The following is a 57,671-nucleotide window of genomic DNA, read 5'->3' as shown; positions in this document are numbered from 1 at the left end:
GGAAATGGCCGGTCTGGTCGTCAGCCAACTGGACGATACCCGTAGCGGGGCCTTGGAAGGCGGGGAAATCTTTGATCTGCCCGTAACGCGCAAAGAAAGCTTCGGTAAACACGCAGACAAAACCGGTTTGCCTTTTGCTGATCCGCTCCCAGAAAAAGGGAATCATGGGATTAGTAAATACCAGCACTGTGCCATGGGTATCCACGGTTCGGTCGGCGTAATGAATTTTGCTATCGCCCGTAACCAAGCTAATCTTGAAGAAATCACGTCGGCTGTAGCTGACAGGCTTGCTGTTGGGCAATTCGAGATCCTCTACCCGAAACAGGTTGAAGTGCCCCGCACCGGGAGACAGTTGCTCGGTCTCGCGGTGCAACTGCTGATAGAACGTTTGTAGGCTGGTCACTGGTGCCATCGTGCAAAAATATAAAAATCAATTTACAATACTGGACATAAAGCGGGCGCTGAAACCATAGACGCAAAAGCACTGGAAACGATGAACCCCGACACACTGGCGTAGTTAATTAGTTTAACAATTCTTAACATATTAACTGTTTTTTATGAATGCGGCGCTTCGTATCTTTGCAGCATAAGATTTGTCTTTTCATAATTTAGGTTTATAATTGGTTAGTTAAGAAGTCCCGATTCTCCCCGTTTCGGGACTTTTTTTATTGGCTTAACGCGGCTTAACTGAACTAAATTTGTTCCTTTCATAGCTGCGAATGGCTGCCTGCAGCATTGACGCCGTCCTTGATGAGGCCCATTTTAGCATATTGTCGGGCAATAGCGTAAACGTTTGCATAGTTGTGATAATGTGTTTAACTTAGCACAAATTCCAATTATGGTGTTGAACTGATAAAATAAAAACGATGAGCGTACATTATAAATCGCGCTATGCGATAGGGCCTGCTGAAACCAAGACGCTGGATACGGCGGCGCTGCGGGCGAACTTTTTAATTGAAACGGTTTTTGCCGACGATGCAATCCAATTGGTATACACCCATTATGACCGCTATATTGCTGGCGGAGCGAAGCCGGTGAATAAACCACTCCAACTGGAAACTATCGATGCATTGAGAGCTCCTTATTTCCTCGAACGGCGCGAGTTGGGCATCATCAATGTGGGTGGGGCGGGAATGGTAACCGTCGACGGTGAGGGATATGAGTTGGGTTTCAAGGAAGCCCTATATGTAGGTAAGGGCAACGAGAAGGTGGTATTTTCCAGTAATGATGCGGCAGCCCCGGCAAAATTCTACCTCAATTCCGCTCCTGCGCACCATGCATATCCTACCAAGAAAGTGACCAAGGCAGAGGCTGAAATCGTGGAACTGGGGAGCTTAGAAACGGCGAACCACCGGATCATCAATAAATTGCTGGTCAATAGTGTCATCGAAACCTGCCAATTGCAGATGGGGATGACGGAACTGAAAGTGGGAAGTGTATGGAATACGATGCCGGCGCATACGCACGACCGTCGGATGGAAGTTTACTTTTACTTTGAAATACCCGAAGGCCAAGCCGTAAGCCATTTCATGGGCCAACCGGAGGAAACACGCCACATCTGGATGCATAATGAACAGGCAGTAATCTCTCCACCATGGTCTGTCCATGCCGGGGCGGGAACAAGTAGTTATACCTTCATTTGGGGAATGGCGGGTGAAAACCTCGACTATGACGACATGGATAAGCGTGCGATTACCGATTTGAAATAAATGCAATAAAACCTGAAAATAATGAGAAATAAGATGAATGGTCTGGGCTGCTTCTTTTTTGCCGGGCTATTAGCGGCCGCATGTGGGGCCAACCGGGAGCATACGATAGTCATCAGCAATCCGTTGAACCAAGAACGGGAGGAACTGGTAAGTATACCTTACGGCGAATTTGTAACTGCCTTCAGCGTGGATAGTGTATTCCGGGTGATAGACGTGGCGACGGGCGAGGAGGTCGCTTACCAATTGGAGACCCAGGGTGCGGACACGCCTCAACAGGTACTTTTGCAGGTATCCGTTCCTGCTTCGGGTGAGCTGTCACTCGCCGTTGAAGCCGAAGCGCCGGTGGCATTGCAGCCGAAGGCGTATGCCCGCTACGTGCCAGAGCGGTATGATGACTTTGCTTGGGAGAACGACGTGGTGGCCTTTCGCATGTATGGCAAGGCTTTGGAAGGAAGACCGGACGATGCACAGGGACTGGATTTGTGGTCTAAACGGACGACCGACCTGGTGATAGACAAGTGGTATGCCCACGGGGACTACCATACCGACCATGGCGAAGGGATGGATTATTACTCGGTGGGGCAGACGTTGGGTGCGGGTGATATAGCGCCATATGTCAACGGCAGTATCGACTACGGCAAACATTATCGTACCTACGAAATCCTCGATAACGGCCCGCTACGCACGACTTTCAAGCTGGGCTATGAACCTTGGCAAGTGAACGGAAAAACGGTGTCGGTAAGTAAAGTATACAGCCTGGATGCTGGCTCGCAATTGAATAAGGTGGAAGTGACATATTCCATCGAAGGCGGCGGCACGCTGCCCGCAGCTATTGGCGTAGCACGCCGGGCAGTGGAAGGGGAGATTCTTAACGAGCAAGATCGCGGAATCTTGGGCTACTGGGAACCTGAGCAGGGTGACTATGGCATCACCGGTGTAGGCGTGGTGTTGGCAGAGGGCGGTTTTGAAAGCTACGAGGCTCTTCCCACACAGTATATTGCCGTACTGACCGCATCGGATGGCCAGCCCATTACGTATTTCAATGGAGGGACGTGGAATAAGGCTGGTCGCATCACATCGGCCAACGCGTGGTTTGACTATGTGAAGGTGTTTAAAGAACGGCAAGCATCACCCTTAAAGGCAGAAATAAAATAAGCTATATATGGCAAATAACAATCGATTTGACTTGACCGGGAAGGTCGCCATGGTGACCGGATGCAAACGGGGTATCGGCAAAGCGATTGCTGAATCCCTCGCTGAAGCGGGTGCGGATATCATTGGGGTATCGGCATCGCTGGAGTTGGTGGGAAGTGCGGTGTCGGAAGCGGTGGAGACGATGGGCCGGAAGTTTTATGCTTACCAGGCCGACTTTAGCGATCGGAAATCTGTATATGCGTTCATCGATCGTATCCGAGCGGAGCACCCTCAGGTAGATATCTTATTTAACAATGCCGGTACCATACTGCGCAAGCCGGCCGCGGAGCATCCCGACGATTACTGGGACGAGGTCATCGAGGTGAACCAAAATTCGCAATTTGTGCTCGCGCGAGAAATCGGAAAAGATATGGTGGCAAGGGGTAGTGGCAAGATTATCTTCACCGCGTCGTTGCTCACGTTTCAGGGGGGTATTAACGTGCCGGGTTATGCGGCCTCAAAAGGAGCGATTGGACAGCTTACTAAGGCTTTTGCCAACGAATGGGCATCGAAGGGTGTCAACGTAAATGCCATCGCTCCGGGTTATATCTCTACGGACAATACCGAGGCGCTACGCACAGATGCCGACCGGAGCCGCGCTATCTTGGAACGTATCCCGGCTGGCCGCTGGGGCGAACCTGAAGACTTTAAGGGGCCTGCTGTATTCCTGGCATCGGCGGCGTCCAATTACGTGCATGGCACCATCCTCACGGTAGATGGGGGCTGGATGGGTAGGTAGTTTTATTTATACAGACCTTTGCTTTCAATGAAGGCCATTACACTATCGGGCACGAAGTAGCGGATATTTTTATCCGCCTTCACCGCATTGCGGATAAAGGTGGAGGAAAACTCCATCAATGGTGTGTCCGTGACGGTGACGGAGGGGTGATCTGCCAATTCTGGGGGTGTGGGATAATCCGGCCGTGGATAGACGAAGATACGATAATCACGTAAGAGCAGCTCATAATTCTTCCATTTGTGAAACGTGGCAAGATTGTCGGATCCCATGATGAGCACAAACTGCGTGGCGGGTTGTTTTTCCCGGAGGTAGGTGAGTGTATCAATGGTGTATGAGGGTTGGGGCAGTGAAAACTCGATGGTGCTGCTGCGGATGCCATCGGCATGTTCAATGGCAAGGTTTACCATTTCCAAGCGGTCATACATATTGATGAGTGAGTCTTTTTTCTTCAACGGATTGTGCGGGGAAACGACCAACCATACCTCATCAAGGTCGGTGTAATGTGCCATATAGTTGGCAATAATCAGGTGTCCGGTGTGTATGGGATTAAACGATCCGAAAAACAAACCGACGGTACGCATGGCGATTAGCTTTTGCCCTGGGGTAGAAAGTTCAACACCAATTGCTCAGCCTCGGCACAGGCTTGATCAAGATCATCGTTGTGTAGGATGATGTCAAAGCGATCGGCATAACTGAGTTCTTTTTCGGCTTTTACTATCCGTTCGGCCAGTTTTTCTTCGCTATCAGTGCCCCGAGCACGCAGGCGCTGCACGAGCACTTCCAAGGACGGAGGTTGCACAAATATGGCCAACGCGCGATCAGCGTATTTTCGCTTGAGGTGCAATCCACCCTCCACGTCGATATCGAAGATGACATGCTTGCCCAATGCCCATATCCGCTCCACTTCCGAGCGGAGTGTGCCATAAAACGTGCCGGAGTAGACTTCTTCAAATTCGATAAATTCTTTTTTTGCCACACGGTGCAAAAATTCTTCCTTGGATATAAAGTAGTAATCTTTGCCGCCTACCTCGCCTTCGCGGGGTGGGCGCGTGCTCGCCGAGATGGAGAAGCAAATCTTATCCGAATGTTTGGCCAGCAGGTGCCTGACAATGGTGGTCTTGCCAGCGCCGGAGGGTGCGGAGAATATGATGAGCTTTCCTTCCATGGTCACAGTACGTTTAGCAATTGCTCCTTAATCTTTTCGAGCTCTTCCTTCATACGCACGACAATCTGCTGGATGCCCGCGTGATTGGCCTTTGATCCCAGGGTATTGATTTCGCGGCCCATTTCCTGCGAAATGAAACCCAGTTTTTTGCCGTTGGCGTCCGCAGCGTCAAGGGCTTGCAGGAAGTAATTGCAATGGCTGCGTAAGCGTACCTTTTCTTCGGTGATATCCAATTTATCGATGTAGAAGATAAGCTCTTGCTCGAAGCGGTTCATGTCTACATTTTCCTTGCCAACAGTCTCGTCCATGTAGTGGCTGATGCGGTCGCGGATGAGGGGGATGCGATCCGTCTCTACACTTTCTACTTCGCCGAGGAATCTGAGAATTTCCAATGTACGGGAGGAGAGATCTTGTTTGAGTACGTCGCCTTCATCCCTGCGGAATAGATCAAGCTGGGCCACGGCATCTTGGAAGGCACCCATAAGCAAGGCAGCCTCTTCCTCTTCGGCCTCTTCTTCATTGTGACTGATGACTTCGGGCATATTGAGGGCGACTTCGAAGAGCTTACTCTTATCGGCGCCCAGCTCGGCGGCGATAGTGTCCAATTGACGGTAATAGTTTTTGAGCAATCCTGCATTGATGGTAGCCGCAGCCGCCGTCTGGTCGACATACTCCACACTGACGACGACGTTGACCTTGCCCCGTTCGATAAGCCGTGAGCATTCACTGCGCAACGTAAGTTCTTTATCTGAAAATGCCTTGGGCAGCCGTAGCATCAATTCCAGGAATTTCGAGTTTAAGGATTTGATTTCAACCGTGTATTTTACCTTTTGGTTGTCTCTGGCTCCTAAGCCATAGCCCGTCATGGATTTAATCATATGCAAAGGTAATAATTAGGTTTTAGGTTTGCGTTGCCTATGCCGATTTATGCGCGCGGTTACCCCGGATAACTTCCACAATTATCGGCAGGATAGAAAGGAAAATGATCAGCAGCACCACTTTGGAGAAGTTTTCCCGGATAATGGGGATATTGCCCAGGAAATAACCCGCTAAAGTGATGCCCATAACCCAGAGTAACGCACCCACCACATTGTAGGTTAAAAAGGTTCCATAATTCATCCTCCCGATACCGCCAACAAAAGGGGCAAGGGTTCTGACAATCGGCACGAAGCGGGCAATTACAATGGTTTTGCTTCCGTATTTTAAGTAAAAAGCCTGGGTTTTTTCGATGTGTTCTTCCTTTACGACCTGTTTCCCAAAAAGCCGGAATCTCGTGACTTGCATTCCGAAGCGTTTCCCGATGGCGTAGTTGAGGGAGTCGCCAGTTATCGCTGCCACCAAGAGCACGAAAATCATTAGCCAAACATTTAATTCGTTCGGTTGTGCGGCTAGCATTCCAGCGGCGAAGAGCAGGGAATCGCCTGGTAAAAAGGGCATTACAACGACCCCAGTCTCGATAAAAATAATGAGAAACAGGATAAGGTATGTCCACGTCTTATAGTCATTGACGATTTCGACCAAGTGCTGATCGATATGAAGGATGAAGTCAATGAGTGACGTAATCAGATCCAAGGCTGTTTAACCTAAATTGTTCAACATGACGGGCATTACCAACATCAGGATATCCTCGCTTTCATCCGAAACAGCGGGAATCAATAATCCAGCACGGTTTGGTGTGCTCATTTCGAGGACGACTTCTTCACTATCCAAGTTATTGAGCATTTCTACCAAAAATTTGGCGTTGAAGCCGATTTCCATGTCTTCGCCTTCAAATTGGCAGCTGAGCCGTTCGTGGGCTTCGTTGGAAAAGTCGAGATCTTCTGCGGAGATGTTCAGTTCGCTGCCCGAAATTTTGAGCCTTACCTGATGGGTGGTCTTATTGGCAAAGATCACGACCCGGCGGAGCGAATTAAGGAAAATATGCCGATCGAGCGTCAGCCTGTTGGGATTGACCCGTGGAATCACGGCTTCATAGTCCGGATAACGCTCATCAATCAGGCGGCAGATGAGGTGTATGCTGCCAAACTTGAAGAAGGCATTTGTGCTATTGTATTCCATGGAGACGCCGACGTCCTCCGTGGGCAATGAAGACTTTAGCAAGGACAGTGCCTTCTTCGGCAAAATCAACGAGGTAGGCTTGGGAGAGCCAATATCAGTACGTCGATAGCGTACCAATTTATGGGCATCCGTAGCGACAAATGTGATGGATTGCTCGGCAAACTGTACCAATACCCCGGACATAGCTGGACGCAGCTCGTCATTGCTCACTGCAAAAATGGTCTTATTGATGGCTTCTGCCAGTACCGATGTCGGCATACTGACGGAAGAGGCGTTGTCTACAACGGGAATTTTGGGGAAGTCATCCGCATTTTCACCGCTGAGCTTATATTTACCGTCGCCTGCACTGATTTCAATAGCCAGCGTCTGTGTGTCTACAGAGAAGGCCACCGGTTGATCCGGCAGCGTTTTGAGGGTTTCAATCAATATTTTAGACGGCATGGCTACACGGCCTTCTTCCTTAGCCTCAATGGGAAGGGAAGTGACCATGCTGGTCTGTAGGTCCGTAGCAGAGATTGTAAGTACGTTGTCCTTGATTTCAAACAGAAAATTTTCCAATATAGGAAGTACGGTACTGCTACTGGAGGCTCCGCTGATGGCCTGTAGTTGTTTTAATAATATTGAAGTAGAAACAATAAATCTCATGTCCGAATAATATTACGTGCAATGATAAGGAAAAGATTTGGTATTCGGGAAATGAGATTGTGATTTGAATGCGCAAACAATCCCTGAAAACCGTTGTTGATTAGTTGAGAGACCAATGTTTTATTGTTATGGAAACAAATAGTCATCGAACGGACAGCGACGGAAATCTTCAAGCGGAGGACAACTATGCTGCACATCAGGAAAACCCCGCCCCGTCACCCGAGGCCATAAAGGAACCGAATGATAGGCCTGCAAGCAAGATTATTTGGGTAGCCGTGATTATTGCTATTACCATAATGGCCATTATTTACTTCCTCTATATCTTTTAGTAAAGATACAATGGCTTATGGTTTCCACGGTTGGATGACCTATCTTTGCGGCATTATGCGCATCATGGCTTTTGATTATGGAACCAAACGTATAGGTATTGCGGTGACTGATCCCTTGCAATTAATCGCTACTGCATTGACTACCGTGCATGCTAAAGATGTGATGGCATATGTGAAGAATTACTTGGGAAATGAGGCGGTGGCTATATTTGTCGTGGGGATGCCCAAGCAAATGGACGGCACGGATTCTGAATCTGCCCAACACATCAAGGGCTTTATCCGGTCTTTGCGCCGCACGTTTCCCGCCGTTGCCATCGAAACAATCGACGAACGATTCACTTCCAAAATAGCCTCAGCAGCTATCGCCCAAAGTGGGCTCGGGAAAGAAAAACGCCGGAATAAAGCATTGATAGACAGTGTGGCTGCAGTACTTATTCTTCAGTCTTACCTTGAAAAACGGAGTTTTCAGGGATAAACTTGTTACCTTTGGCCATAGATTTAAGGTTTCCATACCATGGGTCAAGTCCATTTTTTTTCAGAAGATACAACTTATAAACCCAAACAGAAAGCCGCGTTACGCGTATGGGTAAAGGAGACGGCTAAGGCTGAGGGCTACAAATGCGGTGAAATCAATTTTATCCTATGTAGTGATGCTTATTTGCTCGACATCAATAGGCAATACCTTCAACATGATACCTATACGGATATCGTGACGTTTGACAACAGTGAGCGGACGGGGGTGATTGCAGGGGATGTGTTCATCAGTATCGATCGTATCCGTGAGAATGCTGCGAAATTCGGTGTAGTGGAACACGACGAACTGCATCGCGTCATCATCCACGGCATCCTGCACCTCTGCGGATATGGGGATAAGAAAAAAGAAGATAAAGCGCTGATGACGGAGAAGGAGGATTTTTACCTGGCACAAAGAAGCCTAACAGGTTTATAACACCTGTTAGGTCTTAGGCATTAAAACCGCTCAAACTGCGAAAAGAAGAAGTTGCCTTCAATTTCGGCATTTTCATCGGAGTCGGAGCCGTGGACGGCATTGGCTTCTATCGATTTCGCGTACTTATTACGGATGGTTCCGGGTTCGGCCTTTGCCGGATCGGTGGCACCTATCAATTTACGGAACTCTTCTACGGCGTTTTCCTTTTCGAGGATAGCGGCCACAATCGGGCCGGAAGTCATAAATTCTACCAGTTCGCCAAAAAACGGACGCGCTTTGTGCACGGCATAAAAAGCACCGGCGTTTTCCTCACTTAACCGGGTGTATTTCATCGCCACAACCGTAAATCCCCCTGCAATGATATCGTTCAAAATAGCTCCGGCGTGGCCATTGCGCACGGCATCGGGCTTAATCATGGTGAATGTTTTATTCGTTGTCGTTGTCATTAAAAAAATTTTTGCAAACTTAGGTATATTGCATAAGAATTGCAATATACCGATCGCTCAACTGCCTTGGAAATGAATAATGTTCAGCCGAAATGCATGGCGAATTATCCATTACGACATGGAGAGAAAGTATTTGTAACCTGTTTTTTTTAGGTTATCTTTGTAAGACGCTAAATGACTAAACATTAATTTAAACCGCACTGAACCATGTCTCTTATTGATGCCGCCTCACAACCATTGGTGCCCAACACGAACAGAAGAATTGATGTCTCCGCCTTGCGGTATTCCAGTTTTTTATTAGTCGTCACCGTTTGGATAAGTGCCGGGCTTTTTGGCTTGTATATCCTTGCCTTCTATGTCGATGCTTTATACCAAGACAACATGGAGCAATGGAACAACGTTTTGCCGGGTTTATATAGCGAAGGATCGGCTACGTCAACCGCGAGTATGGGCCTTCATTTTGCCTTTGGCGGAATCGTTTTGATACTGGGAAGCATTCAGCTGATTAAATCCCTCAGGAAGCACTTTCCGGCTTTCCACCGTTGGGTGGGCCGTATTTATGTGGTTTCCTCCCTAGGCGCCGCTATCGGTGGCTTGCTATTCATTGCCCTTAAGGGCACCGTCGGTGGACTTGTGATGGACATCGGTTTTTCGCTATATGGCATACTTACACTGGTAGCAGCAATAGAGACGTATAGGCATGCTGTGGCTGGCCGGATGGATAAGCATCGTGCGTGGGCGATACGCCTTTATGCATTGGCAATTGGCTCGTGGCTGTACCGCATAGATTATGGTTTCTGGATGCTCTTGACCGGTGGACTTGGGCACGAAAATTTTCATGGCCTGTTCGACAAAGTGATGGCTTTTTTCTTTTATATCCCCAACCTGTTGGTGGCCGAACTGTTTATCCGGCCCCGTACCTACCGCACTTCGCCAGTGATCAACGGTTTTTGCACGGTCGCTCTTTTGCTTATCACCTTTTTTTTACTGACCGGTACCTACTATTTCATTAAGTTTTACTGGGGTAGGCCCATTCTGGATTGGATGGGGCTTTAAAGCGATGATTGCTGGCACCGGAACTTCTTGCTATAGAATTTTATCGTTACCTTTGCAATGGAATGGGCTATAACTTACAGGTAACCATTGATAAAGATTCCGGATTCTGCTTCGGAGTGGTCTATGCCATTGATATGGCAGAGGAGATACTCAAAGAGGATGGTTATCTTTATTGCCTCGGCGATATCGTGCACAATGATGAGGAGGTAGCCCGTCTAAAAGCTAAGGGACTGCGCATCATCGGCCACGACAGCCTGCCTGATCTGAAAAACGAAAAAGTACTTATCCGCGCGCACGGCGAAGCGCCCGAAACGTATCGGACAGCCCTTGAAAACAATATCACGCTCATCGATGCCTCCTGTCCCGTAGTACTTAAACTGCAAAACCGAGTAAAGACTTCTTACGACCAGCAGGAAAAGATACTCATCTATGGCAAACATGGCCATGCCGAGGTCATTGGCCTGCAAGGGCAGACCAACGGTGAGGCTATCGTATTTCAGGATATTGCTGAACTGGATGAAATGGAATTGCCCGCCAGCTTTACGCTTTACAGCCAAACGACCAAGAGCACGGATAAGTTTTATGCGATCAAGGACGAGCTGCTCAACAGGGGATATGACGTGAAAGCCAATGACACCATATGCAGGCAGGTATCCAATCGGTATGATGATTTGGGGGATTTTGCGAGCAAATACGATAAGGTCGTGTTTGTTTCCGGCAAGAAGTCATCAAACGGACGTGTGTTGTATGATGTGTGCCTTAAAAGTAATCCAAACAGCTATTTTGTCTCCGACCCGGCCGAACTCCATTTGGAGATGTTCAGTCCCGGTGACACCATAGGCGTATGCGGTGCTACTTCTACCCCGATGTGGCTGATGGAGCAGGTAAAAACGGTGCTAGAAAGTTATTAGCTAAGTCATCTAAGCTTCAAATTATCACCACCTTACCGATACAACCCAATAAATCCGTACTTTTGTAACCAATGAGCAAACCGAAAAAGGGAGTTTTGTTGGTTAACCTTGGCACGCCGGATAGTCCCTCCGTGCCCGATGTGAAGCGGTATCTTACCGAGTTTTTGTTGGATGGACGCGTCATCGATATTCCCGCTTGGCGCCGGTCATTATTGGTTAGGGGCGTCATTGTGCCCTTCCGGGCACCCAAATCGGCTAAACTTTATCGGGCGATTTGGGATGACAATACCGGATCGCCATTGTTGCATTATAGTGTGCGCCAACAGCAGCTGCTGCAGGAGCGGCTGAGCGGTGAATACCATGTGGAGTTGGCCATGCGGTATCAAAACCCGTCAATATCCCGGGCATTGGCAAGGCTAAAATCGATGAATTTGGATAGCATCCGTGTCATACCGCTCTTTCCACAATACGCCTCTGCCAGCACAGGGTCTGTGATTGATAAGGTGATGGAGCTGATGCGTACATGGCACACGTTTCCGGGAGTTTCCTTTGTCAACGATTTTTATGAGAATGATCTAATGATCGAAGTGTTTGCTGAAAATGCGCTAAAACACCATCCGGAAACGTACGATCATATCTTATTCAGCTACCACGGATTGCCCGTGAGGCAATTGAACGATGTGGAGGTTTCCGGTACGCATGATTGTGAAAAAGCCGGCTGTAGGCAACAAATCGCTGAACACAACCGATATTGCTACCTTGCACAGTGCCATGCCACAACCCGGCTTCTTGCGAAACGGCTTGGCCTGAAAGAGACGGATTATACTGTGTGCTTCCAATCCCGGCTGGGCAAGACGCCTTGGGTACAGCCTTATACCAGCGATGTGCTTAAGGACGTTGCGGCCAAGGGAAAGAAGCGGCTGCTGGTCTTCTGCCCGGCGTTTGTCTCGGACTGTCTGGAGACTGTCTACGAAGTTGGCACAGAATATGCGTTAGAATTCAAGGAGTTGGGAGGCGAAAAGGTGCAACTGGTAGAAAGCCTTAACGACCACCCCAAGTGGATCACAGCCCTGGAACAACTGGTCTATCGAGACCTGCCAGAATGGCTGCAAAAAGACAAATTGACTGTTTAGATGATTGTTTTCAATACGATAATACTGCTTTTTTTAGATTATTACATCTACAAAGCTTTACGGGCTACACCGCTCAAATGGGCGAAATCGCCCTTGTTTCCGCGGCTTTGGTGGGGTTACAGCCTGTTTTTGACGACCGCGATTTTTAGTAGCATTTATTTTAGCATCCCGTTGATGGTACGCTCCATCATACTCGTGCTGTTTTTCCTCACCTTTATGTGTAAGTTTATCTTCATACTGGTGTTGCTTGCCGATGACATCCGCCGAGGCGGTGTATGGCTGAAAAGGCTCATTGTTCCAACGAAAAAAACGGTGGAACCTGTGGTTGCACAATCCATGCCGTTGCCTGAGAAACCTGTGAAAGGTATCAGTCGATCCGAATTTTTGACCAAAGCGGGGATTCTGGTGGCCTCGGTACCCTTAGCCCCGATGGGCTGGGGAGTGATATCGGGCGCCTATGATTATAAGATCCATCGGCAGAAACTTTACCTGCCCAATTTGCCCAAGGAATTTCATGGAATGAAGATTGGCCAGTTGTCTGATATCCACTCCGGTAGTTTTTACAATAAGACGGCAGTGCAAGGTGGAGTAGAGATGCTGCTCGCTGAAAAGCCGGATGTCATTTTCTTCACGGGCGACTTGGTAAACCACCTTGCCAATGAGATGCGGGATTATCAGGATATCTTTACGAAAGTGCAAGCTCCGCTTGGTGTCTATTCTACATTGGGCAACCACGACTACGGCGACTATCACTACGGTCCCGAACCGTCGGCTGCGAAAGCGAAAAACCTGCAAGACTTGAAAGATACGCATAAGGTAATGGGTTGGGATCTCTTGCTCAATGAAAACCGTAAGCTGCGGGTCGATAATGAGGAAATCGGTATCATAGGCGTGGAAAACTGGGGTACTGGCAGGTTTCCGAAACATGGACGCCTCGATCAGGCGCTCCAGGGCACGGATGAAATGCCAGTGAAGCTGCTGCTATCGCACGACCCGTCGCATTGGCGTGCAGAAGTGCTATCCAGACCTGATGTGGATGTGATGTTTGCCGGCCACACACATGGCATGCAGTTTGGTGTCCGTGCCGGCAATTTCAAATGGAGCCCAGCGCAGTACATTTATAAGGAATGGGCTGGGCTTTACAAACAGGATCATCAACAACTGTATGTGAATACCGGGTTTGGATTCCTTGGCTATCCGGGCCGGGTAGGCATCCTGCCCGAAATCACCGTTTTCGAGTTGATAAAGGGTGAGCGGCCTTCGCGGCGGGCGTAGTTCCTGCTTTATTCACCACTCCTGTTCCAATAGATCTTCAGATTGTGAGTAGACCGGCCTGACGCAATAATATCGGGTTTCCCGTCTCCATCTAAGTCGGCTACCGCCAGATCTTCACAGGCCATGTCTCCAATATCGACGGCCCTGACACTCCAAGCCTCCCACAACACATTGAAGGGAATGTATAGCTTGATACCGAGATGACCAGCGGCGTTGGGATTTCGCCATCCGGCGATGACTTGATCCCGGCCCTGGCCGATTAAATCAGCCACTGCCAGCCCGTGGCCTTCACGGAGTTCTTCATCAAGCTTGATACGTTCGGCCTCCCGTAGCTTAGGCACCCCTTTCCGTGGGACATGCGCTGTCAACAGGTTGCCATGCAGCGGGCCAATGCCAGCCAGCATCGGCGTGCCTGCGTCCACATTGCCCACCCGTACCTCGCTAAAGCCATGGCCTTTGACCACCCATTTCTGGCCACCGTGCGGTCGCCACCTGTCTTTGCTATACGAAAATGCTTTTACACCCTCTTTGCCCCCGATATAAACACATTCCTGCTCCCCTTCGGTATGCACATCCAAGTTGTGCGTGAGGTGCATGGACTCATCGATAATCCAATGTTGCCATTCCTGCCGGGGGTCTTCCGGTTTTTCATAGGCGATAACCTTGACACCCTCGCCTTCGCCATCTTTATTGCCCTTTCCGTGGAGCGGAAGTACAATGAGGTGATAGTTATCTTCGCCAGCTTTTGCCCAACGCATGCGGTGCACGGTGGGTTCATGATGAAGCTTGACAGGTGTCCACCGCTGGGTAGGGTCTTCCGGGCGTATCAAATAGTGGACGGAGCCTGATTGTGAGGTATCTGATGTTTCGCCGGGGTTCCATTGCGCACCCACGGCGACTTCCACCTTGCCGTCGCCATCAATGTCCCGCGCAGCAATGCACACATTGTCATGTTCGGTGAGGTTTTCTACCATGACGAATTTCTGCCAGTCGCCATTGCGGTACCATACAAACTGTTTTTTGTCTGCCAATAGAATGTCCGGTTTGCCATCGCCATCCACGTCGCCGATGGCAATGCCGTAGCCAATGGCCACTTGGTCATCGATGGTTTCCTGTTCAAATCGGGGTTCCGCGGGCGGGGCGGCAATCAATGGCAATAACGGTAATAGGTAATGATACATGGTTAGCTAAGCGGTTTTCATTATGTGAATCTCCTATACCAAAACAATTCTGGAATCATTTGGTTTTTTTATTATTTCCAAATAGATTTTGCCCGGAACACTTCGAGGTTTTTCACTTCGATACGGTTTCCCCAGAATTGCAGGCCTTCTTGATTACCGCTTTCCGGCTTTCTTTCCAACGAATACGAATATGCCCCATCGTCAATGAAGACTTCAATAGTCGTCCGATCGATGTAGATATCTGCCGAAAGCTCCATGCTGACCATGTCTTCTGGCGAATAAAATACACCATTGAGCTTATTGAAATTGAGGTCATAGTCAACAATTCGTTGACCGAAAAGATTGAGCCCGGCTCCGGTTGCGTGCGAGAGCTTGAAGGTCGTTTTAATCCGCAAGCCATCGGCATGGTCAAATTCGTCGAGCAGCGCATTTGCCTGATCGGATGATAGGTTTTCCCACTGGCGTACAGGCGTAAACAACTGGCTGGTTTCTTTCACAGGCACATTAAACAATCGTGGCCCATCTTTTGTCGTGCGTAGGGTCAATTCAGTAGGTAGCAGCATCATGCCATTGAAAGGCATTCCGGTATGGCTTACCCGCCCCCAACCGATTTGCACACGGCGGCCATCGGGCATATTGGTGTAGGTCTGTGCGGCGTAGATAGCGCCGCCTGTATAAATGTATTTCCCGCTCTCGGGTGTAAATACTTTGCCGTCAAATGCTCCCAGCATGTACGTACCGGAGGCACCGTACATGACCCATTTGGTATTGTTGGGATCGCCATCTATCGGCAATTCAAACAGCTCCGGGCATTCCCAGAATCCGGTCACATGGCTTTCGTAGTGCCAATCCTTAAGATCTGCAGACGTGTAGATGGAATGGCCATCGCGTTCATTAAGTACCATCACCCAGTGATTGCCCGGCTGGTACCAGAATACTTTGGGATCACGTGTATCCTTGCTGTCCCACTTGGCCTTGGAGTCAATCACCGGATTCCCTTCGTATTTGGTAAAGGTGCGTCCCTTATCAAGGCTATAGGCGATGCACTGTACCTGTTTGTCTGGACTGTCTGCCGTGTAGGCTACCACCATCGCTGGGTTGTCGCCTTTGTTGTAACCTGCGGTATTGCGGTAGTCAATGACCGCCGAACCGGAGAACATCGTGCCATGCTGATCCGGAAACAGCGCTACGGGCAGCTCCTGCCAATGGATGAGGTCGGCGCTCACGGCATGTCCCCAATGCATGTTTTCCCATTCCCGCTCGTAGGGATTATGCTGGTAGAAAAGATGGTATTCACCATCGTAATAAAGCAGGCCATTCGGGTCATTTATCCATCCACGGCGGGTAGTGAAATGGTATTGCGGGCGGTTGCGCTCGTTATACAAGCTGTCCTGCCCGGCAATCGCATCGTCCTGATAAATGTTTTGCAATCCGTTCGTATCGCCTTCGTAGGAGATTTTGATGGTCTTGCCCTTGAGGTCTGATACGTCCCTAAACACCCAATAGTCCGCTTCGTTTGGAGCGAGACGTATCACTACCGATAAGTCAGGCTTGCCTTCCACTTGGAAGGTCATCTTAGCGCGATCCGCTTGGTGCGATATCGGAAAGTTGAGATACCGCTTATTGATGTTGATTTCAATCTCGCCTGCCCGTGCGCCAGGAATGAAAAGGAGCAAAATGGAGAGAATAGCGGTCGCAGAAAATAATAAACGCATAACATATGTTTTTAAGTATATCCTTGGTTCTTTTATCAGGGCTTTTCAAAGCCGTACCAATACGTGGTAGCGGCAGCATCGATGGTTCCACCGTCCCAGCTCAGCATCTCCATATCAAAAGAAAAAGCCTTTTTAAACGGTATAGCATCTAACATCCGCGTTCTTGTAAAGGTGTTGTAACCCTTTGATGATGGATCGTCTGCTCTCGGCGCGTTAGCAAACGGCGTTTGGTAAAGTATAACCGGAGCCCATGATGTGTTGTAATAATCTTCAAGTCCCGTCCCAAATTCTGAGGGAAACGTTTCGTTATCCACATACGCTTTGGCATCGCCCTCCCCATACCATGTTTCCATATGGTTATTGATGGACAAGGTATTTCCCATATACACGCCCTTGCCACTTAACGTGGCAAAATTCCAGTCGATGGGGGCTGTCGAGTCTTCAGTTGCCACCTTGGTTACGTCATAATCCCATTTGGCGTCGTGTATGTTTTCTTCATATTTGTATAGCGCGTGGAAGTACATGGTCGCCTCATCCCATTCAAATGCACCTACAGTTGCCGCGGCCGCTATACCTACCTCGGTAGCCCCCTTGTTGATGAACGTGATTTCAGCTGTTTGCTGATAAGGCATTACCCAGCGGCTGGTGAGTTCGCCATCAGCAGACAGGTCCCTGAACCAGCTTGCTATTTTATGTCCGCCATACCCACTGCCGATAAAGTCCCCGAGCGGGCATAGCACCGTTTCGTGGTTATCGAACGTAATTTTCAGCCATGTCGAGCGCCAGATTTTTTCATAGTCTGCGCTGTCCGGCGTATTCAATCGGACGGCTAATGTGCGAATGGCATTTGTGCCGCCTGGCAACGCAACGGACGTTTCTCCACCAGCAGGCAGTTGCTGATTCATTGTCGTTTTTTCACCAGATGCCGCAGCGGGCTTCCAGAGTGTCTTTTCCGCCTGGTCGATATCGCTTTTGTACGTCGTGAGGTGGTTCGGCGTAAAGGTCTCCACGTTCGTGCCCGGTGCGTATGTCCGGTAATTTATCTGGTAATAGTGGGGTTTGTCAATGGCCGTTGTATCGGTGTATTCCCAGGTGACTTTGCAATGTTTTTGATAAAGCAGGGGAAGATACAGCGTATTCCCCCCTTTCCCGTCGGGCTCGTAACTGGTGTGTGGATTTAACAAGGCGGGGCCCAGTCCATCAAACCCTTTCAGTAAATCAAATCCGGGGATTTCAATGGTGGCATCGGCTTCATTATCAAAATAAAAGCGCATGATGCCTGGTTTTACCACGGTCGTGAGCCAAAACCGTACAATGGCACCGGGGCCTTCCGCATCCAGCATGACATATTCGGTGCGCCCATCATTTTTTTCCTCACGGATAAACTGATTATAATCCGTATTGGCAAACCAGCCAGGTTTGTCAGGAGCAATTGATCGCCTGTCGTGACTACTTGCTTGCTTAAGCGTATATACCGGTGAAGGGTATTTTGCTACGGCATCAAAATCCGTCATTTCCTTGAGCAGCGAACCCAACGTGGTTACTTGCTGCGAAGGTTCATTGGAACAAGCCAACACGAACAAGGATGCAAAACCAATTAAAACAAATCTTTTCATTATCATGCTTTTTCTTTGCTACTTCAATAACCGGGATTTTGTTTGTATAACCCATTTGTAAACGTTATTTCGGCTTGGGGAATCGGTAGGTATTCATCTCTTCCTGCGGTGAATGTTGCTGCGGATAAAAATGTCCGCCTTGTTTTCTCGACAGCTAAATAGGCGTTCAGTGTTTGCTCGGCGATACCCCACCGTACCAAGTCGAAAAAGCGCCAGCCTTCCGTAGCAAATTCCAATCGCCGCTCCCAGCGCAGCGCCTGCCTTGCATAAGCTTGTGTCCAACCCGTCGCAGGGTATGCCTTGATGTTGTAGTTTGTGGGGAATGTCCCATCGGCCTTTCGTAGCCGTGTTGTGCTTGCGGCTGCTCGTTCTCTTATCTGATTGATCAATGGCCTTGCCAAATCTTGCTGGCCCAACTCAATGTATGCTTCCGCCAACATCAAAAGTACATCGTCATATCTGATGACGTCAAGATTTAATGCAGACCCGATAAAGGGGCCCAATTTGTAATACGAAGAGCTTGTAGCCAGCAACTGGCTGCGCATGCTGTGAAAATTTCCATATATGCCGGGTACACGTACCCATGTGTTGCTAAACGGAACATCGGGGTTGTATTTATAAGGATGTCCATTGATACCTACGGTATGATCCAGCCGCACGTCGAATGTTTGGTTGCTGAAATCTGCAATCGAATTATTAAACGTATCAAAGTTGGGCAACCCGTCTGCGTTGGTCGTAAACGCATTGACCATATTTTGGCTGGGCATGTGGAAGCCACAACACCCGTATTGCGGTGCTCCGCTGGGGTAAGTGGTGCCGCCTTCGTAATCCAGCCTTCCATTTACGGTGCCGTCATTGATCGTGAATTGAATGGCAAATACAGACTCCGGCCCGTTTTCCGTTTCGGGCAGAAAATTATCGGCAATATCCGGGCTGAGGGAATAGCCACCCAACCCGACGACATCTTCCAATAACGTGGCGACTTCCTGTAAGCGGCCTGTATTGATACGCACAACCTGGTGGTCTTCATCCTGTTCGTAAGCCTGGTATAGCCGTACCCTTGCAAGGTATGCTTCCGCTGCATATTTGTTGGCCCTTCCCATTTCTGGTTGCTCCGATGGCAAGTTGTCCACAGCAAACTGCAAATCGGCGGCAATAAAATTCCATGCATCTTCGTCACTCAGATCGTTGGAGATGGTCAGTATATCATCCGAAGTCGCCTGCTCATCGAACATCGGGACGTTATCAAAGAGCAGCTTTAAAGAGAAGTAGCTGTGTGCTCTTAAAAACCGCAACTCGCCGATGCGGATGTTTTTATTTGCAAAATCGGCTTCATTAAGTGCATTGATAGCGCGTAGACCCACATTAGCCCGCGATACGGATTTGTAATAATTGGCCCATGTCCGGGGAATAAAAATTCCCATTGTGGGAGTCACGAGATTATACTGCTCCATCTGGTTGACTTCGCCTTGGTCGTCTATACTACCGCCGCCTTTGTAGGCGTCGTCTGACCGTACGCTACCGTAGGCCCATTTCGTGTAAATATGTCCAATGGGATCACCGTTGCCGATAGCAGCATAGGCAGCCGTGACCAATCCTTCAGCAGCTTCAGGAGAAGTGAGATCGGAAGAAGAAAGCACGCCACTGGGGGTGTAATCCAACGTTCGTTCGCAGGAAGTAGTCATTAATGCTAATATAGCAATGAAGACGAATATATAGTTAGTTTTCATATTACTCAGCTTTTTAGAAAGAAAGATTGACTCCGAATGTGTATGTTTTGGGTATCGGCACGGGGCCCAGATCAATGCGTTCAGGATCTGGCCCCTGGTATTCGTTGCTTTTGATCCAGAATAAATTTTCGCCCATCACAAAAAAGCGGACGTTTGAAAAAATGGATTTTGGCGTAAGGTTATACCCAAGCTGTATATTTCTCATTTTAAAGTAAGCGGTATTGACCATAAAATAGTCGGAGGTGCGGGTTTCGTTGTTGGCATCGACCAAGGTAAGCGCCGGCACATTGGTATCGGTATTGGTGGGCGTCCACCCGTTAAATACGCCCGGGCCGACATTTTCGCGGCTTTTCATCAGGTTATTAAAGTTGCTATACACATCATATCCACTTCGGCCTGCGACCCCCGAGGCAAAGATGGAAATATCAAAGCTTCGGTAAGCTGCGCCGATGCGCACGCCATATTCAAGTTTAGGCAACGTCGTACCGATCCATGTCCTGTCCAGGTCATCAATTCTGTCGTCGCCATTCAGATCGACATACCGTATCCGTCCGGGAGCTGCGCCGATTTGCGTCGGTGCTTCGTCTACTTCCTGCTGGGATTGGAAAAGCCCGTCCGTTTTATAACCGAAAATATCAAACTGCGAATGCCCAATGATGGTATGGAGAAGGTTCCCCGGATAGGCCGGACGGACAGACTCCGGCAATTCGGTGATTTCATCACGGAAATGGGCGAAATTCATTTGTACGTCATAGCTAAAATCGCCACTTTTTTCTCCCCGGTAGCCAACGACGAACTCCCACCCTTTATTGGTTTTCGTTGCACCGTTCACGGGTTTGCTTTGCCCTTCGCCCAAGGCAGACGCCACGGGTGGTGTGATAAGGATCCCGGTTGTTTTGCGCGAGAAATAGTCAAAGGAACCGAAGATCTTGTTTTCAAGCAACGCAAAGTCAAGCCCTGCATTTAGCTCTCCCGTACTTTCCCATTTTAAGTTGGGATTGCCCCCTTGTGTTTGTACAAAGCCCGATGGCAACATTCCCGTATTGGCCCCATTCAATGAATAGGCCGTACCAATATTCATATACGGTTCCCAGAAACCGGGTGTCAGTTCATTTTGGGAGAGGCCATACCGTGCTTCATATAACGCATATCGGGCGATATCGCCTATTTCTTGGTTGCCTACCCGGCCTACACCCAATCGGAGTTTCAACTCGGAAAAGAGGCGGCTGTCCCGCATAAAATCCTCCTGGTCGATTTTCCAGCCGATGGAAGCAGCGGGGAAAACCCCGTATTGGTTGTTGGAACCAAAACGGGAGGAACCATCTCGCCTAATTGTCACGGCAATGAGGTACCTATCCAATAAGTTATAATCAACGCGGGCAAACTGAGAAAATAACCTATTGCCGGTGAGGTTGCCGGATACGGATGTGTTTCCTGTTGCTGCGTTTAGCGTAAAATAATCTTCCGTCTGGATGGAGAATCCCTGTTTTCTTGTTAGCTGGTAGTTGAGGTCGGTTTTAATGTACTCGGTTCCAAGCAGGAAGTTAAATCGGCTATGATCACCCAGCGCGAGGTTGTACCTTAGGGTATTGGAAAGTGTGAGGCTTAAAAAATGGTTTTGATCATGAGTGAGGCTATTGGTTGTGCGGCTTAATGCGCCTTCCGTAAACGTTGGTTCAATGACCTTTCTCAAAAATCGCGAATCATCCGCGCCAATGCTGGAACGAAAGAACAGGTTTTTAACCGGCTGGACTTCAATAAACACATTTCCGAAGGTGTTAAGGCGGTTGGTATTGTTCCACCGTGCTAAATACTGCATATGCAGGGGGTTATTTCTATCGGAATAACCCGCACCCAGCTCCCCTGCATACGTTGAGCCATCTTTTTGAAATACTGGAATAGTTGGGGCCAAAGTTACCGCATTGAAGGTAGACGCACTGCCCCCCAAATCATTTGCGGTAAGCAACTCGTTCGAATTTGCAATATTGATGTTTACACCCAACGTGAGTTTGTCGTTAAAAGCGCGTGTGACTGCATTGATGTTTCCGCTGATGCGATCATACCCGGTATACCGCATCATGCCGGTATTTTTAATGTATCCGAAGCCCAGTTCCAGGGAGGAATTTTTATTGCCGACGGATGCCGTCAGGTTATTGTTCGTCACCATCCCGGTTTTATACATGACGTCTTGCCAGTCTGTATCTCCAGAAGGTGTATTCGAGTCTCCACCAACAAAGGGTTGTAGTGAGACACCGTTTAACACGGGCTGCTCATAATTGCCATTCCAATCAAAATTGTAAATTTCCCCATACGCTGCGGCGGGGTCTTGCCGATCGTTTATCGAAGCCTGCCACAAAGCCCTTCCCCGGTCGATGGCGTTGAGCACGTTAAAACGTATCGATCTTTCGGATTGCGCAGCCACATTGCTATTCAATTGGAACTGGACTTTGCCTTCAGTATTGCCACCATTTTTGGTGGTGACGATAATCACACCGTTGGACGCGCGGGAACCATAGATTGAAGAGGCAGAAGCATCCTTGAGGATTTGCACGGATTCAATGGATGCCGGATTGAGGTTTTGAAATACCTCGGGTCTCGTAGTGGGCACGCCATCTATCACATACAGTGGATTATTATTCCCCAAGGTATTGGAGCCCCGGATAAGAATGCGGCTTGTAGCGCCATTGGGAGAACCATCTTTTTCGATATACAGACCTGCCACCCGACCTTGCAATGCCTGGGCAGTATTACCAGAAGTGGTGCTTGTGACATCTGAGGACAAATTAACGACGGCTATTGAGCCGGTTAGATCTTTTTTTCGTTGCGTGGTATACCCTACAATGACGACCTGGTCTAAGGTAGCGGTGTTTTCTTCCATAGCTAAATTTAGCTCCGTCGTTTCATCGGTGACTGTTACACGTAAGTCGTTCATGCCCACATAGGAAAGCACCAGTGTTTCACCGGAGGCTGCGTTAATGGAAAACTTCCCGTTTGCATCCGTGGCGGTCGTTTGCGAAGTGCCTTTTATGGTCACACCGGATAGCGCTTCGCCTGTAGACCTACTCAATACCGTACCGGTTATTTTTCGTTGCTGGGCAAATGCTGTTGTGATGAATAACACCACAAATAGGATTAAAAAAAGTCTCATAGAAATTAAGTTTGCGTAGTTGGTTTCATAAATTGGTTTTTCTAAGAAGCGTTTAAACGTATTATCGCTCCGCGTCAAGGGCCCTTGCTTTTCTCATCATCAGTTATTCTTTTTAAGAGATACGGGCAGAACGCCTGTATTTGGATAAAACGTGTTGGTAGGAATGCATGATTAATCATCGGATAAATATGTTTTGTTTGTTAAACCATTAATCAAGGTTTGGCAATAATGAATCTGCCCAAGCATTAACACTGCTTAATTCGTATCCGGGGCAAGCCCCTTTTTTTGTTGCGATGAATGCCGCCAGTTGGTTAGCATGGCGGAGTGTTTCATCAATGGTCTTGTTTTCAATCTGTTTTGAAATAAATGCTGCAAGAAAAGCATCTCCACACCCAATGGTATCCTCAACCTGTATGGGCAATCCGTTGGTGGCATGCCATTCGTCGGCTATGTTTAGTATCGCTCCTGCTTTGCCCCGCGTGAGCATAATGGATTGGAGGTGGAACCGATCTTTTACTAATTGCATCTGCTCCTTTTCGGCCGATAGTGCAGAAAACCAACCGGAGACGAGCTCCAGTTCGTCACGATTGACTTTCAAGATGTCAGCGCTGCTCAATAACACTTCCAATAAGTCCCGGTTATAAAAGGGTGCACGCAGGTTTAAATCCAGGGTTTTTAAGTTGGCCATCTCCAGGAGGCTCAGCAAGGCTTCGAATGACTGCCGGTTGCGTGCGGCCAGGCTTCCATATACGAAGTAGTTGGCATGACGCACAATGGATTCCTGATTGGGCATTTTTTCAATATAATCCCAGGCCACGTCTTCTGATATCGTATATACCATCTCTTGTTTATTTTTGAAAGTAGCAGTGACAACACTTGTAGGTTTTTCGTGGTCAATTTGAATGAAGTCTGTCGGGATATTTTTAGCTGCCAACGTTTCAATGAGTTGCTTACCCAAGTCGTCGAATCCCACTTTGGATATGACCGTAGGGTGCTTTCCCAATTGCTGTAAATGATAGGCGACATTCATGGGCGCTCCCCCTGGCTGCTTTCCGGTAGGCAACATATCCCAAAGTACCTCACCGTAGCAGACTACTGTTTTATTTTCGCTGTTTGACATATGAGACACGTTAGTTGAACATGATTAATGGAGCATTGTACCCCCGATTTGCTCCAGTGATTTCCCTTTGGTCTCCGGCATCAACTTCCATACAAACAGCAACTGCAGCACCATGAAGCCCGCGAAGATGAGGAACGTACTGCCCCCGCCAAGCTGTTCGCTAAGCATGGGAAAGAAGAACGTGATGATGGCCGCCATCACCCAATGGGTGAGACTTCCCAGCGTCTGCCCTTTGGCGCGTACCTCATTGGGAAAGATCTCCGAGATGAATACCCAGATGACCGCTCCCTGCGAAAAGGCAAAAAAAGCAATGTAGACCATAAGGTAGGCCGTGATAGCCAGTCCGTCTGGTGCTTCGGAATAAAATGCGTAGGATACGAGGGCAAGCGCGACGATAAGGCCGATAGACCCGATAAACATCAGCGTGCGACGCCCTACTTTGTCAATGAAATTGATAGCCACCAGTGTAAAAGTGAAGTTGACCAAGCCAACGCCTACCGTAGACAAGAGCGAGCCCTGCCCACCCAAACCGGCCATCTCAAACACGCGTGGCGCATAGTAGATGATAGCGTTGATGCCCGACACCTGGTTGAAGATGGCGAAAACTACAGCCAGGAATACAGGAACCCGGTATTTTTTGCCAAATAATGCTTCGGAAGCGCTTTCCTTGTTTTCGGTTTTTACCGAAGCGAGTATGGCCTCCAGCTCTTGCATATAATATCGGGGATTGATTTTTTGGAGTATGCGGATAGCGACCTCCCTGTTCTGGCGGTAAAGGAGGAGCCAGCGCGGACTTTCAGGGACAAAATGGATAAGGATGTAAAATAGCAATGCCGGGATAGTCTGTACACCCAGCATCCACCGCCAAGAGCTTTCACCTCCCTGCCCAATAAGGTAGTTGGACAGGTAGGAGACCAGAATGCCCAATACCACATTAAACTGGAAGAGCCCCACTAATCGGCCACGTCTGCCGGCAGGGGAAATCTCGGAAATGTAGATAGGGGCGGTGACGGATGATACCCCCACGCCGATACCCCCAAAAAACCGAAATAAGATAAACAAGTACCAATCCTGGGCAAGTGCTGTGCCCAGCGCTGAGAAGAAATATAGCGCAGCAACGATAAATAGGGTAGGCTTGCGCCCAAAATGATCGGAAGGATAAGCTCCTAAAAGCGCACCGACTACCGTGCCCACCAGTGCAATGGCCATCGTAATGCCATGCTGTACTTCGCTCAACCCCCAATGGAGTTGGACGGATTTTTCTGCCCCGGAGATTACGGCAGTGTCAAAGCCGAAAAGAAAACCACCTAAAGCTACTACAAAGGACCATGCAAGTACCGTGTTTTTTGTCATAAGAAATCTCAGTTATCTAATTGGTGCTATTGCCGACAAATGTAGTGGCACGCTACCCTTGGCGGGTTTAGGGTTTCTTGCAAAATCGTTCAGTTTTGTTTCAAGTTTTCAATATGCTTATAACCAGTGTTTTATTTGTGTTGTAAGCATAGTGGTTTTGGATTTTGTATCACAACTTTTCGAAATTTGAACAGCTGTGCCCTACTGATTCGTTTGGTTTTATGAAGGTAAGTGGGAAGCATAGGTATTTTTTTTTAACTTCACCTAATATTATAAACCAAGTGATGAATAGCATGAGAAAATCTTGGCGGGTTTTGTGTATGGTGTTGCTATTGCTGCAAGCTTGTAGCTTGGTAGATCACAAACCCACGTATCGCATTGCCTTTTCGCAGTGCGTAGGGTCTGATGCTTGGCGGCAGACGATGCTGGAGGAGATGAAGCGGGAACTTTCCTTTTATCCGGACGTGGAGTTTATTTACCGTGATGCAGAAAACAGCAGCGAGTTGCAAATCCAGCAATTGTATGAACTGCGCGGTATGCATCCTGATCTGATTATCATATCACCCAACGAGGCAGAACCACTAACACCCGTGGTGGATGAGATATTCCGTAGCGGGACTCCCGTGATCGTGACCGATCGCAAGACAGCCTCTGGCCAGTATAACGCGTATGTGGGCGCGGACAATTATAAAATCGGCTACATGGCTGGCCAGTATCTTGCTACTCAGCTGGGCCGCCGGGGTACCATCAGCGAAGTGACGGGACTACCCGGATCTTCCGCGGCGATGGAACGCCAACGGGGGTTGCACGATGCCTTGAGGCCTCACCCCGGTATCCGGCTTTTGCAGCAGGTGAATGGCCAATGGCTGATTGACGTGGCCAAAGCACAGGTGGTGCAGCAAGTCGGCAAACTGGCTGCTTCAGACGCCATCTTTGCCTATAATGACCAGATGGCATTCGGTACCTATCAGGCATTGCAGCAAGAGCTACCGGGCAACCGGATTAAGATTGTGGGTGTGGATGCATTGCCCGGCGACAATAATGGGTTGCACTTCGTGGCCGAAAAGGTGCTGGACGCGTCTATGTTATATCCTACGGGAGGCAAGGAGTGTATCCAGACGGCCATGGCCATCCTCAACCGCCAACCCTATCAACGGGAAAACATTCTGGGCACTTTGGTGGTAGACTCAGCCAACGTGCAACTCATGAAGCTGCAAACCGACAAAATTATCAGTCAGCAGCGCGACATTGATAAGCAGCAACAGCTTTTTGCTGAGCAGCAAAAAATATTCAGTAACCAACAGCGCGTGCTCAACATCCTCGTGGTGAGCCTGGTGCTCGCCGTCGTGTTTGCGGGTATCTCGTTTTATTCACTAAAGGCCAATTGGGACAAAAACAAGCAGTTGGAGCATCAAAACCACGAAATACTGGGGCAGCAGCAACGTATCTTGGAGATGACCAAGGAGGTGGAGCAAGCTACGGAGGCAAAAATCAATTTTTTCACAAATATCTCCCACGAATTCAAGACCCCGCTGTCGCTGATTTTGGTACCCTTGGAAGAGTTGCTGAAGAACGACAAGCTGCCAGAGAAGACCAACCGATCACTGACGCTCATCAAGAAGAATGCACTGGTTTTACAACATTTGGTATCCCAACTGATAGACCTACGGCGGGTGGGGTATGAAGGCTTGCGCATAAAGGCCAAACGGCAAAGCTTGCTGCTTTTTTGCAGCAACGTGGTTCAATGCTTTCGACCATTGGCACAGCAAAAGGCGATTAACCTCCGGTTGGAAAATGAAGTGCTGGAAACAACATTGTGGTTTGATGAAGACCTGCTGGAGAAATTGCTGTATAATCTCCTGTCCAACGCATTCAAATTTACCCCGCAAGGCGGGGAGATTGTCTTGCGACTGGTCGAATCCGGTGAGGGTATGTTGGAAATGCAGGTGATAGACACGGGTATTGGTATTGCCGAAGCTGATCTTCCACACTTGTTTGAGCCGTTCTACCAAGGTGAAAACCATGCCCATGGCTCGGGCATTGGCTTGACGTTGTGCAAGGAAATTGTCTCACTGCATCAGGGCCATATCGCTGTGCATAGTGAAAAGACACAGGGCACCACGGTCTCGATTAGTTTGCCGCTTAGCAACGGTGGTCTGGATAACGGGAGCGGATTTTCAGCAGCACAAGAAGAGGTGGAAACGGCAGGGGTTGATACCGCACTACCGTTATTAACGCATGAGATTGAAATGCAACTTGCGGGCAGCGGTAATATCGACGAAATGGAGGGAGATGACCTGAAGCCTCACTCCATCTTGGTTGTGGAAGACCATACCGAAATGCGGCATTTTTTGGCGGATAAGTTGGCTGAGCAGTTCACGGTTTTCATGGCTTCCGATGCCAAAGAAGGCTTCCGCCAAGCCGTTGAACACTTGCCGGACCTTATTCTCTCGGATGTGCTGATGCCTGGGGAGCTGGGTACCGTATTGGTGCGTAAACTGAAAAGTGATTTGCGGACAGCAGTCATACCTGTGGTGTTGCTCACCGCAAGGGGAACGGACGAACAGGTACGAGCAGGCCTTGATTCCTTAGCGGACGCCTACCTGACCAAACCGTTCAATATGGATCACTTATTGGTGCTCGCGAACAACCTGATAGGCAACCGAAAGATTCTTCATCGCCACTTTAGCAGCGAAGTGGCCGAGTTGCGGCCACCATCGTATATTGCAGCGGCCGACAAGCGCTTCCTGAATGAATTGGCTGCTGTAGTGGAGGAAAATATCGCCAATAGCGAACTGAATGTAGACTACCTCTGCGAACGACTGGCCACATCACGTATACAGCTGTACCGTAAAGTAAAATCGCTGCTTGATTGCAGCATCAATGATTACATTTCAGCACGCCGCCTGAGGAAAGCAAAGTTGCTGTTGCAGCAAAGTATACCCGTCAATAATGTAGCTTATCAAACGGGGTTCTCGTCGCCCGCGTACTTTTCTACGGCTTTCAAAAATAAATACGGAATATCGCCCTCTGCATTCAAGAAGAATGTGGCCGCCGCTGTTTAATTTTTGAGGGAATGGAATAAAGTAGTACTTTTATCAGTTAATGAAGGAAAAAGAACTATTTTTTGCCCTATGAAACAACGTTTAGTAACGGCCTTTAGCTGCCTATGCATCGCTATAGGAGCCTATGCACAGGATTTTCCGGCTTTTCAAGCCAAGCAACTGATTCACCGTGGAGATACATTGCCGTACCGGATATTATATCCCGATGGTTACGATCCAGAGGGGCAATATCCGGTGTTGTTTTTCTTGCATGGTGCCGGCGAGCGGGGAAACGACAATGCAAGCCAATTAACCCACGGCGGCTCGTTGTTTTTGGCAGATAGTATCCGCCATGCCTTTCCGGCCATTATCGTATTTCCTCAATGTCCCGAAGCGTCGTTTTGGAGCAATGTAGCTATTCAATCGCAGGATGATGGCAAGCGCGAATTTTATTTCCGGACAGGAGGCAAACCTTCGGTAGGCATGCGGTTGTTTTTGCGGCTGGTGAGACAAACACTGCGGGATGAAGGCGTAGATAAAAAACAGGTCTATATCGGGGGCTTATCCATGGGTGCCATGGGTACCTATGAAGCGTTGCGTCGCAAACCGAAGGTGTTTGCAGCGGCCTTCGCGATTTGTGGGGGCGACAATACCTTCAATGTCAAAAAATATGCCCACATACCGTTGTGGATATTCCATGGTGAGCAGGATGACGTCGTGCCGCCGACGCATTCCCATGCTATTGTTACGGAGTTGAAGCGCTTGGGGGCCAATCCGAAATATACGTTTTATCCAACGGCCAATCACAACAGCTGGGATGCCGCTTTTGCCGAGCCGGATTTGCTCCCCTGGTTGTTTAGCCACGCAAAGAAGTGAGCCTTTTGCTGTAACATTTGCCAACCATGAGACTCTAATAGCTTACTAAAACTGTTTTGAGATGTCGGTCCAAATATCCAATAGGGAGAATGTGAAGTTGTCGTTGCAGGCGATTAGCAGCAATAAATTGCGTACGTTTCTGACGGCTTTGATTATTGCCATTGGAATTACGGCGCTAGTTGGTATCCTCACTTCCATTGATGCAATTAAAAACTCGCTGACGGACTCCTTTTCTGCCATGGGTTCCAATTCATTCAACATCCGCAATAGGGGCTTGAATGTACAGATTGGGGGGAGTGGGACGCGACCCAAGCAATTCCCGCAGATTACCTATTACCAGGCCACGGCATTCAAAGATGCGTTTGACTACCCAGCTGTAGTATCGTTGAGCACTTACGCGTCAACCGGTGCGGTAGCCAAATACAAGAGTGAACAGACCAATCCCAACATTAATGTACTTGGCGCAGACGAAAATTACCTGCAAACTGCGGGATATAACTTGTCGCTGGGCCGCAATTTTTCGCAGCGCGAGATTGAATACGGCAGCAATGTGGTCATCGTAGGCTCGGAGATTGTGGAGCGGCTTTTCAAAGACAATGAGGAACCCCTCGACCAGTTCATTACCATAGGCAACGCCCGTTATTCGATTATCGGGGTATTGGAAGATAAGGGCTCAAGTGCCGGATTTGGCGGCGATAAAGCGTGTGTTATTCCCTTACTCAAGGCTCGGGCCGTGATGGCCATTGGGCGCCCCTCCTACACGATTACGGTAATGGCCGCGAATCCGGAGCAAATAGAATCGGCCATTGGTGAAGCTACGGCACTATTCCGCAATGTCCGTGGATTACGGATTGGTCAGGAAACAAATTTTGAAATTACCAAAAGTGATGCCGTGGCGCAGATACTGATCCAAAGCCTTACCTACGTCACACTTGGTGCCATTGTTATTGCATTGATCACGCTGATAGGGGCTTCTATCGGTCTGATGAATATCATGCTTGTATCGGTGACGGAGCGCACCCGCGAAATCGGTATCCGCAAAGCCATCGGTGCCACGCCGAAAGTCATCCGCAGGCAATTCCTTACGGAGGCGGTTGTAATTTGCCTCATGGGAGGCTTTGCCGGTATCTTTTTAGGGATTCTGATCGGCAATATCCTCGCCGTGGTAATGGGAGCCAGTTTTATCATTCCCTGGAACTGGATTATTCTGGGGGTGGTAGTATGCGTAGGCGTAGGCATGCTGTCCGGATATTACCCAGCCTCCAAGGCATCAAGGCTTGATCCCGTGGAGGCATTGCGGTATGAGTGATCCAATCAATCCAGCATTCTAATCTTTATATTTCGGAAGGCGATGGGCGTACCTTCATTCTGAAAAAGCAAGTAACCCTTTTTGGCTTTGCCGAAATGCTGGAGGTCTTTATATTTACTTTGTTTGATCAATTCCTGAAAGGACGGTGTACTCCGATCGTAGTCCACGATTTTGTCCCCATTTAACCAATGGCTGATCAGGTTGCGGTTTACGACGATTTTTGCCGTGTTCCATTGCCCGAAGCCCTTTAGGCTTTTTTGCTGGCCAGCGGGGATCAGATCATAAAGCGATGCGGTGGAGCGTAAGTTTCCCCGCTCGGGGTATTGATAGTTGTTGTCATCCAAGATTTGGTATTCCAGTCCCAAATAAGCCCCTTTTTGATTGGGAAAATCATTGGTCACGAGGTATTTGACCCCACTATTGGTATTCATGGATATCGCAAATTCAAACGTCAGTTCGAAATTTTCAAATTGATCATCGGTAATGATATCCATCTGCCTGCCATGCGGTATGGGGGTGGCTGAAAGCGTACCATCCTTGACCTCCCACCCGCCATCGGCTAATTTCCGCAATCCATTGAGACTCTTGCCATCAAACAAAAGTTGCCAGCCAGCAGCCTGTTCTTCCTGAGATAAGGTATTGGCTTCTTGGGCAACTGCGGCAAAAACCGACAGGAGGGAAAAAAGGAAACATAAGCTGCTTCGTATTGTCATTTTAGTAGCTATTAAAATTAACAGAAATGAAATCTTGCCGATAGGAATCGGCGCGTCTCCGTTCCGATGTCCCATCCGGCAAGTTTTTTGGTAGCGCTATACCTTGGGTTCCCACCCCGGTTCGTAGGCTCGGCTCCAGAGCTTTTCGGCTTCTGCATCACCAATGATGTGGCCATTCTCGGGATTGATCTGCAGATCCCGCTTTACACGCCAGGAGATGTTGCTGAGCAACATAGCCACCGTACTCTTGTAGCCCAGTTCGATGTCACAGTTGGGGCGGCGGTTATTGCGGATTGCATCCAGAAAGTCGGCAACGTGTAAGCTGTCCATCCCCAAGCTGGGGCTTGCGGTATTGCGGCCTTCCAAGGCACCCTTTTCAGCTTCGGATCGCTCTTCTTGGGTCAATTTACCTTGAAGGTCATAGATCTTAAAGCCATCCCAGCCCGTTTCCAGGCTTCCCTTTTCGCCATAGAAAACGATTCCCCGGTCGAGCCCTTCAACCTTCTGGCCGTTGCAACTGCGGCTCTCCCAAACGAGCGTGGCCTCGGGATATTCAAGCGTGACGACCTGGGTATCCGGCGTCTCCCAGTCGTCTTTATATTGGTAGCGGCCACCAATGGAGCTGATGCGTGTGGGAAATTCAACGCCGAGGCCCCAGCGGGCCACGTCTACCTCATGCGTACCGTTGTTGAGGGCCTCACCCGTACCCCAATGCCAAAACCAATGCCAATCGTAATGGATAAGCCCCTCCTGGTAAGGTACCCGGGGAGCAGGCCCCTGCCACAGGTCGTAGTCCAGCCAGGTGGGGACGGTACCGGGTTTTAGAAAGGTGGCTTTCCGGGTGTTGGTATACCATGTCTTGGCCATGTATACCTTTCCGATGACACCATCATGCAGCAACTGAATGCCCTTCGTCAGTACGGGGGCTGAGCGCCTTTGGGCACCCATTTGTACCACGCGATCATATTTCCGGGCAGCTGCCACAGCCATCTCGCCTTCACCAGGGTTGTGTGCCATCGGTTTTTCAACATACACGTGCTTGCCTGCTTGGCAACCCATGATCGTGAGTGGCGCATGCCAGTGGTCTGGTGTTGCGGTATAAATGGCATCGATGTTTTTGTCTTCCAGTACCTTGCGGAGGTCTTTTTCGGTTTTTGGTGTGGTGGTTTGGCCAGCATCTGCCACGCGTTTTAGCGCCTTGGGAATAGCGCGTTCATCCACGTCACATATACAAGCTATTTCTGCGTTTTTCTGGCGGGCGAAGGTGCCACTCATGCTGGTTCCCCTACTATTTACGCCAATGGCAGCTACACGGATCCGTTCATTGGCGCCGATAATATTGCGGTAGCTCTTGGCTGAAAATCCCATGGCGGGATTGCTGGCCAGGATGTTGTTGCCCAATGAAATTGCAGCCGTGCCGACACCGAGCTTTTTAATGAAAGCTCTCCTTGAATTTATGTTCATAATATCATACTTAATAGTTTCTATAATGCTTTTATTTTTACGTTTTTGAAAAATACCACATCACCGTGATCCTGAAGCAGGACATGGCCGGAGCTCGCCGAACCAAAGCTTGGTTTGACGTCCTTAAACTTACTCAAATCCCGTGCCTGGGCAAACTCGGTGCCATTCCGATCAAAAGACAATACTTCTTGGCCGTTCAGATAATGGGTCACTTTTGATCCCTGCGCCACAATGCGCGCGTGGTTCCATTCGCCTACGTTGATTTCGACTTTTTTCGTTACGGGCAGGATATCATACAACGTGCTCAGTTGGCGGTTGCCATTCCTGCCGAGTTTTGCATCGGCATGGCGCTCATTGTCGATGATTTGATATTCCGGCCCCAGCCAGCCTCCCTGCTCATAGTTGGTGAAGAAGTATTTGATGCCACTGTTGGCTCCTTCGGTGATTTTAAAATCGACACGAAGGTCAAAATCCCGATATTCCTTTTCGGAAATGATGTCGTTGTGGCCTTTCCCTTCCGGGCGGATGGAGAGTGTACCATCCGATACTTGCCAGTCGGTATCCGGCGGGATGCCCTTGGGCGTTTTCCACCCGGTCAGATTTTGCCCATTGAAGAGCAATTCCCAGCCATCGGCTTTTTCCTGAGCCGTGAGTGCGTTGTCTGCTTGTTGGCTCCGCACACCGAGGGTTGCAAATAGGGTCAAAGCGGATAAAATTAACTGTTTTGTTGTCATAAGCATAAAATTACATCTGAGTATATCCATTGTTTTGAATAATCTGTTGAGGGTTGGACTGCATGACGGTCATCGGAATGGGATAGGCCAATGCATTATCGCTCCAAGTGAATGGGTTGTAGCCATCTGCCCGCTGCTCGGCAACCATGACCTCCTCGGCTCTTCCTGTCCGCACCAGATCAAACCATCGGTGGTTTTCAAAGGCCAATTCTACGCGGCGTTCCCTTTCGATGGCCAGCAGCAGTTGCTGGTCATTGGCAAAATCCGTTAGCTGGTAATCTGCCAGCAGGTTGGCTGGCCTTTCGATACCGGGATCACCGGGTGTGTTTCGCGCGCGCTCGCGAATATCATTGACATACGATAAGGCAGTCGTCTTATCCCCGCCCGTCCTTACCAAAGCTTCCGCGTAGAGCAGATAGATGTCGGCAAGGCGCAGTTCTATCCAATTGTTGCCATTGTCGGATCCGCTGGTAGCGACATCATAGTATTTACGGACGTATTTATCACGTTCGAATGCACCTGTCTGTGCGTTTATCCAGCCGTCGCGCATCGATACATACTTTCGAGGATCTCCGGTCTCGTACGCATCGGACATGTCTTGTGTTGGTGCATTTTGGCCACTTTTATCGCCCACGAGTACCACTTCCTTGTCAGAAAAGCGGGGCGCGAAGTTATTGTTCCAGGGGCTACCTGTGTCACCGCCCGGAGCACCTTTCATGTATTGGATTTCGAAAATGGACTCCGCGTTGTTTTTGTTGTTTACGTCAAATACATCATCGTAGCCGGAGAGCAGGGAGTAGCTGCCACTACCGATGACCTGCTGGAATTTTCCAATCGCCAGGTTGTAATATTCATTGCCCTTGTTGAGGGGATAGCCAGCCATGGTCATATACACTTTTCCCAACAGTGCAGCGGCAGAACCTTTGGTAGCGCGGCCTCTATCGCCTGCCGAGTAGGCTTCCGGAAGGTTGGCCTCCGCGTATTGGAGGTCAGCAACGATGAGATCATATATTTCTTCCAAGGGTACGCGGCTGAGTTCGTAAGACTCATCAGGCGTAATTTCCCGGTCTACTTTGATGACGCCAAGCAACTGGCCGTTTTGGGCCTGACCGCCGAATACGCGGTTCAACCAGAAATAGGTCAGCGCACGGATAAAACTGGCCTCGGCTTTATACTGCGTGCGCAAATGTTCCGATTCGCTGGTGAATGAAGCCGCATCGCTACGTCCCAGCACGAGGTTGCATCGCAGTATCGTATGGTAGCTGTCATTCCAGCAGTCCTGAAGAAAGGAGTTTTCCGGAAGTAAAGGGGAGGCAAACTCATCGACGCCTTTTTCATTGGCGGGGTTGCCAGCTAGCCAAGAATACGTGGTGTTGTCCGAGCGTATTTCACCCAACCGGTAGAAAGAGCCGTTATAAAGCGTACGCAAGCTGGCGTATGCCGATAAGGTCGCTTGATTGATATCCTGCTGGGTTTTGTAGAACGTGCTCGAATTTAAGTTAGATGGCGGTGCCAAATCGATAAAATCGGTCCCACAGGAGGTTAGTATGGATGTTATGATGAGCAATAAAAAAATCTTTTTCATAATCTAAAGCATTTGATTAAGCTTACAACGTTAGGTTGATACCGAAAATAAAGGATCTGGCTGTAGGGTAACCCAGGTAGTCGCCACCTTTGTTAAGCCCTGTCCCTTCACTGCTGGTTTCTGGGTCATAACCTGTATAGTCCGTTAGGGTAAACAGATTGCTGCCCGTGATATACAGGCGCAACGCGGACACATTCAACCTGTCCAGCACACCTTGCCCCACGTTGTAGGCCAAATTTACATTTCTCAACCGTAAATAAGAAGCGTCCTGTACCCAAGCGGATGAGGGATCGCGCTGCCAACCGGTGGGATTGCGGGTGGCACGGAAGTGGATACCGTCGCCGGGATCCTCAGGCGAACGCCACCGGTCGGTTTGCTCAATCATCCCGTTTCGGTCGCCATGATAGATACCCACCATGCGCTTGAAGAAACTGAACACCTTGGCGCCCTGCGAAGCGGTAAACTGTGCGCTTAGCGAGAAATTTTTATAGGAGAAGCTGTTGGTCAGGCCCGCGATAAAATCGGGATTGTTGCTTCCTAAAATGGTTTTGTCATTTTGATCCAATATCCCGTCTCCATTGATATCGGCATACCGGCCATCGCCTATCTTATCGGCCGCAAGATGCGGGTAGCGATCGAGTTCTTCCTGCGACGTGAAGACGCCTTCATATTGATAGCCAAAGAAGCTCGCGATGGGGTGTCCTATCGTCGTAATAAAAGCATTGGTGGCATTTGGTGCACTACCGAAGATAGGCCGTTGGTCGGGGCCTACTTCCAGTACCTTGTTTTTATTGATGGAAATGTTGAAATTGGTATTCCACTTAAACGCATTGACCAAGTTCCGGGTTGTGAAGGCAATTTCGACACCTTTGTTTTCCACTTTTCCGATGTTCTGGAGCTGGGTTTCATAGCCGGTGATGGACGGAACGGGGACATTGAGCAAAAGGTCAATGGATTGGCTGTTGTAGAAATCGCCTTCTACACGGATGCGGTCATTGAACAAGCCCAGCTCAAGGCCTAAGTTGATTTGACGTGTTTTTTCCCACCCCAGGTTATCATTTGGTATCGATGAGGGATCTACGGTATTGATGAGCGATCCGCTGCTGGGATAATATCCCGGGCTCAATAGCCCGATTGCGGAATAGTTGCCAATGCGGTTGTTTCCGGAAATCCCGAAGCCAGCCCTGATTTTGAGATCGCTGATGGGATCTACATTCTGCATGAATTGTTCCTGGGAGATCCGCCAACCTACTGAAACGGAAGGAAATGTCCCCCATCTCCGGCTTTGACCAAAGCGGGAGGAGCCATCGCTGCGTATAGCAGCGGTGAACAGGTAGCGGTCATCATACACGTAATTGACCCGGCTCAGGTAGGATATCAATGAGTATTCCGACGCGCTGCTGGATAGCTCATACATATTGCCCGCATTCAACGTTTCTATGTCGTCATTTGCAAATCCGCGTGCTTCGCCATCGAGGTCATTGCTGGTATGCTTCTGTGTGGTATAGCCCACTAATGCATTGAATTGGTGCTTGCCACCGAAGTTTTTCGTGTAATTGAGTGTATTCTCGATTACCCAATCATAATCGGTACCCCGCTCTTCAACGGCTCTTGCAGGCCGCGGTGCTCTGGAAGCATCCAAGTCTACGATGGAAGGCTCGAAGCGTTTGAATTGGCTGTCCTCAATTCCACCATTTATACTGACCCGATACTTGAGGCCTTCGATAATTTCCCAACCTGCCGAGAGCGTACCGAGCCAGCCGTACCGTCTCCGGTTGAGCTTCACTAATTCGGCCACACCCATGGGACTGGAGACATCCCCGCCCAAGATATCGGGATTTCTGACCATTGAACCGTAGGTGCCATCCTCATTCTGCACCGGGTAGATTGGCGGCAGTTGGAGCGCATACATGACCGCCGAATATTTTCCCTGGTCTTGTTCGCGCCCTTTGGCAGAATAGGCCATGAGGTTTACCCCGAGTTCAATGGACTCGGTGACTTTTGAGTTGATCGCCGAACGGAAGTTGAATCGCTCATAATCCGTGTTTATCACGATTCCGTCTTGTTTCGTATAGCTTCCCGAAAAATTATATTGGGTATTCTCGGATCCACCATTTACTGACAACTCGTTCTGTTGAGTAAGTGCGTTACGATAAAGCAGTTCCTGCCAATTGTTATCGGGCATTTGTGCTACGGAAGCCGGATCCAGAAAATTGTATAAGTAGCCTCCGGTTCCGTCGGGGATGATATACTGCCCTGTGGCACCGGGATAGAGGCTTCTGCGCGAGTTGGGGTCGTTGATGGAGTGCGGGCTTTGGTTGGGGTCACCGGGGATCACCGCAGCATCCAGCCAAGCCTGGTTTCTACCATCGACGAGCCATTCTACAAACTGATCCCGGTTCATCATCTCGACCTCCTTGCCCCGCTGTTGGAAGCCCACAAATGAATTGACACTGACTCTGGGCGGCCCCACTTTGCCTTTCTTGGTAGAGATGACGACAACGCCGTTGGCACCGCGAGAACCGTAGATAGCCGTTGAGGAAGCGTCTTTCAGCACTTGGATACTTTCAATGTCAGATGGATTGATGAGCCGGAAAGCATTCCCCTCCATCGGGTAGCCGTCAACAACGTATAGCGGATCGCTGGATTGTGTAATAGAACCTGTACCCCTCACCCGGATAGTCAAACTTTCCCCGCCGGGAGCACCGCTTGTCTGTTGCACTTGGACGCCCGCCATCTGGCCGGCTATCGCCTCGCCAAAGTTCTGGACAGGGCGGTTTTGGATGTTTTCAGCCGAAACGGATGCGACCGCTGTGGTCACATCAGCCCGGCGTTGAGTTCCGTAGCCCACGACGACCACTTCATCCAAATCACTGACAGATTCGCGCAGTACGGCGTTGATGGCCGAGCTCGTGCCGATACTTGCTTCCTGGTCTTCATAGCCGACGATGGTGAATACCAACGTATTGCCACCATTTGGTAATGTAATACGGTAATTCCCATCTGCATTGGTCGTCGTCACGGTAGCCGTGTTTTTCACACTTACGGTCACACCTTCCAGCGGCTCGCCCTGCTCGTTGGTTATCCGACCGCTGATTTCACGCTGTTGCTGCGTGGCCTGGTGATTGGTCGGATATGGGCTTTTTGTTCGGCGTACGAGTACGGTTTTGTTATCGATCTGGAAAGAAAGCGGCTGGTTTGCAAAGCAAGCTTCCAATACCGTGGAAAGCGGTGTGTCCTTGAAATTCAGATCGACCGTTTCCGTGCCTTTGAGGTGGGCACTGTTATACAGGAAATCATAGCCAGTCTGCAGCTGGATTTGCTCCAGTACATAGGCTATGGATGCCTTTTTGACATTGATTGTCACGTTCTGTGCATAGCCCATGGCTCCTGCCTGTAAAAATGTGAAGGTAAGCAGCACAATGACAAGTTTCATGGTCAGCAACAATTTGAATAGATAACGCCGAGAACAGCGAAATACACTGTATTTTTTATACATTTGACATCATGTTTGGTAAATAATTGATTCTTCTTCTTTAGCAATTGATTAGGGGCCAACAGCTATGCCGGGTGCGCCGCGAACGCTTCCGGCTTTTTTTGGCCATCTTGATTGGTGTATAGTTTATTTCATGATGACCACCCTCCCTTCTTTAATTTCAAATTTAATTGGTGCAAGTTTTTCCAAGTTGCTAAACAGTTGAGATACCTGTTTGGATCGTTGGAACGTACCCGTAAACCGATCGGTGAATTGACGGTGATAGGCTACGGAGTCTATATCATACCATCGGGATATCTTGTTGATGATATCGCTGATGGACTCATTGTCAAACCGGAAGTAGCCTTCTTTCCATGCGATTACGCTATGTACGTTGACCTGTGACTGGCGGATGGCTCCGGTCAGCTCATCGACCACGGCCTGTTGGCCGGGCTTTAAAGCAACGCTTTTGCCATTCTTGAACACATCTACGGCGCCTTCTACCAATGTTGTCGTTGTCTCTTGCTGGTCGGCATAAGCAGACACGTTGAAATGTGTCCCCAATACTTTTACTGTGCTGCCATTTGCTTCGACGATAAACGGTTTCAAAGCATCCGGTTCTACTTCGAAGTAAGCTTCACCGGCGAGTTGCACGTTGCGTACCGCTCCAATGAAAGCTACCGGATAGTGGAGCGATGAGGCTGTATTGAGCCATACTTTGGTTCCATCGGGGAGTTGAAGGCGATGGGTGTGTCCTTTGGGCGTACTGAAGGTGTTGTATACCGGATTTTCGTTGCCCCCCTTAGCCGGGATGGGCTCATATAGGATGCTGCCGTCTGCTGCCATTCGGATCCGTACACCGAGATCCATGGCTAAGATACCTTCTGACGTATCGCTTAATACGACTGTACGTCCGTCGGCCAGGGTGAGGATGGCTTGATTGTGGTCGGGCAACAGGATATCGTCGGTGACGGTCTCCATTGCGGTAACCGGAGGAGTGTTGTTTGACGAATTGAAATACAAGATAAGCCCGATGGAAAAGACAGCAGCAACCATTGCAGCAGCCCATACCCAAGGGGAAAGGAAAACTGAAAGCGGGCGCGAAACCGTTTGTCGCCGCATATCAGCTTGCTGTTGTTGGATCACGGCCAATAACTGGTTGTAAGTATGCACTTGTCGTTGGCGGGAAAATACGGGCAGTGTTTTTTTCCGCTCCAGTACTTCGTCAATGGCCGCCGATATGACGGATGGATCCCCCTCATCCAAATACTTCAAAAGCCTCTCGCAATCCGTTCTTGAGATGTCATTATCAAAATATCGGGTCAGCAAGTCCTGCAAGCAGTAATTGTCCATTGGCTATTTGGTAAATAATTGGCTCCCTCAGTGGGGCTTACATCACATAGAACACCAACCAGCAAGGATAGGACTAGTCAATAGCAAGAAAAAAATTATTTTCGCATCAAAATACTGAAAATCAAGGCTAAAAAATATACGTGTCCAGATTGATGGAGCGCAAGTTTCAGCCGTTTGAGTGCCTGCACCATGTGATTTTTTACGGTATTGGGAGAGAGGCCCAGTTGGACTGCGATTTCTTTATGGGACAATCCGTCTACGCGGCTTAGTTTAAATATCAATTGTTGTTGCTTGGGGAGGCTAGCTATTAATTGCTGGGCGTACCCTTCCAATTCTTCGGCCATCAATTGCTCTTCTACCTCATCTTTCGCGGCCTCCATGCCCTGTATCAGCTGGTCAAATAGGATAGCTGATTTGCGGATTTCCCTCAATTTATTTAGGCATAGCCGCTTGGCGATCACATACAGATAGCGCCACATATTGCCCTGTTCATCCAGCCCATTTCTGTTTAGCCAAAGCTTAAGGAAGACATCCTGCACGATTTCCTCACTCCAGGCGGCATCCTTCAAGAAGCGGAAGGCCAGTTGATATACCTGTTCGCTGTGCAACTCATAGATCAAGCGAAAAGCCGCTTCATCCCCAGCCATCAAGCGTCGTATGGTCGAAGAATCAACAAAAGACATCAGCGTAAGTTTATAACTGTGTTAACCTAGATACAAACCTACTATAAAATTGTTGTAAAAAGAAGCAAACGTAAGCCGAGATTTACCAGCCTATTCCATAATCTTCACCATTGTTGCTGCTTCCCCCCCAAAGCGAACCGTGGGCCTTGTCGATAAAGATGGCATTGATGGGGCCACTTGTCCGATTGCCTTGCTGCACCGTATAACCCATGGTTTTCAGTTTATCCGCCACGTCTTGCGATGTCGTACGGTTCAGCAAGATGCTGCCGGGCCGCGGCATACGGTCTTTAAATTGCGTACCCCCAAGCGAAAGCCACAGTTGGTTGCTGTTGACGTTGGCCGCTTCAGTAGCTTGCTGGACGGTCATGTCAAACTCTACCATGTTGAGGAAAAACTGCAAAAGATTCTGCTCTTGTGTATCGCCACCTTGTACGGCGAAAGAAAGATAGGGCTGGCCTTCCTTCAGTGCCATGGACGGTGTGAGTGTGACCCGTGGGCGTTTGCCGGGAGTCACTACATTAAAAGGGTCGATGATGGAGTCGAGCACGAAGCTTTGCATCCGTTGGCTCATACCGATACCTGTATTGCCAGCGATGCATGCCGGTAACCATCCGCCGCTTGGCGTGATGGAAACCACCCACCCTTCGGCATCTGCAGCTTCCACACTGGTGGTGCCGCGCAGTAGGCGGTCATTGTACAAGCTATCCGTATTCGTTGCGGTTGCGTAATCAAATTCCAATGCGTCGACTAATGCGCCCGTAGCATCATGTTTGGGCACAAAATTTTCTAACTCATTCAAACCGGAGGTGTCGGCCAAGAGTTTCTGGCGCTGAGCTAACAGCGCCGTGAATGGATTCGTCTTGCCCTCATATGGATATGGGTCGCCCGGCAAGGGGTTGGAAAGGTTGCGAAGCGGATCGATCAGCTTTGCACGCTCCTTTGCATATTCCTTGTTTAGCAGTCCCTGTATAGGGGATCGCGGTGTAAAATACGGGTCACCGTAATAAAAATCCCGGTCTGCAAATGCGAGGTTCATGCTTTGGTATACTGTATGAATATACTCGGCCGAATTGTAGCCCATTGATTTCAGGTCGAAGTTTTCCAGAATGTTCAACGCTTGCAATAACGAAGGGCCCTGTGTCCATTCCTGTAATTTATATACGTCGATACCCTTATAATTGGTCATCAAGGGCTCTTCTTCGATAGGCTTCCAGTTAGCCAGATCTTCCATGGTGAAAAGCCCACCCTGCTCTTGGCTTCCACGCACGATTTCTTTAGCGATGTCACCCTTGTAGAAACGGTCATATGCCGCCATGATGGCTTCTTTGCGTGATTTGCCCTGTTTGAGCGCCTCCTGCTCCGCATCTACCATCTTTTGAAGGGTGGCCAATAGGTCTTTTTGTACGAAGATTTCGCCGGGTTCGGGAGCTTCCCGTTCTTCACCCAAGTGAGGCAGGAAGACAGCCTTACTATAAGGCCATTGCTTGATGCGTTCTTTGCCACGCTCCATGCTGTTGGCCGTCTGTGCGTCAATGGGGTATCCGGCGGCCATGTCCATGGCGGGAGCCAGCACCTCTTTGAGGCTCAGTTTGCCATATGCGGCCAGCATGTGGCAGATGCCACCCGGCGTACCCGGTGTGACTGCGGCTAATGGGCCGTATTCCGGTGGGAAGTTGTACCCTTTTCCTTTGAAAAATTCCGGTGTTGCGCCGGTTGGTGCTACGCCCAATGCATTAATAGCAATCACCTTGCCGGTATTGGGATTGTAGATGAGGGCCTGCGTTTCACCGCCCCAGCTCAGCACATCCCACATGGTACAGGTGGCAGCCAGCATGGCACATGCGGCATCCACCGCATTGCCGCCCCGTTCAAAAACCAAGGCACCTGCCGTAGCAGCCAAAGGTTTGCCGGTGACAGCCATCCAATGTTTGCCGTGTAAAGGGGGTTTTTGTGTGGGTTGGCCTATAATTGTACCTAAAAAGGAAAAACATAGCAAAGTCAACAGTAGACAACGTTTCATATTTTTTATTAAATAGCTGGTTTAATGACAATATTCTATAAACAATGGTGCAAGATATTACTCAGTTTTTAAAGGTAGGATTTATCCGTTAAAAATGGCAACAACGAAATGTAAATAGTTGGTTAGGTAGGAAATTTAGTGAATGAACGCTTGATTTTTCACTTAATTTTAAGCCGATTGACCTAAAATTAAGCGAAAAATCAAGCGATTTGCAGTTAATTTACTTGATGTAGCTTTTTAAAAACTGTGCGGTTTGGGTATCAGCAGTCTTCACCATATCCTCGGGTGTTCCTTCAAAGATGAGATCTCCACCTTTCTCACCGCCTTCCGGACCGATATCAATCACCCAGTCGGCACTTTTGATCATATCCATATTGTGCTCAATGACGAGGATGCTATTGCCTTGTGCAATAAGAGCATCGAAGGATTTGAGCAGTTTTTTGATGTCATGGAAATGCAGTCCGGTAGTCGGCTCGTCAAAAATGAACAAGGTATTTTTGCTGTTGTTGCCCTTGATGAGGAACGAAGCCAATTTAATGCGCTGGGCTTCTCCACCAGAGAGTGTACTTGACGACTGGCCCAACTTTACATAGCCGAGGCCTACGTCGGCCAGTGGCTGTAGCTTATTCAAGATTTTGGGCTGATCTGCAAAAAACGCTAAAGCTTCATCCACACTGAGATCCAGGATGTCGGAAACATTTTTTTCCTTCCATACGACGTCCAGTACATGCTGCTTAAAGCGCTTGCCTCCACAAGCCTCACAGGGAAGGATAATATCGGCCATAAATTGCATCTCGATTTTGACTTCGCCTTCGCCTTGGCATACGTCGCAACGGCCACCCTCCACATTGAAGGAAAAGGCTGCCGGCTTGAGGCCTGCGGCTTTGGCAGCGGCTTGTGAGCTGTATAATGTACGTATTTCGTCCCAAGCTTTGACATACGTGACGGGGTTGGATCGTGATGAGCGGCCGATGGGGTTTTGGTCTACCAGCTCGACATGTTCCAGCCGTTGGATATCGCCCTCGATACCGTCATATAGGCCGGTTTGCTCGCCTGAATAATTGCCAAGAGCCTTTTGTAACGCTGGGTATAAAATACGCTTCACCAGCGAAGTCTTGCCCGAGCCGGATACCCCCGTCACCACGGTAAATACGTTCAGCGGAAAGCGCACGTCTATCCCTTTGAGGTTGTTTTCGCGTGCACCTTTGACAAATATCGCATCATGCCATTTGCGACGGCTAGTAGGCACAGGGATATGTTCCTTGCCACTCAAGTACTTGCCGGTAAGGCTATGCGGATCATGCAGGATTTCCTCATAGGTACCATTGAATATGAGGTGGCCTCCATTCACTCCGGCTTCGGGGCCGATGTCAATGAGGTAATCCGCGGCTTGCATCATCTCTTGCTCATGCTCCACCACCAATACCGTATTACCCACATTGCGAAGCGACTTGAGCACACCGATGAGACGCTGGGTATCACGGGGGTGCAGGCCAATACTAGGCTCATCCAGTACATAGATGGAGCCCACCAGTGAGCTTCCGAGCGAGGTAGCCAAGTTGATGCGCTGCGATTCGCCACCTGATAGCGTGTTTGACAGACGGTTCAGTGTCAGGTAGCTCAATCCAACATCCGTGAGAAACTGAAGCCGATTGCAGATTTCGGTGAGCAGGCGCTGTGCAATTTTGGCTTCGTTTTCCGATAAGCTGAGCCCTTGGAAGAAAGCCAGTGCGGTATCCAAAGGCATCAATACCACATCGGAAATAGACCTTCCATTTATTTTTACATAGGTGGCATCCTTCCGCAGGCGTGTACCCTTGCATTCCGGGCAGTTGGTTTTGCCACGGTAGCGCGAGAGCATGACCCGGTACTGGATTTTGTAGGTTTGCTCTTCAAGTTCTTCGAAGAAGCGATTCAATCCCTCAAAATAGCGATTGCCCGTCCATAATAATTCCCTTTGTGCATCGGTAAGGTCTCGATAAGCGCGATGGATAGGGAAGTCGAATTTGATGGAATTGCGAGTCAGCTGTTGCAACCATTGGCCCATTTTTTCACCCCGCCACGGGGCGATGGCGCCATCGTATACCGATCGGCTCTTATCCGGAATCACCAAATCCGGATCAATGCCGATGATGCGGCCATAGCCTTCGCAGCGCTTGCAGGCACCGTAGGGGTTGTTGAAACTGAAGAAATTAGGCGATGGTTCCTCAAACGTCATGCCGTCCAGTTCAAAACGATCTGAAAACGTATAAATTGTGCCATTTGCCTCAATGTAACAGTCGCCCTTTCCTTCAAAAAAAGCCGTCTGCACGGAATCGGCAATGCGGCTGGCGGTATCTTCTTCGCCGTCGACGGCGATACGGTCGATGACAATGGATAAGTCATTGGCTTTGGCTGTCAGGTTTTCGATACCCGTGTCTTCCAGTAAGGATTCTATCTTTTGTATGCTTTCCTTGTAAATCACGCGTACAAAACCCTTTTGGAGCAGGATGGCCAGCTCCTCTTTGAGTTTACGGTTGTTGCTGGGGTGCAGGGGGGCGCTCACGGTTGTCACCGTGCCCTCGGGTAAAGCGGTGACGAAGCTGGTGACGGACGTTACCGTATCTTTTTTTACCTCTTTGCCGGATATTGGGGAGTATGTCTTACCAATACGGGCATAGAGCAGCTTCAGGTAGTCATAGATTTCCGTAGAGGTGCCTACCGTAGAGCGGGGATTGCTCGTAATCACCCGCTGTTCGATGGCGATGGCGGGAGCGATACCCTTGATATAGTCTACTTCAGGCTTGCTCATGCGACCCATAAACTGCCGGGCATAAGACGAAAGGCTTTCCACATAGCGGCGTTGGCCTTCCGCGTAGAGCGTATCGAAGGCGAGTGATGATTTGCCCGAGCCAGACATGCCCGTGATGACCACGAGTTTGTTTTTGGGGATGGCCACGTCCACATTTTTTAGGTTGTGTACACGTGCGCCTTTGATGATGATATGGGTTTTGGGATCGAGCGTTGCTATTGCTGTATTCATATACGGATAAAACCAGTCCGCCCGGTGTTCCGCGCGGAAGAATACAAAAGTACAGATAATTTTTTTAGTATCAACACTTCGCTGTGATGTGAGAAGCATCACAGCGAAGTGTAAATACGGGAGGGGCCAATACTGTTATTTCTTTTCGACCGTCAATACGCCTTGGTCGCTGCCCTGCGTAAGGTCGAGCGTAAACACATAAGTGGCACCAGCCTCCAGTGTCTGCCCTTCCGTAATGCCAAGGTTGCCCGGATCACGACCATTGCTGCCATCACCGACGAAAATGAGATCGCTGGTGGTGCTGAGCGCTGCGTTGGTAAATTCCCCGCCCCACCCTTTTTGGTGGAAAAATTTGAAATTGATGTTATCAGCAGACACGGTGGTACCGGCGACTACCGTTATTTGGTAAATCTTGTCTGCTATGGGAGCCATGCAGAGTGCTTTTTCGGTGGTCCAGCCTACGGCGTTCGTTGCTACAGCAGGCTTTCCGATGCCTTCACCGATGATCCATGCCGCACCGGATCCATCGGCTTGCAGCGTGGCCAAGTCAGCACCGTTGAGTGCTTCTACAATGAAATATTCATGATTAAAATCGGCTGTTATTCGATAGTTGCCCGCCTTTGGCTGGAACAAGAGATTGCCCGAGGCATCCCGCGCGAAGTAATCTGGATCGATCCACCAAGCATCCAAATCATCAAAACCATCGATAACCACCTGCTCTTCATGATTCAGCGCCAGGTCTACACGGTATGTGTTGTCGTCTACCCGGTCCATCACCGTTTGGTTGATGGCATAGGCGATGATAAATGGCGCTGCTTCGTAATTCAAGGTGTTGAACGTAATGGTATAATCGCCCGAGAACGCATTGGAAAACGGAATATTGTTGGTACTACCCTCTTTGACGGCATTTTCCTCCCAACCAAATGTCAGCTCATTGCCATTGTCGCCATATGCTGGTGTCTTGATATACCCATTTACTTTGGCTGGAAAGGTGGTAGCGGCAGCATACGTGTACAGTCCTGTACGTTCCATACGGTATTCGGTGTCTTCGGCCACCAGCGTAAGGTACGGGTAATCCGGACGTTCGAGTGGCAATTCATACGTTTCTTCACGGATGGTAAAGTTGATGTTTTGCAGGGCCAGTTTGAGGGTGGCGGTACCATTGGCCACGTTGGCGTGGTAAGGCACAAAAATTTTGCCGGAGTAGTCGCCCTCTTCCTTCGTGCGGATGACGGTTTCGGATACCAGCTCGTCGCTGTAATACAAGCGAGCCTTCAGCGTTGAAAGCGGTATACGGGCATCATCCGATACGCCTACGGTAAATTGGAGGCTGTCGCCGAAATAGGCTGAGGAAAATTCCGTTTTGGTGTTTATTACGGGATTTCCAGGAGCTTTCTGTTCTTCTTTTTTGCAGGCATTCATCGTCATGAAGCCTGAGAGGACTAATAGGATTATTACGGGTGTTTTCATGGTTTTACAGGTCTAATTCCAACGATAAGAAACTACAGACTTGGCCGGCACCTCATAGCTAAAATGATTGGTGCCATCAGCAAGCGTAATACGTTTTATTTCATTTGTGTTGTTGAGCAGTACTGCCGCATAGCTGCCATCGGGATTTTCGAAAGCGGCATAGGTGACCCCTGCTGCGGTGTAGCCGCTGGTGCCGATGCGTGTTGCGCCCGGTTTCACCACCGATGACAGGTGGCTGATGATGTAGTAATGCGAGTTTCTGCGGATGGCTTTGTAATCATTTTTATTGATGTCTACGGCACCATAGCAAGTTTGGCATCCACCATCGCGGTTGGGACCCCGGTCGCTATCAAGCATGAGGTTCCACACGATGACCGCCCGGCACCAGTTGTTTACCGTTCCAAGGGCCACTTCTTCCATGTCGCCCATCAGCCGCGTAGGCAGGTTTTGGCCGTCGTTCCACGTGCCGATGGATGTTTCAGTGAAAATCAGCTCCTTATCAGGCCGCTGCTGGTGGATATCCAACAATTCCTGGCGATTGCCGCCATAGTTGTGATAGGCTGCCCCCGCCACGAAGGAAGCCGCTTCTTCATCTTCATATATCTTGACGGGGTAGTCATATTGGTCGGCCATGTTGTCGTAATTGTAGTTGTGGTCGAAGACATAGATTTTGGTCTCCAGACCAGCGGTGCGCAGCTGCGGCCCGAGCGCTTCTTTGATAAACGTCTGTTGCTCCGCCCAGCCCATAAACAAGGAGGCGGAGTTACCCCGGTTGAGCGGCTCGTTTTGTGGCGTTACGGCGTAGATGGGGATCCCTTCGGCCTCAAGCGCTTGTATCCATTTGACGAAGTAGCGCCCATAATCCTGATAATAGGCCGGGTTGAGTTGTCCGCTGGTCCACGAGTTGTGGGGCTGCCGGTCCGTGAGGTTATTTACCTTCATCCAACGGGGCGGTGTCCAAGGCGACCCAATGATCTTGATCGATGGATTAATGGCCAGAATTTCCTTAAGTATCGGAATGATGTAGTCCCGTTCCTCGCTTTGCATGGCAAAATTTTCGATGCCCGGATTGTCGCATAAGGAATACTCGCTGAGCGAAAAATCCGAGCAGCCGATGGCAATGCGGATGTAACTATGACCATAGCCCTCGGATTCAGAAAAGGTCTCTTTAAGGAATCTCGCGCGGTCCTCGGCCGTCATCTGCATGAGGTTGTAGCTGGTGGAGCCGGTGACGGCCGCACCAAATCCATCCATCGTTTGGTAGCGCTCAGCGGGGTTGAGCGTGATGGTCGTCGGCGACATGTTGGATGACGTGCTGAAGTCTACGGCCTGTTTGGCCAAATCATGCGACAAGTTGGCTGTGGTGACGTAAATGGCCACGTCGCCCCTTACCTCCGGTTCATCCGGTTCGTGAGGCTGTTGTGGCTCATCGACTTTGTCTGAGCTGCATGCGGAGACAATCACGCCAAAAGCAACTGCCGTGGTGAAAATTCGCTTCAATAACGTTAATACTTGCATAGAACAACTATTTTATCGGATTAATAGCCGGGGTTTTGAACTAAATTGGGATTCTGATCCAGTACAGCCTGCGGAATGGGCATGCGATACGAAGTTTCCGTAAACGGATAGGCTTGCGGCCTTCTCCCCGAGTCATTGGCAAATACAGCATTCATCACCTCTTCCACCTTATCCAGCCGGACGAGGTCAAACCAGCGCTGCCCTTCGAAAGCCAGCTCCAAGCGGCGTTCTTTCAAGAGGGCATCCAGCATGGCATCCTTGCTTGCCCTCACTGAGCTGCTTAGCCGGGGCAGTCCACCCGCACGCTGGCGGATACGGTCTATGATATCCGCGGCTGCAGCCAGGTCGCCTCCGCCCTGAATCAATGCCTCTGCCTTGAGCAGCAAGATATCGGCATACCGGTATTTGATGATGTTGCTGAATGCCGAACGGCATTTGTACATGAAGGGGTAGTTGTTTGACGGATAATAGTTGCTCCAGCTGGTTTCATAGTATACGATAGCCTCTTGATAGCGCACCTCGTCACCCTCGTTTTGGAAGGCACGGATGAGGTCGCGTGAGGGTGTCACCCATTTTGCCCAAGTGAAGTTGCTATTCCAGTTGGTCAGGTCGCGGCCAAACATCCACGTCACCCAGTTGCCACCGCCGGAGAAGAATTGCGCTTCCAGGATAGATTCCTGCGTATTGCGCATCTTGGTATCGGTATTGCTGGCGTTCATGCCAAAAAGGTCACTGTAATCACTTACGAGGTCAAAGCCATCGGCGGCCAGTTCATCAGCATATTGGATGACCTTGCTGTAATCGCGGATAGGTTTTTCAGCATACACTTTGGCCAGCAATGCTTTGGCAACCGATTTGGAAAAGCGTGTTTTGTCTGACGGGTTATTATCCGGTGCGGCTGCCAGTGCGTCCAATAAGTCCTGCTCGATTTGGCGATAGGCCTCTTCCTCGGTAGCCTGTGAAGGGAAATAGTCGCCATACACATCCCCGATGGTCTCTGAGGTGATGTCTTCCGCCTCGGTGGTGATGACAGGGATTGATCCCCATAAACGTACCATGTCAAACAGAATCATCGCCCTGAAAATCTTGGCCTCGGCTTTATACCGTTCGCGCTCAGCGGTGGTCAGCGTTGCGTCCTGTACATCATCAATGTTCACGATGAGTCGGTTTGCGCGGGCGATATCTTCAAGATACCGGTTCCAGTCACGGTTGATCACCGAGTTGGAGCCTTCAATGGCGTTGTTTTCAAACGGTATTACTTCGGCACCCGTGGTGCCGCCATATGCGTTATCCGCGTGAGCATCGGCAATCAGCAGCAAATCAAGGTACCAGTGTTCCTGGCGGTCCCTCATTTGGTTGTAGAGCGTCACCAAATGGCCCTCTACGGCAGCCTTGTCACGGAAAACCACTTCGTCGCCTTCTTCGTTGACGCCTTCCGTCACGTCAGAATAAGTGTCTATCGGGTCGAAGATCAAGGAGCAGGAACTCACCAAAAACAGGAAGCTGCTCAGCGCTATTGGATATATATACTTGGTATTCATTGGTCTATCGTTTTTTAAAATTCCACATTAATCCCTACTACAAATGAGCGGTTTTGGGGGTATGTGCCCCAGTCTATCCCTTGCACGGCGCCGTTATTTCCCCATTGGTTTACTTCCGGATCCATACCGGAGTAGCTGGTCCACGTGAGTAGGTTGGATGTCGATACATAAGGTTGTAAGCGATTGATACCCCACCGCGTGAGCAGGTTGCCGGTGATGTTATAGGACAACGCCACATTTTTCACCCGCAGGTAGCTGCCATCTTCAATGAAGTAGGTAGAGTTGCGGATGTCAAATCCTGCTTTGGGTACACCGGTGATCTGACCGGGTATGCGCCAACGATCAAGTACGCGGGTCGACTGGTTTTTGCCATCATACATACCTTCGGTTTCCATGCGCGAGGCGTTGTAGATGTCGTTGCCATAAGACCCTTGCAAAAAGATGCTCAGGTTGAAATTTTTGTATGAAAGCGTGTTGGTGAGGCCGAAGGTAAAATCCGGGTTGGGATTGCCAATGTAGGTACGATCTGATGAAGAAAGACGGCCATCATCATTTAGGTCGCGATACATCAATTCACCGGTCTCCGGATCCACGCCATCGCTGATATAACCATAGAATCCGCTCAACGCCCTGCCCGGCTCATTGCGCACCACGGCTTCGTTTACCACCTCACTGGTGGTAGCCGTACTATAGATTTGTTGCAATTCGAGGCTCTCCAGCTTATTGCGGTTGAAGGAGATGTTGAAGTCCGTATCCCAGCGGAAATCCCCGTCGCGGAAGTTTTGGCTGCTTACCATCACCTCAAACCCCCGGTTGGTCATCACCCCTTCATTGCGCACGATGGAGTTGGCCGCTGCGGCACCGGCAGGTAGCGATACATACATCAGCATGTCTGTGGTGCGCTTGTAATAGTAATCCAGGTTGACGGTCAGCCGATTCCTGAGCGCCATGAAGTCAATACCGATGTTGGTCTGCGTAGTGGTCTCCCAGGTCAGATCCGGAGTGCGCAAGTTGGCTTGGGAGATGGAGGGCACGGCATTCTCCTGCCCCTCGACGAACCATTCAATGCGGTTGATGTTGTAGCGTTGTAGGTACGCATAATCGCCGATGCCGGACTGGTTACCGGTTTGTCCCCAGCCACCGCGGATTTTCAGGTCGTTCAACCAGTCAACATCTTCCATGAACGGCTCGGAAGACAAGCGCCATGCGGCAGACACTGATGGGAATACACCCCAGCGGTGATCGGGATGCAGCTTAGAGGATCCGTCTACGCGGAGATTGGCTGTGATGAGGTAGCGGCTGTCGAAGTTGTACGATGCACGGCCGAAGTAGGACATGATGCCCCATTCTGACCCGCCAGAACCTGTGCCATTCCAGGCGATTTTATTTGCGGCATTTAAGGTGGGAATGAGGTCATTGCGGTAGTGCGACCCGCTGATCCAGTTATTGGTGTATTCGGATTGCGTCCATGATGTGCCGCCCATGGCCTCGATATTATGCAGGTCGATGCTCTTGGTATACGTCAGCACGTTGTCCCACGTCAGCACCGTATTCATATTGCGGTTGTCCGAGCCTTCGCCATATTGGTTGCGGCCCCAGGCCGTGGAGATGGGGTCCAGAAAAGACGTACTCACGGCGTTGCGGCGATCCATGGTGAATGACGATTTGAGTCGCAGCTCGGGTATGAATGTCAGTGTAGCGTGGCCCGAGGCGAGCAACCTGTTTTCCCGGGCTTTGTTGTTTTTGCTGCGGGCCATATTTTCCAGCGGGCTAGTAATGTTGCCTATCCCGTAGAAGTTGTTGTAATACTGAGCCGGATTTTCCGGATCCCAGATGGGAGCGTAAGTGGGTGTATTAATCACGGATAGCACGACACCCCCACGGTTAGCCCCTGTACCCGATATGATCCCGTTGTTGTTGTAGTCCGAATACGAGACATTCGCACTGATGTTCAACCAATCGCGCACCTGATTATCGATATTGGCACGGAAGTTATAGCGTTTATAGAAAGCCGAGGATAGTACGCCTTTCTCATCGAGGTATCCGCCTGAGAGGAAATACTTCAGCTTTTCCGTACCGTCGGAAATAGATACTTGGTAGTTTTGGATATGGCCCGTGGTGTAAGCTTCATCAAACCAGTTCGTTTGGTCAGTGAGGCCGTCAGGAAGGCTCACCAAGCCGATTTCGTTCTGCAGCTCGCGGTATTGGGCGGTGTTTAGTGGCTCGATTTCATTAGTTACCCGGTTTTGGGTAGCCTGCGCATTGAATGCGATTTTTGCGCCACCCTCGGCACCCCTTTTGGTGGTGATGAGTACCACTCCGTTGGCAGCACGGGAGCCATAGATAGCTGCAGAGGAAGCATCTTTCAAGATTTGCATATCGGCGATATCCTGCGGGGAGAGAAAGTTGATGTTATCTACCGGTACGCCATCTACCACATAAAGCGGATCGTTGCTGCCGTTGAATGACGTCGTCCCACGGATACGTATGGATGTCTCGCCTCCCGGAGCGCCATTTGGCTGGATCACAGAAACACCAGCGGCCCTTCCCTGAATGGCTTGTGCTGCCGACACGATGGGGCGCTCGTTGAGGTCATCCATCGATACGCTGGAAATGGCGGTAGTGACATCCTTCCGCCTCACCGAGCCGTAGCCTATCACCACCACATCTTCCAGCATGTTCAGCGAAGGATTCAGTTGTATGGTTATCGGGTTGCTGCTTGCCGGCAGTTCTACCGGATCGTAGCCAATAAAAGAGATAACGATGATGGCCCCTTCGGGCACGCTGTTGAGTACAAATTGGCCGTTGTCATCGGTTGTCGTACCATTTGAAGTCCCTTTTTGGGACACAGATACGCCAAACATGGGTTCCCTGTTGCTGGCATCAGTCACCGTGCCCGTAATGCGCAGATTCGTCTGCGCAAGACTTGGCGAGGCGATGAGCCAGGTAAATAGTAGAAAAACAGGGAAGATACCCCTTTTCAGTTGCATAAAAAAAAGCTCCATATCATTGATATTTATACAGGTTATTAAATTGGGTTTTTAATTGGCTATCCTAACCATCGGGCATAAGCAGCCTTCGCTTACGCAAAGACAAAATTAGTTAGCATTGCCCGCGGAAACTCACCTATACCAGGTATGTGAGGGGAAAAAGTAAAACGTATAAACACGTATCTTGTTTATAATCAAATGCTTGTTGTTTTCAAAAACACCGAAAAAGTAACATTTGTGCAGGCCATTCAGCTTAGGATATCTGCCGTAAGGTACCGATTTGCCTTACCTGTGCCTCAAATTCCTCGCGTGACGCAGCCGCTTTATGCCTTATTTTAGTACGGTAGTTGTAAACGGTTCGCAGGGAATAGCGCAAAAAACTGGCGATTTTAACGCTGTCTGTGATGCCCAATCGGACAAGCGCGAAAATCCGGAGCTCCGTATTGAGCAATTCACCGGGCTTGGGCAGGATGTGTTCATCGGCCAAGAGCAGGCCATTGAATTCGGACACAAATGTGGGGTAGAGGTTGAGGAAGATGGTATCAAAATTATGGTATAATTCGACCAGTTCGTTTTCAGCGAGGTCGGTTGATTTTAGTTCTTTGAGCAACGCGTCATATTGGTTGTTTACCGCTTTTTTGTGCAGCGACTTGCGGTAATCTTCAAGCTTTTCAATATTAGCTGAGCAGATGTCGAAAAAGTGGGCAATATATTCTTCTTTGATGTGGTTTGCCTCAAAGAGATTGTCATTGGCTTTTTGAAGCGCTTGGTTTAGCTGGCTGAGCTGCTGGTTGGTGTCATATAGCGCTTTGCGCGTTTTCGCCAATCGTTTCATTTGCAAATAGCTATAGACGATACCCATAATGAGGCCAACGGAAAGGAGGCTGATAAGTATAAGGGATAGGCGTAGTTTGGCCTTTTGCTCCTGTTCGAGTGTCCTGAATGAGGCATTGATAATGGGATAATAGGTAGTGCTTTCCACCGTGCGGTACCGCATGTTGCAAAAAATGGCATCGTTGACGGCAGCCTCCATATATTGATAAGCTTGCGCAATATCGCCCATGTCATAGAAGGTGAGTGCCAGGCTTTGGAGCGAGGCATTGTCCTTGATAGCATTGATCATATCGGTAATGGCCGACAGGGCAAAGTAATGCAGTTGCCGATCAATATTGCCTTCGTTTTTGCTGATCACGCCGAGCAGATAAGTAATCAGCGCCCGTTCGGGATGGCGGTCGTCGGTTTGCTCAAGCAATGCCAGCAGCATCTCTTCGGCCTGTTTTTGGTGACCTTGGTAGAGGACACGGGTAGCTGCCGTGATGTGGTACTTCAGCGAGGCCGTGTCCAGCACTGTCAATAACGAATCGCGGTACTGTTCGCTTTTTTGGTAGTAGGTATTGTTGCCATTGCTCTGTCCATAGTGGCTGCAGAACGAAAGGTAGGTTTCATAATAATCAGGCAACAGCCGAACCGCCAAAGACGTGCGGTCGATTCCCTCCAGCAGTTCTTCTGATTCGATATAAAGCCCGCCAGAAGAGTACAACCAAGCTAATTGAATAGCTGTTTCATCTTTGAAAAGCGGGTTGTCCAGTGTTTCAGCAATTTGTTGGTTTTGCTTGGCATAGAAAATAGCAGAATCCGCCTTGTATTTTTTGTAAGCCTCGATGAGCTGCAGGTTTATCTCGTATTGCTTGGCGAAGTCTTGCCCACCATGTAGCACGTGTTGTTGCTTGAGGGCGGCTATTTTGTTTTCTTTGATGGTTTCATACAATTCCCTGTTGCGCATGACTTGCTGGAGCTGCATGAGGATAGAGTCGGCCGCCTTAGCGGGATAGGCAGCAGCCAGGGCTATCAGGAGCAACAGAAACAAAGCGGGCCTGGGCTTCATCCTTACAAAAGTACATAAAAAAGGGTTTATACGTGCATGAGATAAAAGGCCACCAGACTGCGCCGAACTAAAACGTCTCTACTGATATCACAAAAAAAGGGTTTCCGGCGCCAAATTTTTTTGAGGTGTCCCGGTGTTTTCTCCATAAACCTAAACGCCAATCTTTATTTTCCCAACAGTGCGAAGCACTTTGGGGCCACCCATACTACAAGAATAATCGAACCCAATCCAATTACCACATCAATCAGCAAGTTTACGGGTATCAGGCCATAGGTAAAGGCATCCCCTGAACTGCCCGAAAAAGAATTGTAGGTCAAGTAAGTGAGCGGAAAGCCGAATACCAGGTGTTCGGAGTAAAACAGACTGTACAAACTCGGGCCCAATATGATAAAGATGATTACAATTAGAAGGGCGATTCGTAATGTGTGATTCATGTCGTCTTTGTTTTTACCGATATATATCAATTTGATACCTGAGCGATACAAGCCCGGTTTCGTAAGTTTTGCTTTCAAGGAGAATAAGCTGGGTGCGGCTATCTTGTGGGCGAAACAGCGGTTTGCCGCTGCCGAGCAGTATGGGGTGCACGGACATCCACAATTCATCCACCAGTCCATCCTTCATTAAGGCGTCGGTCAGTGATGCGCCACCATACAACCAAATGTCTTTGCCGGGCAGTTCTTTGATTTTACGTGCTTCAGCCATACCATTGTCCGATATAAGCACTGCACCGTCTTTTACTTTTTCCAATGTCCTGGAAAAGACATACGTTTCCACGGGTGGCATGCCGGGCACAAGTTGTCCATTATTCCCTGCTGCATATGCCTGCGCAATCTCGTAGCTCTTTCTTCCGATGAAGACAGCATCTATACGAGAGAAAAACTCATTCAACCCATAGTCCTGATCGGTAAAGCACCAGTCATACTCTCCATTAGGCCCTTCGATGTAACCATCCAAGGTCACGGCCAATCCTAAAATTACTTTTCGCATTTAATTTTCCTTGAATAAATACCGTACATTGGTGAAATTCCTATTGTAATAATAAAAAATTCCTCGCCCGGAATGATCAGCACCAGATTCCCATATCAATTGTCATGGTCGGTGAATAGCAATTCAAATACCGTGGCACCAGACTCTTCGGCATAGCGCATATACACATCATTGACGGTCAGTTGATGTATTCCTTCTGGAAGCTTTTCATGCTCAGGGAAGCATTTTTTAACCAAGCCTGAAACAGCCCGGACAAGGGCTTCCTCCGTTTCGTTTTTTGTGGTGTATCTTGCTGACCATCCGTCTGAAGTTTTTTCCATAAACCTGAACGCCCAGAAATCCGAAATAACACTGATTAAAACCGTAAATACCAGCATATTCCTTTCTGAGTCGAGTCCAAAAGCTTTTGGATCTATACTTAAATGATAGGATGTCATCCCTCCGCCAAAAGAATAGTCGGCCTTTGGGGATGATCTGTCTATCATTATTTCTTCTATTAGTGCTTTGAATGATATCCATCCAGCATTTTGATGAAATGCTTCGTCAACCATTGCTCTTCTGTCTAAGTACTCCTGCGATTTGTAATAACCTTCATCATAGAGCGACAGGTTCTTAGGGTAGAAACGATATACACACCTATTTACGTCTTTAATAACTGACATTGCAATTCGAATAATAGCGCTTTATTTTCTTAACATCTATTACGGAAGGATGATTCGCATAGTATAGTTCATGTTTTTCCGATGGATTAAGGCCAAACTTCGAATAAGCCTATAAACGCTCAAAAAATTTATGGTAACCATATGAAAAGGGTAAATCGCGAACTTGGATTGAATATATTTGCCCATCAATTGCCAATGTGATACCATATTCGGTCTCATCCTCTTTGACGTCCAAGTCTATTGGTTTATCAGTAAACGTAAATTTTCCGAATACGAGTTTCATGGCTGTCCTATGGTTATAATTTATGTCGATGTGTTTAAGCTGACGAAGCTTTTTGCCGGCATCGGGCATTATCCATTTGACTGCCTGAAAATAAAGCTCATAGGCTGTTTGCCTCTCTGATGCCAGGATTTCTTGGACAGCCTCCATCATGGTTTTCTTCCGGTTGATTGATACGGGAATGAAAAGCACCTGTTCGGGTATTTCGGCTCCGTTGTCTACATACATAAGTATTCCTTCGTAGCTTTTAAGCCGGATGCCGAAGTCTTTAGCGTATTCCTGATATGATGTGATAGTAAACATTATCGTGTTTAATTGTAGTTATTTTGGTCGCATCAGATGTTGTAATGGAACGTAAATAGCAGTTTCGCATAGGTGACCAATATGCTATGATATGGATTTCTCGCGCTGAGCTCTTCAATGACCGTGTTCAACGTTTGGCTATACCGGTCGCCTATTTTGGTCAATGTCATGCTATATACAGCAAATAATTCAAACTTACATAAAAATCGGGAATTATAATCGCGTTCAATAAAAATGGCGGCCACATCGTCCCTCCTTATTATCTTTATAATGAACTAAAGAATA

46 protein-coding genes (1 of these 46 running past the window's edge) are annotated in these 57,671 nt (G+C 49.1%); 13 read left to right on the top strand and 33 right to left on the bottom strand.

Going from position 1 to position 57,671, the window contains the following annotated elements; genetic code table 11:
• Positions 1 to 412, bottom strand: the beginning of a protein-coding gene (locus BMW65_RS13380) for a helix-turn-helix domain-containing protein (RefSeq protein WP_090606108.1). It extends 494 nt beyond the left edge of the window; only the first 412 of its 906 coding nucleotides appear in the window; it begins with the start codon at positions 410 to 412; its stop codon lies off the left edge, out of view.
• A 454-nt stretch (positions 413 to 866) separates the two neighbouring features.
• On the opposite strand from BMW65_RS13380, the gene kduI reads away from it, so the two are divergent.
• From kduI to BMW65_RS13365, 3 genes are read left to right on the top strand one after another with little or no spacing between them, the layout of a single operon-like run.
• Positions 867 to 1,709, top strand: coding sequence for a 5-dehydro-4-deoxy-D-glucuronate isomerase (gene kduI / locus BMW65_RS13375; RefSeq protein ID WP_090606107.1), 843 nt, complete (start codon positions 867 to 869; stop codon positions 1,707 to 1,709).
• Positions 1,710 to 1,730: 21 nt separating this feature from the next.
• Positions 1,731 to 2,864 carry a DUF4861 family protein gene (locus BMW65_RS13370; RefSeq protein WP_090606105.1) on the top strand — a complete coding sequence of 378 codons (1,134 nt, stop codon included), beginning with the start codon at positions 1,731 to 1,733 and terminating at the stop codon, positions 2,862 to 2,864.
• 7 nt (positions 2,865 to 2,871) lie between these two features.
• Positions 2,872 to 3,642 carry an SDR family oxidoreductase gene (locus BMW65_RS13365; RefSeq protein WP_090606104.1) on the top strand — a complete coding sequence of 257 codons (771 nt, stop codon included), beginning with the start codon at positions 2,872 to 2,874 and terminating at the stop codon, positions 3,640 to 3,642.
• Between the two features lie 2 nt (positions 3,643 to 3,644).
• On the opposite strand, the gene nadD is transcribed toward BMW65_RS13365, so the two are convergent.
• Genes nadD through dnaN form a run of 5 tightly spaced genes read right to left on the bottom strand, consistent with a single transcriptional unit; the run spans position 3,645 to position 7,510 of the window.
• Entirely contained in the window at positions 3,645 to 4,223 is a 579-nt protein-coding gene (gene nadD, locus BMW65_RS13360) for a nicotinate (nicotinamide) nucleotide adenylyltransferase (protein WP_090606102.1), read from the bottom strand.
• A 5-nt stretch (positions 4,224 to 4,228) separates the two neighbouring features.
• The gene (gene gmk, locus BMW65_RS13355) at positions 4,229 to 4,807 is read right to left on the bottom strand and encodes a guanylate kinase (RefSeq protein WP_090606101.1); all 579 of its coding nucleotides are present in this window, start codon (positions 4,805 to 4,807) and stop codon (positions 4,229 to 4,231) included.
• A 2-nt stretch (positions 4,808 to 4,809) separates the two neighbouring features.
• Positions 4,810 to 5,685 (bottom strand): YicC/YloC family endoribonuclease, encoded by an 876-nt coding sequence (locus tag BMW65_RS13350; protein ID WP_090606099.1) that lies wholly within the window; start codon positions 5,683 to 5,685, stop codon positions 4,810 to 4,812.
• A 37-nt stretch (positions 5,686 to 5,722) separates the two neighbouring features.
• Positions 5,723 to 6,379, bottom strand: a complete 657-nt coding sequence (locus BMW65_RS13345) for a DedA family protein (RefSeq protein ID WP_090606098.1) — start codon at positions 6,377 to 6,379, stop codon at positions 5,723 to 5,725.
• Between the two features lie 6 nt (positions 6,380 to 6,385).
• The gene (gene dnaN / locus BMW65_RS13340; protein WP_090606096.1) at positions 6,386 to 7,510 is read right to left on the bottom strand and encodes a DNA polymerase III subunit beta; all 1,125 of its coding nucleotides are present in this window, start codon (positions 7,508 to 7,510) and stop codon (positions 6,386 to 6,388) included.
• A 128-nt stretch (positions 7,511 to 7,638) separates the two neighbouring features.
• On the opposite strand from dnaN, the gene BMW65_RS13335 reads away from it, so the two are divergent.
• The 3 genes from BMW65_RS13335 to ybeY are packed head-to-tail and all read left to right on the top strand — an operon-like array spanning position 7,639 to position 8,788.
• On the top strand, positions 7,639 to 7,839 hold the full coding sequence (locus tag BMW65_RS13335) for a hypothetical protein (RefSeq protein WP_090606094.1): 201 nt from the start codon (positions 7,639 to 7,641) through the stop codon (positions 7,837 to 7,839).
• 10 nt (positions 7,840 to 7,849) lie between these two features.
• Positions 7,850 to 8,314 (top strand): Holliday junction resolvase RuvX, encoded by a 465-nt coding sequence (gene ruvX, locus BMW65_RS13330; RefSeq protein ID WP_245747634.1) that lies wholly within the window; start codon positions 7,850 to 7,852, stop codon positions 8,312 to 8,314.
• Between the two features lie 39 nt (positions 8,315 to 8,353).
• A complete protein-coding gene (gene ybeY, locus BMW65_RS13325) occupies positions 8,354 to 8,788 on the top strand; it encodes an rRNA maturation RNase YbeY (RefSeq protein ID WP_090606092.1) in 435 nt (144 codons plus the stop codon).
• Between the two features lie 20 nt (positions 8,789 to 8,808).
• Here ybeY and BMW65_RS13320 read toward each other — a convergent pair whose 3' ends face one another.
• The gene (locus BMW65_RS13320; protein WP_090606091.1) at positions 8,809 to 9,234 is read right to left on the bottom strand and encodes a nucleoside-diphosphate kinase; all 426 of its coding nucleotides are present in this window, start codon (positions 9,232 to 9,234) and stop codon (positions 8,809 to 8,811) included.
• Positions 9,235 to 9,441: 207 nt separating this feature from the next.
• Here BMW65_RS13320 and BMW65_RS13315 point away from each other — a divergent pair, with 207 nt between their 5' ends.
• From BMW65_RS13315 to BMW65_RS13300, 4 genes are all read left to right on the top strand, one after another.
• A complete protein-coding gene (locus BMW65_RS13315) occupies positions 9,442 to 10,290 on the top strand; it encodes a DUF2306 domain-containing protein (protein WP_090606089.1) in 849 nt (282 codons plus the stop codon).
• 62 nt (positions 10,291 to 10,352) lie between these two features.
• Entirely contained in the window at positions 10,353 to 11,201 is an 849-nt protein-coding gene (locus BMW65_RS13310; RefSeq protein ID WP_090606088.1) for a 4-hydroxy-3-methylbut-2-enyl diphosphate reductase, read from the top strand.
• A 71-nt stretch (positions 11,202 to 11,272) separates the two neighbouring features.
• The gene (hemH, locus tag BMW65_RS13305) at positions 11,273 to 12,334 is read left to right on the top strand and encodes a ferrochelatase (RefSeq protein ID WP_090606086.1); all 1,062 of its coding nucleotides are present in this window, start codon (positions 11,273 to 11,275) and stop codon (positions 12,332 to 12,334) included.
• Positions 12,335 to 13,609, top strand: a complete 1,275-nt coding sequence (locus BMW65_RS13300) for a metallophosphoesterase (RefSeq protein WP_090606085.1) — start codon at positions 12,335 to 12,337, stop codon at positions 13,607 to 13,609.
• Between the two features lie 8 nt (positions 13,610 to 13,617).
• On the opposite strand, the gene BMW65_RS13295 is transcribed toward BMW65_RS13300, so the two are convergent.
• The 7 genes from BMW65_RS13295 to BMW65_RS13265 all read right to left on the bottom strand — a co-directional run bounded on the left by BMW65_RS13295 (position 13,618) and on the right by BMW65_RS13265 (position 25,472).
• Positions 13,618 to 14,790 (bottom strand): FG-GAP repeat domain-containing protein, encoded by a 1,173-nt coding sequence (locus tag BMW65_RS13295; protein WP_090606084.1) that lies wholly within the window; start codon positions 14,788 to 14,790, stop codon positions 13,618 to 13,620.
• Between the two features lie 71 nt (positions 14,791 to 14,861).
• Positions 14,862 to 16,505 (bottom strand): glycoside hydrolase family 32 protein, encoded by a 1,644-nt coding sequence (locus tag BMW65_RS13290; protein ID WP_090606083.1) that lies wholly within the window; start codon positions 16,503 to 16,505, stop codon positions 14,862 to 14,864.
• A gap of 35 nt (positions 16,506 to 16,540) precedes the next feature.
• The gene (locus BMW65_RS13285) at positions 16,541 to 18,121 is read right to left on the bottom strand and encodes a glycoside hydrolase family 172 protein (protein ID WP_177181121.1); all 1,581 of its coding nucleotides are present in this window, start codon (positions 18,119 to 18,121) and stop codon (positions 16,541 to 16,543) included.
• Positions 18,122 to 18,144: 23 nt separating this feature from the next.
• Positions 18,145 to 19,851: a RagB/SusD family nutrient uptake outer membrane protein gene (locus BMW65_RS13280; RefSeq protein ID WP_090606080.1), complete on the bottom strand. Its 1,707-nt coding sequence runs from the start codon at positions 19,849 to 19,851 to the stop codon at positions 18,145 to 18,147.
• Positions 19,852 to 19,864: 13 nt separating this feature from the next.
• Entirely contained in the window at positions 19,865 to 22,999 is a 3,135-nt protein-coding gene (locus BMW65_RS13275) for a SusC/RagA family TonB-linked outer membrane protein (protein WP_090606078.1), read from the bottom strand.
• A gap of 208 nt (positions 23,000 to 23,207) precedes the next feature.
• Positions 23,208 to 24,119, bottom strand: a complete 912-nt coding sequence (locus BMW65_RS13270; protein WP_090606077.1) for a carbohydrate kinase family protein — start codon at positions 24,117 to 24,119, stop codon at positions 23,208 to 23,210.
• 24 nt (positions 24,120 to 24,143) lie between these two features.
• Entirely contained in the window at positions 24,144 to 25,472 is a 1,329-nt protein-coding gene (locus BMW65_RS13265; protein WP_090606075.1) for a sugar porter family MFS transporter, read from the bottom strand.
• Between the two features lie 293 nt (positions 25,473 to 25,765).
• Between BMW65_RS13265 and BMW65_RS13260 the strand changes: the two genes are divergently transcribed.
• From BMW65_RS13260 to BMW65_RS13250, 3 genes are all read left to right on the top strand, one after another.
• Positions 25,766 to 28,537, top strand: coding sequence for a hybrid sensor histidine kinase/response regulator transcription factor (locus BMW65_RS13260; RefSeq protein WP_177181120.1), 2,772 nt, complete (start codon positions 25,766 to 25,768; stop codon positions 28,535 to 28,537).
• A gap of 69 nt (positions 28,538 to 28,606) precedes the next feature.
• Entirely contained in the window at positions 28,607 to 29,392 is a 786-nt protein-coding gene (locus tag BMW65_RS13255) for a carboxylesterase family protein (protein WP_090606073.1), read from the top strand.
• 61 nt (positions 29,393 to 29,453) lie between these two features.
• A complete protein-coding gene (locus BMW65_RS13250) occupies positions 29,454 to 30,701 on the top strand; it encodes an ABC transporter permease (RefSeq protein WP_090606071.1) in 1,248 nt (415 codons plus the stop codon).
• Positions 30,702 to 30,706: 5 nt separating this feature from the next.
• Here the strand turns inward: BMW65_RS13250 and BMW65_RS13245 are convergent, their stop codons facing one another.
• The 19 genes from BMW65_RS13245 to BMW65_RS24190 form a co-directional block, all read right to left on the bottom strand.
• Complete coding sequence (locus tag BMW65_RS13245; protein WP_090606070.1) at positions 30,707 to 31,414, bottom strand: 3-keto-disaccharide hydrolase; 708 nt, start codon at positions 31,412 to 31,414, stop codon at positions 30,707 to 30,709.
• A gap of 96 nt (positions 31,415 to 31,510) precedes the next feature.
• Positions 31,511 to 32,878, bottom strand: coding sequence for a Gfo/Idh/MocA family protein (locus tag BMW65_RS13240; protein WP_218145411.1), 1,368 nt, complete (start codon positions 32,876 to 32,878; stop codon positions 31,511 to 31,513).
• Between the two features lie 20 nt (positions 32,879 to 32,898).
• Positions 32,899 to 33,612 carry a 3-keto-disaccharide hydrolase gene (locus tag BMW65_RS13235; RefSeq protein ID WP_090606068.1) on the bottom strand — a complete coding sequence of 238 codons (714 nt, stop codon included), beginning with the start codon at positions 33,610 to 33,612 and terminating at the stop codon, positions 32,899 to 32,901.
• A 10-nt stretch (positions 33,613 to 33,622) separates the two neighbouring features.
• Positions 33,623 to 35,197 (bottom strand): RagB/SusD family nutrient uptake outer membrane protein, encoded by a 1,575-nt coding sequence (locus BMW65_RS13230; protein WP_090606067.1) that lies wholly within the window; start codon positions 35,195 to 35,197, stop codon positions 33,623 to 33,625.
• A gap of 22 nt (positions 35,198 to 35,219) precedes the next feature.
• A complete protein-coding gene (locus tag BMW65_RS13225; RefSeq protein WP_218145410.1) occupies positions 35,220 to 38,633 on the bottom strand; it encodes a TonB-dependent receptor in 3,414 nt (1,137 codons plus the stop codon).
• A 186-nt stretch (positions 38,634 to 38,819) separates the two neighbouring features.
• Positions 38,820 to 40,025 (bottom strand): FecR family protein, encoded by a 1,206-nt coding sequence (locus tag BMW65_RS13220; protein WP_090606063.1) that lies wholly within the window; start codon positions 40,023 to 40,025, stop codon positions 38,820 to 38,822.
• Between the two features lie 95 nt (positions 40,026 to 40,120).
• A complete protein-coding gene (locus BMW65_RS13215; protein WP_090606062.1) occupies positions 40,121 to 40,708 on the bottom strand; it encodes an RNA polymerase sigma factor in 588 nt (195 codons plus the stop codon).
• 82 nt (positions 40,709 to 40,790) lie between these two features.
• Positions 40,791 to 42,629, bottom strand: coding sequence for a gamma-glutamyltransferase family protein (locus tag BMW65_RS13210; RefSeq protein WP_218145409.1), 1,839 nt, complete (start codon positions 42,627 to 42,629; stop codon positions 40,791 to 40,793).
• 319 nt (positions 42,630 to 42,948) lie between these two features.
• Positions 42,949 to 45,750, bottom strand: coding sequence for an excinuclease ABC subunit UvrA (gene uvrA / locus BMW65_RS13205; RefSeq protein WP_090606478.1), 2,802 nt, complete (start codon positions 45,748 to 45,750; stop codon positions 42,949 to 42,951).
• A gap of 135 nt (positions 45,751 to 45,885) precedes the next feature.
• The gene (locus tag BMW65_RS13200; RefSeq protein WP_090606059.1) at positions 45,886 to 47,220 is read right to left on the bottom strand and encodes a DUF5125 domain-containing protein; all 1,335 of its coding nucleotides are present in this window, start codon (positions 47,218 to 47,220) and stop codon (positions 45,886 to 45,888) included.
• A gap of 12 nt (positions 47,221 to 47,232) precedes the next feature.
• Entirely contained in the window at positions 47,233 to 48,738 is a 1,506-nt protein-coding gene (locus BMW65_RS13195) for a glycoside hydrolase family 30 protein (protein WP_090606057.1), read from the bottom strand.
• 20 nt (positions 48,739 to 48,758) lie between these two features.
• The gene (locus tag BMW65_RS13190; RefSeq protein ID WP_090606056.1) at positions 48,759 to 50,279 is read right to left on the bottom strand and encodes a RagB/SusD family nutrient uptake outer membrane protein; all 1,521 of its coding nucleotides are present in this window, start codon (positions 50,277 to 50,279) and stop codon (positions 48,759 to 48,761) included.
• Between the two features lie 14 nt (positions 50,280 to 50,293).
• Entirely contained in the window at positions 50,294 to 53,284 is a 2,991-nt protein-coding gene (locus BMW65_RS13185) for a SusC/RagA family TonB-linked outer membrane protein (protein ID WP_090606054.1), read from the bottom strand.
• A gap of 238 nt (positions 53,285 to 53,522) precedes the next feature.
• A complete protein-coding gene (locus BMW65_RS13180) occupies positions 53,523 to 55,154 on the bottom strand; it encodes a DUF6377 domain-containing protein (RefSeq protein WP_090606053.1) in 1,632 nt (543 codons plus the stop codon).
• Positions 55,155 to 55,318: 164 nt separating this feature from the next.
• The gene (locus BMW65_RS13175) at positions 55,319 to 55,588 is read right to left on the bottom strand and encodes a hypothetical protein (protein WP_143053880.1); all 270 of its coding nucleotides are present in this window, start codon (positions 55,586 to 55,588) and stop codon (positions 55,319 to 55,321) included.
• A gap of 13 nt (positions 55,589 to 55,601) precedes the next feature.
• On the bottom strand, positions 55,602 to 56,141 hold the full coding sequence (locus tag BMW65_RS13170) for a dihydrofolate reductase family protein (RefSeq protein WP_090606050.1): 540 nt from the start codon (positions 56,139 to 56,141) through the stop codon (positions 55,602 to 55,604).
• 95 nt (positions 56,142 to 56,236) lie between these two features.
• Positions 56,237 to 56,803 (bottom strand): hypothetical protein, encoded by a 567-nt coding sequence (locus BMW65_RS13165; RefSeq protein WP_090606048.1) that lies wholly within the window; start codon positions 56,801 to 56,803, stop codon positions 56,237 to 56,239.
• A gap of 109 nt (positions 56,804 to 56,912) precedes the next feature.
• Positions 56,913 to 57,386, bottom strand: coding sequence for a hypothetical protein (locus BMW65_RS13160; RefSeq protein WP_090606047.1), 474 nt, complete (start codon positions 57,384 to 57,386; stop codon positions 56,913 to 56,915).
• A 32-nt stretch (positions 57,387 to 57,418) separates the two neighbouring features.
• Positions 57,419 to 57,556 carry a hypothetical protein gene (locus tag BMW65_RS24190; protein ID WP_177181119.1) on the bottom strand — a complete coding sequence of 46 codons (138 nt, stop codon included), beginning with the start codon at positions 57,554 to 57,556 and terminating at the stop codon, positions 57,419 to 57,421.
• Positions 57,557 to 57,671: the final 115 nt, after the last annotated feature.

This window comes from Parapedobacter koreensis (assembly GCF_900109365.1).
GTDB classification, from domain to species: Bacteria; Bacteroidota; Bacteroidia; order Sphingobacteriales; family Sphingobacteriaceae; genus Parapedobacter; species Parapedobacter koreensis.
Note: the sequence above shows the minus strand (reverse complement) of the source record. Positions and strands in the feature narration are given on the sequence as shown.

What these genes read in the sequence shown, in the direction of transcription:
- kduI (WP_090606107.1), top strand. Translation starts at nt 867, where the DNA reads ATGAGCGTACATTATAAATCGCGCTATGCGATAGGGCCTGCTGAAACC.
- BMW65_RS13370 (WP_090606105.1), top strand. Translation starts at nt 1,731, where the DNA reads ATGAGAAATAAGATGAATGGTCTGGGCTGCTTCTTTTTTGCCGGGCTA.
- BMW65_RS13365 (WP_090606104.1), top strand. Translation starts at nt 2,872, where the DNA reads ATGGCAAATAACAATCGATTTGACTTGACCGGGAAGGTCGCCATGGTG.
- nadD (WP_090606102.1), bottom strand. Translation starts at nt 4,223, where the DNA reads ATGCGTACCGTCGGTTTGTTTTTCGGATCGTTTAATCCCATACACACC.
- gmk (WP_090606101.1), bottom strand. Translation starts at nt 4,807, where the DNA reads ATGGAAGGAAAGCTCATCATATTCTCCGCACCCTCCGGCGCTGGCAAG.
- BMW65_RS13350 (WP_090606099.1), bottom strand. Translation starts at nt 5,685, where the DNA reads ATGATTAAATCCATGACGGGCTATGGCTTAGGAGCCAGAGACAACCAA.
- dnaN (WP_090606096.1), bottom strand. Translation starts at nt 7,510, where the DNA reads ATGAGATTTATTGTTTCTACTTCAATATTATTAAAACAACTACAGGCC.
- BMW65_RS13335 (WP_090606094.1), top strand. Translation starts at nt 7,639, where the DNA reads ATGGAAACAAATAGTCATCGAACGGACAGCGACGGAAATCTTCAAGCG.
- ruvX (WP_245747634.1), top strand. Translation starts at nt 7,850, where the DNA reads ATGGCTTATGGTTTCCACGGTTGGATGACCTATCTTTGCGGCATTATG.
- ybeY (WP_090606092.1), top strand. Translation starts at nt 8,354, where the DNA reads ATGGGTCAAGTCCATTTTTTTTCAGAAGATACAACTTATAAACCCAAA.
- BMW65_RS13320 (WP_090606091.1), bottom strand. Translation starts at nt 9,234, where the DNA reads ATGACAACGACAACGAATAAAACATTCACCATGATTAAGCCCGATGCC.
- BMW65_RS13315 (WP_090606089.1), top strand. Translation starts at nt 9,442, where the DNA reads ATGTCTCTTATTGATGCCGCCTCACAACCATTGGTGCCCAACACGAAC.
- BMW65_RS13310 (WP_090606088.1), top strand. Translation starts at nt 10,353, where the DNA reads ATGGGCTATAACTTACAGGTAACCATTGATAAAGATTCCGGATTCTGC.
- hemH (WP_090606086.1), top strand. Translation starts at nt 11,273, where the DNA reads ATGAGCAAACCGAAAAAGGGAGTTTTGTTGGTTAACCTTGGCACGCCG.
- BMW65_RS13300 (WP_090606085.1), top strand. Translation starts at nt 12,335, where the DNA reads ATGATTGTTTTCAATACGATAATACTGCTTTTTTTAGATTATTACATC.
- BMW65_RS13295 (WP_090606084.1), bottom strand. Translation starts at nt 14,790, where the DNA reads ATGTATCATTACCTATTACCGTTATTGCCATTGATTGCCGCCCCGCCC.
- BMW65_RS13290 (WP_090606083.1), bottom strand. Translation starts at nt 16,505, where the DNA reads ATGCGTTTATTATTTTCTGCGACCGCTATTCTCTCCATTTTGCTCCTT.
- BMW65_RS13285 (WP_177181121.1), bottom strand. Translation starts at nt 18,121, where the DNA reads ATGAAAAGATTTGTTTTAATTGGTTTTGCATCCTTGTTCGTGTTGGCT.
- BMW65_RS13280 (WP_090606080.1), bottom strand. Translation starts at nt 19,851, where the DNA reads ATGAAAACTAACTATATATTCGTCTTCATTGCTATATTAGCATTAATG.
- BMW65_RS13275 (WP_090606078.1), bottom strand. Translation starts at nt 22,999, where the DNA reads ATGAGACTTTTTTTAATCCTATTTGTGGTGTTATTCATCACAACAGCA.
- BMW65_RS13270 (WP_090606077.1), bottom strand. Translation starts at nt 24,119, where the DNA reads ATGTCAAACAGCGAAAATAAAACAGTAGTCTGCTACGGTGAGGTACTT.
- BMW65_RS13265 (WP_090606075.1), bottom strand. Translation starts at nt 25,472, where the DNA reads ATGACAAAAAACACGGTACTTGCATGGTCCTTTGTAGTAGCTTTAGGT.
- BMW65_RS13260 (WP_177181120.1), top strand. Translation starts at nt 25,766, where the DNA reads ATGAGAAAATCTTGGCGGGTTTTGTGTATGGTGTTGCTATTGCTGCAA.
- BMW65_RS13255 (WP_090606073.1), top strand. Translation starts at nt 28,607, where the DNA reads ATGAAACAACGTTTAGTAACGGCCTTTAGCTGCCTATGCATCGCTATA.
- BMW65_RS13250 (WP_090606071.1), top strand. Translation starts at nt 29,454, where the DNA reads ATGTCGGTCCAAATATCCAATAGGGAGAATGTGAAGTTGTCGTTGCAG.
- BMW65_RS13245 (WP_090606070.1), bottom strand. Translation starts at nt 31,414, where the DNA reads ATGACAATACGAAGCAGCTTATGTTTCCTTTTTTCCCTCCTGTCGGTT.
- BMW65_RS13240 (WP_218145411.1), bottom strand. Translation starts at nt 32,878, where the DNA reads ATGAACATAAATTCAAGGAGAGCTTTCATTAAAAAGCTCGGTGTCGGC.
- BMW65_RS13235 (WP_090606068.1), bottom strand. Translation starts at nt 33,612, where the DNA reads ATGACAACAAAACAGTTAATTTTATCCGCTTTGACCCTATTTGCAACC.
- BMW65_RS13230 (WP_090606067.1), bottom strand. Translation starts at nt 35,197, where the DNA reads ATGAAAAAGATTTTTTTATTGCTCATCATAACATCCATACTAACCTCC.
- BMW65_RS13225 (WP_218145410.1), bottom strand. Translation starts at nt 38,633, where the DNA reads ATGAAACTTGTCATTGTGCTGCTTACCTTCACATTTTTACAGGCAGGA.
- BMW65_RS13220 (WP_090606063.1), bottom strand. Translation starts at nt 40,025, where the DNA reads ATGGACAATTACTGCTTGCAGGACTTGCTGACCCGATATTTTGATAAT.
- BMW65_RS13215 (WP_090606062.1), bottom strand. Translation starts at nt 40,708, where the DNA reads ATGTCTTTTGTTGATTCTTCGACCATACGACGCTTGATGGCTGGGGAT.
- BMW65_RS13210 (WP_218145409.1), bottom strand. Translation starts at nt 42,629, where the DNA reads ATGGCTGTCACCGGCAAACCTTTGGCTGCTACGGCAGGTGCCTTGGTT.
- uvrA (WP_090606478.1), bottom strand. Translation starts at nt 45,750, where the DNA reads ATGAATACAGCAATAGCAACGCTCGATCCCAAAACCCATATCATCATC.
- BMW65_RS13200 (WP_090606059.1), bottom strand. Translation starts at nt 47,220, where the DNA reads ATGAAAACACCCGTAATAATCCTATTAGTCCTCTCAGGCTTCATGACG.
- BMW65_RS13195 (WP_090606057.1), bottom strand. Translation starts at nt 48,738, where the DNA reads ATGCAAGTATTAACGTTATTGAAGCGAATTTTCACCACGGCAGTTGCT.
- BMW65_RS13190 (WP_090606056.1), bottom strand. Translation starts at nt 50,279, where the DNA reads ATGAATACCAAGTATATATATCCAATAGCGCTGAGCAGCTTCCTGTTT.
- BMW65_RS13185 (WP_090606054.1), bottom strand. Translation starts at nt 53,284, where the DNA reads ATGGAGCTTTTTTTTATGCAACTGAAAAGGGGTATCTTCCCTGTTTTT.
- BMW65_RS13180 (WP_090606053.1), bottom strand. Translation starts at nt 55,154, where the DNA reads ATGAAGCCCAGGCCCGCTTTGTTTCTGTTGCTCCTGATAGCCCTGGCT.
- BMW65_RS13175 (WP_143053880.1), bottom strand. Translation starts at nt 55,588, where the DNA reads ATGAATCACACATTACGAATCGCCCTTCTAATTGTAATCATCTTTATC.
- BMW65_RS13170 (WP_090606050.1), bottom strand. Translation starts at nt 56,141, where the DNA reads ATGCGAAAAGTAATTTTAGGATTGGCCGTGACCTTGGATGGTTACATC.
- BMW65_RS13165 (WP_090606048.1), bottom strand. Translation starts at nt 56,803, where the DNA reads ATGTCAGTTATTAAAGACGTAAATAGGTGTGTATATCGTTTCTACCCT.
- BMW65_RS13160 (WP_090606047.1), bottom strand. Translation starts at nt 57,386, where the DNA reads ATGTTTACTATCACATCATATCAGGAATACGCTAAAGACTTCGGCATC.
- BMW65_RS24190 (WP_177181119.1), bottom strand. Translation starts at nt 57,556, where the DNA reads ATGACATTGACCAAAATAGGCGACCGGTATAGCCAAACGTTGAACACG.